Origin of the sequence: Thermomonas beijingensis, assembly GCF_020034655.1 — a bacterium.
GTDB lineage: Bacteria > Pseudomonadota > Gammaproteobacteria > Xanthomonadales > Xanthomonadaceae > Thermomonas > Thermomonas beijingensis.
In genome coordinates, this window is record NZ_JAIQDJ010000005.1 from 1 (window position 1) to 57,035 (window position 57,035).

Sequence of the window (57,035 nt, forward strand, 5' to 3'; positions counted from 1 at the left end):
GCGGTGCTCCTGCACCATGCGAACAGCGCGCTCGCGAACTTCAGGGGAATACTTGTTTGATTTGTTCATGGCTCCATCTTCTCAGAGGTTGGAGCCTCCTCAAAACCCGGGGCGATTCAAAGCGCTCATCGAACAAGCGTGGGCCAAACGGCAACCGTTGGCTATACCCGGACGTGGTCGGGATGGAGGATTTGGGCGCGGATTGGCACCAGGAGGTGCGGGACTGCGTGAACCAGTATTCAGACAAGCGGACAAAGCTGTGGTCATTCGAGGCCAAGTTGCTGATCAACCGGTCGAACGTGCGCGAGTGCTTTTTCCAGGCAGTTTCCAACTCGTCGTGGGCGAACTTCGGCTATCTGGTCGCAGCGGAGATCGAGGGCCAGGACACGCTCAAGGAACTGCGAATGCTATTCGCTGCGCACGGCATCGGCCTGATCAAACTGGATGCGGACAACCCGGCAGAAAGTCAGGTCTTGATTCCGGCCCGTGAAAGGGATGAGATCGATTGGGATATGGCCAATCGACTGGCCACGGAGAATAGGGATTTCCTGGAGTATGTGAAGCTAGTGAAACAGTTCTATCAAACCGGCGAAGCACGGCTTGCCGATTGGGATGTGCCCAAGACAGAAGACTGATGCCTATTCGAGATGGCCGATGATGTCGAGGCGTTCATCGCCACGCTGAAATGAGCCCAGCCAAGCACCCGGTGAATCGTGGTGGGCGCAAGTCATCAATAGAGTGAAGCCATCGCATCCGAGTGCTTTGGCGTTGGCGAAGTCGGTGGTGTCGAACTTTGCCTCGCGCACCAGTGTCGTCGATATCGACTTCATTGCAGACTCGAACAGGTCGAGCAAGTAGTCTTGCAAATTTGCGCTGATGTTGCGGGAGGTCACTGCTCATCGTGAAAGAGCTGATGGGCCACAGCTCGATCAAGCAGACCGAGCGTTACGCCCATCTCGCGCCGTTGCAGGCGCACCAGGAAATCCTGCGGCTCTAGAGCCGCTCGTCGCCTTTCAGGAGGAGGCACTTGACCAGCCACACAGAATCAGCACAATGACCGTCCGGCCTGCGCTGTGGTGTCGACAATGATGTCGGCACGTAAGTCTTTGATTTAGCTCGCTTGGCTGTGCCACCAAGGATGGTGGCTCGGGACGGAATCGAACCGCCGACACGGGGATTTTCAATCCCCTGCTCTACCAACTGAGCTACCGAGCCATCGGTGTGAGCCGCGCATGATACGGGGTGAATGCCGTTTCGGCAAGCGGCCTGCGCAGTGAATTGCGCCGAATTTGGGCTGCCTGGCTAAGCCGGCGTTGGGCTTGGGGGGCGGATGATGTGGGCGTTGCCAAACAAGGAGGTGTGTCATGAAATCGCTGATTGTCTCGGGTTTGGTTTCGGTCCTGGTTGCGTTGGGGCTGGCCGGTTGTGCCGGCAATCGACTGAGTGATACCGATCGGCTGGCGTTATATCAGGCGCATGCCGGTGCGCCGGTGAAGCAGATCCGCTACATGGAACCGATCGGTTGGGATCGCATCGACGACCAGCATCTGGTGTTGCAGATGCGCCCGCAGGAAAGTTGGTTGTTGCGGCTGATGGCCCCTTGTTTGAACACGGGAAGTGGATCGCCATTTCTGGGCGTATCGTCCTTCAACGGAATGACGCTGACCCGGTTCGACAAAGTCGTGGTGCCGGGTGGCCACATCAGCTGCATGATCGATGAGATTCGCCCGCTGGATGTGAAGGCGCTACGTGCAGCCGAAACCATGCTGCGTGAGAAGCCTCACGCTTCCGGCACATAACCCGGCGGTTTGCCCGCATCGCCCTCAAACAAGTATTTCACCATCTGCGCCTCAAGAAAGGCACGGTGTTCTGGGTTCATCGGTGAGATGCGGTTTTCGTTGATCAGCATGGTCTGGTGCGCCAGCCAGCGTTGCCAGGCGGGTTTGCCCACCTGCTCGAACACGCGCTTGCCGGCCGCGCCTGGCCACGGCGGAAAGTCCAGGCCGTCGGTGTCGATGTTGTCCACCACGCAGTGCACTTTGCGGGTCATTGTGTTTGCTCCAGTAGTTTGCGCACGGGGGCGGGTAGCCCCAGCGTGTGAAGGTCAGCGCGATGGATCCAGCGCAGATCTGCATTATCGCCCACCGCGCAGCGCAGGCCGTTGACGGTGATCAGCTGCGGTTGGATACGCAGGCGGTAGTGGGAAAACCCGTGGATCAGGACGGGTAGTGCGCGGGCAGCACCGAAATCGCCGTCGATATGGCGTTGAAACCACACTTGCGCAGTTTCGTTATTTGCATGTTCCGGCAGCGACCACAGCGCGGCCCAAATGCCTGCCGGTGGACGCCGTTGCAGCAGCACGCGGCCTTGTCCATCATCCAGAATCAGCATGTGCGCGTCACGCTGTGGCAGGGTTTTGCCGGGTTTGGGCGTGGGCAATGCGTTGCTGCGGCCATCGCGCCATGCAACGCACAGCATTTGCAGTGGGCACTGCGGGCAGGCGGGATTGTGGCGGGTGCACAAGGTGGCACCGAAATCCATTTGCGCTTGCGTCCAATCGGCCTGTCGCGCATCCGGCAGCAGTGATTCGGCCAGCGTCCACAACTGTTTTTCGATGGCCGGTGTGCCCGGCCAGCCTTCGATCCCGAACACCCGGCACAGCACGCGTTTGACATTGCCATCCAGAATTGGCGCCGGCGTATTCCATGCCTGCGACAAGATCGCACCGGCGGTGCTGCGGCCAATGCCGGGTAGTGCGATGAGTGCGGCAAGCTCGTGCGGCAGATCACCGTTGTGATGTTCCACGCACAGTTTTGCCGCCGCGTGCAGGTTGCGTGCACGTGCGTAGTAGCCCAGCCCCGACCACAATGCCAACACCTTGTCCTGCCGAGCATTGGCCAGTGCGGGCAGGTTGGGCAGGGCATCGACGAAGCGCTGGAAATAAGCGGTAACCACGCTCACCTGCGTCTGTTGCAACATGATTTCGCTGAGCCAGACGCGGTACGGCGTGCGTGGATGTTGCCACGGCAAATCATGGCGACCGTACTGGTCAAACCACGCCAGCAGGCGGGTGGAAATGTCCTGGTTTGGAATCATGGTGAATGACTGATGTCCACTTCCACACCTTCCAGCACTGCGCCGCCGATATCGATACGCGGGGTGCTGAGCGTGCCGGTCAGTGGCGGCAGCGGTGAGCCGGTGTTGCCGGCATTCACCCAAGTCACAACGGCGGGTAGACGCAACTGCGCATCGAAGGTAGTGGCATCGCGACGTAGCGAAAGTGAGAGTGCATCGGTCAACCCCAGTGCACCGCGATAATCCAGCACGAACGGCAAGGCCGAGTGCGATGCCGATAGTGGCGCGGGCAGGGCGGGCCATTGCTGCGGCCATTGCGCCAGTTGCCCCTGCAGATGCAGGCGCAGGGTTTGCCCCAAGGTAAGGCTGCCGCGTGCTTGCGTGTTGGGGATTGGGCCGGCGCCGTGCAATACAAGTGTTGCCGGCACAAACCGCCAGCTGGCGCTATTGAAGGCCATTGGCCCGAACAGGCCTAGCCGGAATGGACGCTGGGTGCTGCCATTTTCGTAGCGCCCAGCAAGCCCGAGTTTGGCCGGTTGCAGCAAGGCCGAGTCCTTGCCGATGCGCAGTGGGCCGGCGAGAAAAATCTGCAGCGGCACGCGCCATTGCGCATCGGCCAGTGTCATGTGCCCGGCCCCGGCGATCCCGGCGCGCTGACCCTCCAGCAGGCGCTGCGGGGTTTGCAGACTGATCGCCAAATCCACGGGCAGACGCAGTGATGCCGCCCGGTAGCGGCCCTGTACATGCATGCGCAGCAGTTGCGTGGGGTGCAGGCTGGGGATGTGGATGGCGAGTTGGTCGATTTGCCAATCGTCATTGACGATGCGGGCATCGCGCAGTTGCACGCCGTGGGTGATGACTGGGATGCGGGTTTCCGACGGTGGTCGCGTGGCCAGCCAGCGTTGCAATGCCGGCAGGTTCAGTACGGGGGCATCCAGGGCGATGCGTTCGATGCGAAGGTCAGCGCCCATGCTGCGTAGTGTGCGCCACGGCAATGCGATGAAGACACGCTGGGCTCGCAGCAGTGCAGTGGGGTCATTGGGGCGCTGTGCCACGACACCGCGCAATTCCAAGCGTGGTGTATCACGCACACTGTAGTGAATGGATTGCGCGTGGAGTTCCAGATGCAGGGCTTGGCCCGCCTGCCGCAGCAGCAAGCGGCCTGCTCGCTCGGGTTGCAGCAACCACAGCGCCAGCAAGCAGGCGATGGCCAGAAACAGCGCCAGCCGTCGCAGCCGCCGCATGCGCGGAGGGGGTGCGACGGCCGGATTCATCCGCCGCCCAGTGCTTCGGGCAGCAGTGCATCCACGAAGGCTTCGGCATCAAATATGCGTAAATCTTCCGGGCGTTCACCAATGCCGGCATAGCGAATCGGGATGCCGAATTCCCGCGCCAATGCGAACACCACGCCGCCCTTGGCGGTGCCGTCGAGTTTGGTGACCACAAGGCCGGTCACCGGGATTTTTTCGTTGAACTTGCGCACTTGGTTGAGTGCGTTCTGGCCGGTGGTGCCGTCGATCACCATCAATACTTCATGCGGCGCTTCTGCATCGAGTTTGCGCAGCACACGCGCCACTTTGGCCAGTTCTTCCATCAGCCCGCCCTGGGTGTGCAGGCGACCAGCGGTATCGGCGATCAAGACTTCGGTGCCGCGCGACCTGGCTGCTTGCAGTGCATCGAATGCCACCGATGCGGCATCGGCATTCTGGCCTTGCGCAACCACCGCCACGCCATTGCGTTCGCCCCAGGCTTGCAATTGCGCAACGGCAGCCGCACGGAAGGTGTCGCCAGCGGCCAGCATCAGGCTGCGGCCTTCATCCTTGTAGCGGCGTGCCAATTTGCCAATCGTGGTGGTTTTGCCAACCCCGTTGACGCCGATGGTGAGCAGGACGAAAGGTTTTTTCGACGCATCAATCTGCAAGGGAATGGCCACCGGCCGCAGCAGCGCGATCAAATCCATGCGCAATGCGTGTAGGAGCGCATTGGCATCGGTAAATTCGCGCCCTTTCATGCGTTTGCGCAGGGATTCCACCAATTGCGTACTGGCGGTCACGCCTACATCGGCGGTGAGCAGCGCGGTTTCGATTTCATCCAGCAACGCGTCGTCCAGTTTCGGGTTGCGCGAAAACAGACCGCTGAAGCTGCGTGCAAAGGCGCTACCGCGCAGGCGTTCGCGCCAGCTTGGCTTGCCTGCGGGCGCGGCGAGAGTGGCAGCGGGCAGGTGCACGGATGCAGGTTCGGGCGCGGGGTCAGGCAGCGCCGCAGGCGCAGCATCGACAGGGGGGTCAAGGGCGACCACGGCAGCGGGGGGCTGGGCCGCGTCCGGCGTGGGCGTTTGCGCGTCGGGTTGCTTGCGGCGGAACCAGCTGACCATGAAGCCGTCGAATATCGGAAAATGGCGGCCATGGTAGCACCGAGCCCCCCGAGTCCTTGATGAACAAGCGTAGTGACAAACCCGCGGCAGCCCGGCCCGGCACGGTGCGGATTATCGGTGGGCAATGGCGCGGGACGCGCCTGTTGGTGCCCGACCGACCGGGCCTGCGGCCCACGTCTGACCGCGTGCGTGAGACGCTGTTCAATTGGCTGATGCCGGCGCTGCCGGGTGCGCGGGTGCTGGACTTGTTTGCCGGCAGCGGCGCACTGGGGCTGGAAGCGGCGTCGCGCGGAGCGGCAGCGGTGCAATTGGTGGAATCCGACCCGCCGTTGGCCAGCGCGCTCAGCGACGCCGTGCAGCGCTTGCAGGCCGGTGATCGGGTGGCGGTGCAGCGCGCGGATGCGCTGGCGTTTTTGCGCAGCCATAGTGAAGCGCGCTTTGATATCGCTTTCGTCGATCCGCCGTTCGCGGCGGGCTTGTGGCCGGCTGTGCTGGAGCTGTTGCCGGCGTGCATGGCGGCAACAGCGTGGTTGTATCTGGAATCGCCAACGGACATCACCCCGCATTTGCCGCCGGAATGGGCACTGCATCGCGAAAACCATACCCGCGACGTGCGCTATGCCCTGTATCGGCGCGCTACAATCGAGCAATCACTGGATCGCGGAAACGCATCAACGATATGAGCGTGGCAACGCGCATTGCGGTTTATCCCGGCACCTTCGATCCGATCACCAATGGTCATCTGGATCTGGTGAACCGTGCCGCCCCTTTATTCGAAACCCTGATCGTGGGGGTGGCGGCCAGTCCCTCCAAAGGGCCGGCGCTGCCGTTGCCGCTGCGCGTGCAATTGGCGCAACAAGCGTTGGCGCACCATGCCAATGTGGAGGTACGCGGTTTCGATTCACTGCTGGCGCATTTTGTGCGCGATATCGGTGCTGGCGTGCTGCTGCGCGGCCTGCGTGCGGTATCGGATTTCGAATACGAATTCCAGATGGCCAGCATGAACCGCCACCTGATCCCGGAGGTTGAAACCCTGTTTCTGACCCCGGCCGAACAATACGGTTTTATTTCATCGTCGCTGGTCCGCGAAATTTCGCGGCTGGGTGGCGATGTGTCCGGCTTCGTGCCCACTGCGGTAGTGGTGGCGCTTGAAGCACATCGTCGAGGCAGCCTGTCATGACAGGTGCATGGCCTCGCGTTTTTTGTTGCTGTCTCTGCAGGGGAACCCCATGAACATGTTGATCCGTTTGCTTGTTGTCGCTTGTCTTGTGTTGCCATTTGCCGCATGCAAGAAGGCGGAAGCGCCGAAGGTTGAAGCGCAAGCCGCCATTCCGTTGCCTACCAGCAGCGAACAAAAAGATTGGAAACCCTATCTGGAATACAAGCTCACCCCGCATATGGGTGGCATTACCAGCTCGCCGTTTGTGTACTTTCTGCCCAAGAGTGATGTCGAAGATTTTGCCGGCAAGTATCAGCGCCAGTTGGAAAAGCTGGAGGGTGATCTGGGGCGCGGCATTATCGAAGGCAATATGTTGGTGTTTGCTTCGCCTGACTCCGAGAAAGAGGTGGAAATGATCGAAGCTGCGTTCAAATCGGTTCCGGCTGGCAGCATGAAAGGCGTGAAGGTGATTTTCATCGGTACCGGCGTCCTGGGTGAGCGGGTCAAGGCTGCGGTAGAGCCGGCCGGCGTCAACTACATCTTCGAAGAAGCCAAGTGAGTCTTGCTTGCGTGGCCGCCACAATGCGGCCACGCAGTTGCGTATTGGTCATTCCTGCGCAGTGGGCTTGTGCGGGAACTGGCGGATTGCCGCGATGTCGCTGAAAATCAACGAACTGTGCATAAATTGTGATGTGTGCGAGCCGGTTTGCCCGAACAAGGCAATCTCCATGGGGCCAGACATCTACGTGATCGAAGCGGATCTTTGCACTGAGTGCGTGGGCCATTTCGACGAACCACAATGTGTCTCGGTATGTCCAGTTGAATGTATCGACCCTGATCCCGATCATCCGGAATCGCAGGAACAGCTGTTAGCCAAACTGGCGCAGCTGCAGGCTGAGGGAGCTGCACCATGAAGAAAATTGCGTCTATTTGCCTGCTGTCATTGGTGCCGATGCTTGCGCTGGCGCAGTCCAATCCAGTGCCCGCACATCCGCCCGGTGCAGCTATCGCATCAGCACATGCACTGGCCACGCAAGCGGGCATCGATGTCATCAAGCAAGGTGGCAATGCATTTGATGCGGCAGTGGCGGTATCGGCCACGTTGTCGGTGGTCGAGCCGATTAGCTCGGGGCTGGGCGGCGGTGGTTTGTGGTTATTGCACGATGCCAAATCCGGGCGCGATGTGTTTGTGGATGGTCGTGAAACTTCACCAGCAGCAGCCACGCCGGACAAGTTCCTCGACAAGAATGGCAACCTGGATCCCAATCGTGCGCAAACCGGGCCGTGGTCGGCGGGGATTCCAGGCTTGCCGGCCATGCTGGTGCATGTGGCTGAAAAATACGGCAAATTGCCGCTGGAAAAATCACTGGCCCCGGCAATCGGCATCGCCCGCAACGGGTTTCCGGTGTATGCACGGATGGCCGGTGGCTATCAGGTCAAGCGTGCAGAAATGGATCGCTATCCCGGCACGCGAGCGGTTTTTTCGCCAGCAGGCAAACCCATTAAACTAGGCGATATTTTCCGCCAGCCGGATCTTGCCAAAACGTTGGAGCGCTTAGGCAAACAAGGCTTTGACGGGTTTTACCGTGGCCCGGTGGCCAGCAAGCTGGTCGCTGGCGTCAATGCACAAGGCGGTCAGTGGAGTTTGAACGAGTTGGCCAGCTATCGGGTGAAAGAACGCGACCCGATCCGCTTCCGCTACCACGAGTGGGATGTCACCACTGCACCGCCGGTGTCATCCGGTGGCATCGCCTTGGCCGAGATGCTGCAAATTTTGGCACCCTATGACTTGAAGGCACTGCCCGAAGCAGAGCGCGTGCATTTGGTGGTGGAGTCGATGCGGCGTGCGTATCGCGACCGCACTTTCTATCTGGGTGATCCGGATTTCGTGAAAGTGCCACAAAAATTGCTCACCAGTACCGACTACGCCGCCGGTCTGCGCGCCACCATCCATCCGGACAAAGCCACCCCCAGCAATTTGCTATCGGGTGCGCCGACACCGCTGGAAGACGAAGAAACCACGCATTTTTCGATTATCGATGCCGATGGCAACCGGGTAGCGGCCACCCAAACCGTCAACCTGCTGTATGGCTCGGGTCTGATCCCGCCCGGTACTGGCGTGCTGCTGAACGATGAAATGGATGATTTTGCGCTCAAGCCCGGCACTCCCAATGCATTCGGGGTGATGGGTTATGAAGCCAACGCTCCCAAGCCCGGCAAGCGCATGCTTAGCTCGATGACGCCCACCTTCATGGAGTCGAAAGACACAGTAGCCGTGCTGGGGACACCCGGCGGCAGCCGCATCATTACCATGGTGCTGTTGGGTATTCTGGGCTACGACCAAGGCCTGAATGCGCAGCAAGTTGCTGCATTGCCGCGCTATCACCACCAATGGTTGCCGGATGCGATTGATGCCGAGCCCAACGCCATTTCCGCAGCGGCGGCCAAGCAGCTGCAAGCCATGGGGCATACGGTTGAGCTGCCGCCCGATGCGGCCGAAGGCGGGCGCGGCTCCAGCCATGTCTGGGGCAATCTGCAAACCGTGGAATGGGATCGTCGCAGCAATACATTGCAAGGCGGCAGTGATCCGCGGGCCCCGGAAGGCAAGGCCATGGTATTGCCGCAGCCGTAAGGCCTGCGGCGTACACTTGCGCCATGAAACTTTGGTCTGTTCTCGGTAATTCGCAAAAGCTCGATGGTGGCGCGATGTTCGGCAACGCGCCGCGTGCACTGTGGGAACGCTGGGTGGCAGTGGATGCGCAAAACCGCATTGATCTAGCCTGCCGCGCATTGCTGGCCTCACCACTGAATGGCAAAACGGTGTTGTTTGAAACCGGCATCGGCGCGTTTTTCCCGCCGCAATTGCGTGAACGCTATGGGGTACTGGAAACCCGGCACGTATTGCTCGAATCATTGGTGCAGGCTGGTTTCCAGCATGAGGATATCGACGTGGTGGTGCTTTCGCACCTGCATTTCGATCACGCCGGTGGCCTGCTGGCGCCGTGGGTGGACGGGCGCGCACCCGAATTGCTGTTTCCCAACGCCACCTTCGTGATTGGTAAAGCACATTGGCAGCGCGCACTGCATCCGCACCCACGCGATCGTGCCAGCTTCATTCCGGAATTGCCGGCGTTGTTGCAAGCCAGTGGCCGGTTGGAGTTGGTGGACGGTGATTATTCGCAGGCGCTGGGTCAAGCAGTGCGCTTCCATCACAGTGATGGGCATACCCCCGGGCTGATGTTGGCCGAGATTGCGGGTGCCCAACGTGATGACGGCGTGGCGCAGGGCGGCGTGGTGTTCTGCGCCGATTTGATCCCCGGCCGGCCGTGGGTGCACGTGCCGATCACGATGGGCTACGACCGCTGTGCGGAAACCTTGATCGACGAGAAACGCGCATTCTTGCAGGACATGCAGGCGCGCAATGTGCAGTTGTTTTTCACCCACGATGCCGCTTGTGCGATGGCGCAAGTGGTGTGCGATGACAAAGGGCGGTTTGCCGCCGCACACGAGCAGGCGGAGTTGCTGGGGTGGGAGCTGGGGTGAAAACAAACAGGTGAAACCGAACGATTCGCCTGCTCACGAATCAGCTCAGCCTGGGTCTAGAACATCCTCACTGCGCGCCGCCACCACCGCCGTCGCGGTCATGTCGCCTGTCACGTTGCCGACCGTGGCCAGCACGTCGGGGATGGCGTCCACCGCCATCAGTACCGGCAACGCAGCGATCGGTAGGCCCATCGCGGAGGTGATGGGCAGGTTGGTGGCCAGGAAGATGGCTTGGCCGGGCAGGCCCACCGAGCCCATGCTGACCAGCACGCTGAGCGCCACGCCGGTGGCCAATTGCGCGGGGCTGAGGTGAACACCGAGTGCCCATGCAATGAAGCAGGCGGTGGCGATGTATTGGATGGGAGAGGTGATGCGAAACAGCGATACCGCCATCGGCAGGACCAACCCGGAAATACGCGCCGGGATGCCAAGCCGGTTTTGCGCGCTGTCCAGCATCGCCGGCAGGGTGGCCAGTGACGATTGCGTACTGGCGGCCACTGCTTGCACCGGCACCAAGCCACCCATGAAGTGACTGAAGTTGCGTTTTCCAACGGTGACGGCCACGGCGATCAGCAGCACCACGGCCAGTACATACAGCGCGCACTCCAGCACGATGTAGATACCCAGCGCCTGCAACATGCCAAGGCCTGCGCGTGCGGTTAGCGCCAGTACCAGCGCGAAGATCCCCACCGGTGCGGCCCACAGCACCCAGTGCACGATCACGATCATGGCGTCACTGATCGCTTTGAGCAGGCCCACCACCTGTGCGCGTGGGGCAGCCTCCAGCTTGGTCAGGGCGAAGCCGAAAAACAGCGCAAACGTCACCAGTGGCAGCATTGCAGACGCGGCCGCCGCCGCAATTGCATTGCTGGGCACGATGGCGGTGAGTGCGTTGGCCCAGCCGCCTGCCGGCGCGGTGATGGCGTCGGCGTGGCCGCGCAATGCGGCGGCAACGGCGGGATCTGGTTGCAGCATCGACAGTGCCAACGGAGCCAACAGCGCGGCCATCGCGGCGGCGGCGGTGAGCAGGATTACAAAGCTGGCAATGGCGTGCTTGGCCACACGACCGGAATGCGCGGCATCGCTGGCTTGATTGATGCCTACCACTACCAGCGCAAAGACCAGAGGCACCACGGTCATCTGCAGCGCGTTGAGCCACAACTTGCCGAATGGCTCAACAATCGCGGCAATCTGCAAGCCCGTGTCCGGTGCTTGCCACGCCAGCACGATGCCAAGGGCAATGCCGGCAATCAGGCCGGTCAGGACGCGTGCGGTTTGGCTCACAGGGCTACCTCGGGCAGGTTCCAGTCGTGTTTCAGCGCGGTGTACTGTGTATTTGGCAGCAGCACGAACACGGGTTTGCGGCGCGCATCCAGCCACGCCAGCAGCGCGTCCATGCTGGCCGGTGCCATTGCGGTGCAGCCGGCGGTGGTTTCACCGGGGGCTTTCCATAAGTGGGCGAAAATGCAGCTGCCGCCTTGCTTTGCTACGCCACCTTCGTTGTGTTCGATCACGAAGCCTTCGCGATAGCGCTGGTCGCCATCGGCATGCAGATCGCGCCGCATCGGCTCGCTGGATTCATCCAGATGCGGAGCTTTCACCAGACTGCGGTCGATGATCCGGTTGTAGTAGTTCGATGCCGGCACGTCGATGCACCAGTCATTGGTGGTCATCGCTTGATAGGGCAGGCCAGTGGTTGCGGTGGCGGCATAGCCAAACGCGGTACCGATGGCGAACACGCCGGCCGGCGCTTTGCCATCGCCTTCCTGCTTGATCGGGCCATCGCGGCGTTGCGCATTCAAACCGATACCCCACGCGCTGCCGGTGCGGCCCAGCATGACCGGCACCGCATCGCCCACTTGCACCCAATGGCCGTGGTTGCGATCGAAGCGGCGCAGCTGGCCACCGGTTGCATTCCAGTCGGTAGCGGTTACCAATACGAGTTGCTGGGCATTGGCCCAGCGGTTTGCATTGGAAACGGCGGGGAAGTGCGTGCAGGCGGCGAGTGACAGTGCAAGCAGCGCCGAGGCAGTGCGGTGGATTGGCATCATTGGGCTACCAGGCAGCAGAAGGGGACGGAGGCTATCAAGCACACTTGATTGCCTCCGTCCCCTTTTGGCGTTCTAGGGTTTCTTGCAGACGCGCGCGGCGCGCGGCATCGGTTTCGTACAGACGGATGAACAGCCGATCCAGTAGATGCTGCAGCGCCGAGTGATACAGCAGGCGTTCGATTTGCGGGCGCTCGTCGTGCGCGGCCACTAGCAGCGTCTGGTCAGCCAGTGCGCGCAAGGCGTTGGCGCTGTGGCGGGTCACCGTAATCACTTTGCCGCGTTGCGCGCGCATGTGTTGTGCCAGTTGGCACAGTGCCGGTTGCAGGCCGTGTTCGGAAAACGCCAGCAGCACATCGTTTGGTTTTGCCGCGGACAGGCTGGCGGTCATGTGTGCGGCATCGAAATTGTGCACAGTCAGAATGCCCAGCTGCGCAAGCCGGAGCGCCAGCGCGCGCGCGTGCAGGTCATCTTCGCCCATGCCGACGATAAATACGGTGCCGGCGTGGCCCAGTGTCTCCGCCACGGCGGTGAGCGTGCCGGGTGGGTTGATCAAGCGGGTAGCTTCTTCAGCCTCGGATTTGCGCAGCCACAAGTCATAGCCTTGCGCAGCCACTGCCGGTGTGCCCTCCGGCAGCAGTGGTGTGCCGCCGTTGCTGTCGGCGCGGATCACTGCTTCGCTGATGGCCAGTTTGAGATCGGGGTAGCCCTTGAAGCCCAGTTTCTGGCAGAACTTGACCACGCTGGATTGGCTGATGCCCAGCGCATTGGCCAACTGCTGCGAGCTGTAGTCGCGCAGCAGGTGGGCGTTTTCCAAAATGAAATCGGCGATGCGGCGCTCGATCGCCGACATGCGATCGCGCTCGGAACGCAGAATGACCAGCGCCGTGCTCATGCGCGAAGTTTCATGCGAGCAGCCTCATGTGCGCACCCTCATGCGGCTAGGTTGTTGGCGGGCATCAAGCCGTCGATATGGCGAATCCCCAGCCCCGGAGCATTGGTCACACTGATCTCCGATTCGTTGAATAGCACACCGCTGGTCACCGGATCGTATTGGCTCAACGAGGGGCCATCCAGATCCACCTTGCTGATCACGTCGGACTTGGCTACCGCCAAATGCACGGCGGCGGCAACACCAATACTGGATTCCAGCATGCAGCCAATCATGCAGTCCATGCCGTACAAGCTGCAAATATCGGCAATTTTGATGGCATTGGAAATGCCACCGGTTTTCATCAGCTTGATGTTGACGATATCAGCGGCACGCATGCGAATCAGTTCCACCACTTCGCGGGGGCCGAACACGCTTTCATCGGCCATCACGGGTGTATGCACGCGTTCGGTGACATAGCGCAAGCCGGCCAAGTCGTGCGCCTTGACCGGTTGTTCGACCAGTTCGAGCTTCACGCCTGCATCTTCCAGGGTTTGCAGCGCATACACCGCCTGCTTCGCCGTCCAGCCTTGATTGGCATCCAGTCGCAGCAGGGCACGGCCTTCCACGGCGGCGTGGATGGCTTTGGTGCGTTCGATATCCAAGCCGATGTCTTTGCCCACCTTGATTTTCAGCGACTCAAAACCACGCTCCACCGCTGCCAGTGAATCCGCCACCATCTTGTCGATGTAGTCCACGCTGATGGTGATGTCGGTGGTAATGGCCGGCTCGCCACCGCCCAGCAATTGGTACAGCGGCGCGCCGTACAGCTGCCCCCACAAGTCATACAGCGCAATCTCCACCGCCGCTTTGGCGCTGGTGTTTTTCTCCATCGAAGACTGCACCAGTGCGGTCAGATGGTTGAGGTTGGCGATGTCTTGGCCAATCAATCGCGGGGCAATGTAATGACGCACTGCTTCGACGATGGAGCCGTGGGTGTCGCCAGTGATGACGGCAGTCGCAGGGGCACTGCCATAGCCAACATGGCCATCGTTGGTGTGCACCATCACCACCACGTCTTCGACTTGATCGACCACGCGCAACGCGGTTTTGAAAGGGGTTTTCAGCGGCACGCGCAGCATGCCAAAACGGATGTCGGTGATCTTCATGGCATGGCCTTCATTGGAGTTTGCCCACCCGCACGATATTGGTGATGCGATCCACGTAGTCGGTGTCCTTGTCGAAACGCAGTGGCAGGAGCGGGGTGACGGATACGCCATTCAGATGCATGCTGTGCAGTGTGCCATCCCTGTCAAGATAGCTGCCGCCGTTGGTGTCATGAATGACATACGGGGCACCATTGATGCGACCCAAAAACAGCATCACGTGACCGGGGATGTAAATCAGATCGCCGACGTCTAGCGTGGCGACTGCGGCCATGCGCTGCTGGCGGGGGGTGCGGGCATCAAAATGGATGCGCGAAAATACCGGACTGACCGCTTGCGCACTGGTATTGCGCGGCATCAGCACGCCCATGCTGCGATACACATCGGACACAAAGCCGCTGCAATCGCGACCGTTGTAGCTATGCCCCCAGCCGTAGCGTTCACCGAGGAATTTGAAGGCTTGGCGAATCACATTGGCACGGGTGAGGGGCAGCGCAGCGGGGCTGCTATCGGTGTTTTTCTGCAGTAGCGCGGGCGCGAAGGCAAGCCGGCCGTCGTCGTTGCGCATGGGCAAGTCGAGGATCCACGACGTGTATGGATGCTGGCCGTTGACTGGCTTGTTGACGGCAACGTCCGCCAACGGAATACGCGTGCCCATGTCCAATTGCAGCTCGGACAGGTGCGGTTGCTCACGCGTGAACAGCGTGCGCGGCTTGGCCCCGGTGATGATGCGAAATGGCGCGCGGGTGGCATAACCCAGCACGGCATCACGCCCACCTTCGGCAATTGCGCTGGCCTCCACCCACGCCGCGTAGCGCTGACTGAGCACAAATAGCCACTGGCCATCGGCGCTGGATTGGGTGATGACCACGGCGTCGCCGGGGAACAGCGCGCTTTCCTGGAAACGGTCGATATCGGTATCCCCTTGGCTGGAAAATACCCGCAAGGTGGTCGGGAATGTGCGCAGTGCAGTGCGGCGCACGGCCATGCCATAGCGGGTGGCTTGATTGGCCGGGATTGCAGGCAGAGCGCGATTGGCGACGATGGCATCCAGTGTTGCCTGAGGGATCGATTTTCCGGTGTCATCCCAGAGTGGCTTGGTTGGAGCCGATGCTGATTCCTCGATCCAGGTGCGCACTTGCGCACCCGTCAAGCTGGCCGGAAGCGCAGCCAGATCGTGCATGGAAGGATCGTCATGCAATAGTCGCGCATTACGCGCTTCGATCTGTTGCGGCGTCAGTAGCAACTGTGCGGGCTGCTGGGTGCGTGCCAGCCAGAACGCGGGGGTCAGCTGTGCGTCTTGTATCCCGATCACTCCGCTGGCAGGCAGTTGCAGCGGGCTTGTCGATGGCGTGCGAGCAGCTGCCGGAACGGTGGCAAGCAACAACGTTGCCACCAGCAGGTGCCGGTGCCAGGACGGGTGGAGCGAGGTGCGGAGGGGAGCCATGCCAATCCTTTGCGGGTAAGCCGTACAAGTGTGTGCTGCTGTCTGTGCATTGGGCAACGCGTTGCCTAGTGTGCAGGAAGTGATGCTTTTGGAATACATGATTCAAGTATTTTATACTTAAAGAATAAATTATTGACAAGTGGATCGGCGTGGTGTTACACCTGTCATGCATCGCAGTGTCGATGGGGACTTTGGTCTGGATGCTGCTGTCGTTCACACATATATCGGACACGATCGGGGAAACGTCATGAGCAATGACCGTATTTTGCGTAAATCCATTTTGAGCATCGCTATGGGGCTGTGCATTGCCTCGCTGGCATCGGTACCTGCGCTGGCACAAACCGCAACTGGCGGTGTAGCGGGGCGTGCGAATGCTGGTGACACCATCACTGTCACCAGCGCCACCACTGGACAAAGCCGTACAACAACGGTCAACAAGGACGGCACGTACCGCATCGGCCAGTTACCGCCGGGCAGTTACACGCTGGCAACAGGCAAGGGTAATCCCATCGCGTTTGCGGTTGACTTGGGCAACACCACCACGGTCAATCTGAAATCCGAAGGCAGTCCGACCAACCTGGAGGCCGTGCAGGTGATCGGTAGTGGCGTGGTCAATCGCGTGGACGTGCACAGCACGGAAACCGCCACCGTTATCGACCGTCAAGAATTGGCGCGGTTGCCTGTGGATCAAAGCATGGGTGCGGTAGCGTTGCTTGCACCGGGTGTCATCAAGGGTAATTCGTCGTTCGGTGGTATTTCATTTGGCGGCTCATCGGTGGCCGAAAATCAAATCTATGTCAACGGCTTGAATGTCACGGATTTTTACCGCCGGCAGGGCAATTCCAGTGCGCCGTTTGCGTTCTTTGATCAATTTCAGGTCAAGACCGGTGGCTATTCGGTGGAATTCGGGCGCAGTACCGGTGGTGTGGTCAATGCTTCAGTACGCGCCGGTGGCAATGAATTTCATGGTGGCGCGGAACTGACCTTCGAGCCGGCAGCCTTCAGTGCTGCCACCGATGATCATGTGTTCACCCATCCCACCGCACCCACGACCTATGTGCGGGGCAGTCGTGACAAGTCCAGCTTGACCAAGACCAATATTTGGGCATCTGGGCCCATTGTGAAAGATCGCCTGTTCTTCTTTGCGATGTACGAAAACCAGGACTATCGTGCTGGCAATACCGACAACACCGGCTCCGATTGGACGCGCACCAAATCGAATAATGGCTTTTGGGGTACGCGGTTGGATTGGAATATCACCGACAATCATGTGCTGTCGCTGATGGCCTTCTCCGACAAGGCGGATTCTGCTGCTTCGGCTTATGCTTACGACTGGTCAAGCGAAAGGATTGGTGCCTACGGCGGTGACACCATGAATGAGACCGGCGGCAAGAACTGGACGTTGACCTATACCGGTCATTTCGGTGAAAACTTCGTTGCCAAAGCGATGTATGGCGAAAACGACCGCAATGCGTTTACCCATTCAGTGCTGGATATCGACTGCAATCCGATTTCAGTCGATGGCAGTTATGCAGGGGCCGGTGCATTGGTAGGCAAGACCGTAGGTTGTCACCCGACCGGTGATTCCGTGACCAAGATGGACAACACCCGCAAAATCGGCCGTTTGGATTTTGAGTGGGCATTGGGCAACCATCTGCTGCGGTTTGGCCTGGACCAAGAGAAGCTGACCACGCAGCAAAGCTCGTATTACCCTGGTCCTGGCGGTGATGCGTTGTTGGCAATGACGCTTGCTGCCGGCACTGAAATCGTGGATGGTTCCGGCGTGTTTTTGTCTCAAAATACCGACATCATTCGCAAACGGCATCGCGTACTTGGCGGGGCATTTGAAACCGTCAATAATGCCTACTACATCGAAGACAACTGGAATATCACCGATAGCTTCTTGCTCAATCTTGGTGTGCGGATCGACAATTTCAAGAACAAGACTGCGGCGGGCGATGCCTTCATCAACATCAAGAACTTGGTGGCCCCGCGTGGCGGTTTCAGCTGGGACATGAAGGGCGACGGCACCACCAAGTTGTACGGCAATTTGGGGCGTTATTACCTGCCGGTAACCAATATCATCAGTACGTCATTTGCCGGCGGGTTGGTGGATGAGTACAGCTTCTTCCAGCTCAATGGTTGGCAACAGGCCACCAATCCTGAAACCGGTGCCACCTACATGGCACCCATTATCGGCGCGCAAATTGGCCCTACCGACAAAAGCATGAACACCGGTGGGGATGACCTGCGAGGTATCTTCCCGAAGGACTTGAAGGCGGTTTATCAAGACGAGGCGATTTTCGGCTACGAGCGCGCCATCAATGAGGCGTGGTCGTGGGGTGTGAATGCCACCTATCGTCGAATGAACCGCACCATCGAAGATACCCGCATTACGCATTCCAACTGCCCGAGTGGTTTCAATTGGCCGATCATCAACCCTGGCGAGAAAAACACACTGTGGTGCGATGACATCGGCAATGGCCAAGGCGGTTGGGTGGAGCTGGATACCAGTGTCGATGGGTACAAAAAGACCAACGGTGAAATCATCGGTTACAAAAAGCCCAAGCGCGAATACAAGGCGTTGGAGTTCCAGCTGGATCGTGCCTGGGATGGCAAGTGGTCGTTCAATGCCAGCTATCTGTGGTCAAAATCGACCGGAAACTTTGAAGGTCCGGTGAATTCAGATACCGGCTACAACGACACTGGCATGGTGCAGTACTACGATCATCCGGCGGTGAACGAACGCTATGGGGTGCTGTTCAATGATCACCGTCATCAGGTGAAGTTGCGCGGCAGCTACAAGTTGAACGACATGTGGTCATTTGGCTCCACGTTGACCGTACTGTCGGGCGGGCCGATTACCGCTTATGGCACCTACTGGCCGGGGGACAACCGTGCGGCGGGCTCATCGGGTGAATTCAGCGGCGGTGGTTCCGGTTGGATCTGCGTAGCCAACTGCAAGCAAGCGTACAACCTGCGGCAGTACGAGTACACCGGGCTGGGTGCATTCGGCCGGATGCCGTGGACCTTTGACTGGGGTGCAAGCGTGACCTGGACCATGCCGGTGCCGGACGTGGACTTGAAGGTGCGCCTGTCGGTGTACAACCTGCTGAACAAGCAAACCACGGTGCGTGTGCGGACCCGTTACGAGGTCACTCCCGGCGTCTATCGTGAAACCTTTGGTGAAGGCTCCAATTGGGCGGCGCCACGTTCCGCACAGTTGGTGCTGACCTACAACTTCTGATTGCGGTAACCCGTAGTCACGGCAGTGTGTGGTTCCCCTGGGGGCGGCCCTTCGCCGGGCCGCCATTTTTTTTGAGGTTTGAAAAATGCAGGATGTGACTTCGTGCTGGAGCACCGGGGTGTTTGCCGGTGTGGATTTGGAACAGCTGGCCCTGCGTGAAGGCACGCCCTTGTATGTGTACTCCGCGCCGGCGATTCGCAGCCGTATGCGCGCCTTGCACGATGCCTTGCAGGGGTTGAACGCGGGCATTCGCTATGCCGTCAAAGCCAATGGCACGCTGGCCGTGTTGCAGTTGTTGGCGGAGCAGGGCGCGGGTGCCGATATCGTGTCTGCAGGCGAATTACAGCGTGCCCTGCGGGCAGGCATTGCCGCGTGCGACATCGTGTTTTCCGGTGTCGGCAAGACCGATGCAGAAATCGGCATGGCGCTGGCTGCGGGTGTGGGCCGCTTCAATCTGGAATCGCGTGCAGAGCTTGATGCGGTTCAGCGGATTGCCGCTGCACGCGGTTGCATGGCCACTGCTTCGGTGCGCATCAATCCCGACGTGGACGCGCAAACCCACGCCAAGATTTCCACCGGTAAAGCCGAGAACAAATTCGGGGTTGCGATCAGTGAAGCGCGTGCGTGGTTCGATGCGCACACAACATGGCCCAACGTGCAGCTGGATGGCTTGCATATGCATATTGGGTCGCAACTGCTCAGCCTTGCGCCGGTGGCAGAGGCCGTTCAGCGGATGGCCACGTTCTGGCAGCAATTGGTGGTTGCAGGGCACAGCATTGCAAGTCTGGATGTGGGTGGTGGCTTGGGTGTGCGCTATCGCGAGGGCGAACATGCGCCCGCAGCGCGGGACTACGCCGACATTTTGCGCACCGCATTTGCCGGCTTTGATGGTCGAATCCTGGTGGAGCCAGGTCGCTGGCTAGTGGCCGAGGCGGGCGTGCTGTTGTCGCGCGTGGTGTTGGTAAAACAGGGCGAGGCGCGCCGGTTCTTGGTGCTGGATGCGGCGATGAACGATCTGTTGCGCCCCAGCTTGTACGAGGCATGGCATGACATCGTGCGTATTGGTGACGATGCTGGCCGTGAATCCTTGGCCTATGACGTGGTGGGGCCGGTGTGTGAAACCGGCGACACCTTCGCGATGGATCGGACATTGCCGCGCTGCGCTGCCGGCGAGTTGGTCGCGATATTGGGCACCGGTGCGTATGCGTCGTCGATGGGGTCGACCTACAATTCGCGCCCATTGCCTGCGGAAGTACTGGTGGACGGAGGCCGCTATGCGCTGGTTCGTCGACGCCAGACATTCGATGCGATGATTGCCGACGAGCAACCCGCTAGCGTTTGGAACAGCCCATGAAGCCGTCTACAGCCACGATGTGCCTAGCCCTGTTGCTGCTGATTGGCGCGGCGCAAGCGCCGGCTCAAGTGCCGTCACAAGCCAGCGTAGTCGGCATCGCGAGCAGTCCTGCGCCAACGGCAGAGATGATCGACGCCATGGTACGCGCCACTATCCGGCGTTATCAGTTGCCGGGAATTGCAGTGGGCGTGATCGAGGATGGCCGGCTGGTATTCGCACGTGGCTATGGCGAAACCGTGCACGGCAGTGGCGACCCCATCACGCGGCACACCTTGTTCAAGATTGCCAGCAACAGCAAGGCGATGACCGCCGCGCTGTTGGCACGCTTGGTGCAACAGGGCAAATTGCAATGGAATGACCCGGTGGTGAAGTATTTGCCAGAGTTCGCCATGCACGATGCGTGGGTCACCGCGCATATGACCGTGAATGATCTGCTGGTGCATAACAGTGGCCTGCCCGAAGGTGGCGGCGATTTGATGCTGTGGCCCGAGCCCAACGCATTTACCCGTGACGACATCGTGCATGGCTTGCGTTATATCAAGCCTGCTTACGGGTTTCGTGCCGGCTATGCCTACGATAATTTGTTGTACGTGGTGGCTGGCAAAGTCGCGGAAGCTGCTGGCGGCGCAACCTATGAAGCGTTAATCCAGCGCGAGTTATTTGAACCGCTCGGACTGCACGATTGCAAGGTGGGTGCATTTGTCTTGCGCGAGGCCGGCAGCGTGGCGCAGCCGCACGGCCGTGATGGCGACAAGATCGTACCCACGCGTCCAGACCCGGCGCAGGTGCCGGCCATTGCGTCGGCACCTGCGGGCGGCGTTCGTTGCAGCTTGGACGATATGTTGGTGTGGGCGAATAATTTTCTTGCCCCCACGCCTGCGCAACTGCAATGGCTGTCACCTGTGCAGCGCGCTGAATTGTGGGAGGCACGCACACCCATGCCCATTTCCCGGCAACGTCGGCAGTGGGACAACACCCATTACTACGCCTATGCCTATGGCTTCCGGCTGGCCGATGTGGACGGGCAATGGACGGTGTCGCATACCGGTACCTTGGGCGGCATGTATTCGATGATGATGCTATTGCCCGATCGTAAATCCGGCTTCGTGTTCATGATCAATGGCGATGGCGGCAACGCACGCACCGTGCTGGGCACGGCATTGCTGAAATTATTTACCGCTCCGGCAACTTCACTCGGCGTGGATGGTTATGCCAATGCCTTGGCCAAGCCCGCAATCAGCACGCCCGCCACAGCGCACGCGCCGCTGCCTGATCTCCGCAAGCGCACTGCCGTGCGGCCTGCTGCAATGCGCAATTGGCTTGGGGTTTGGCGTGATCCGTGGTTTGGCGACGTGCGGATCTGTGGCGTAGGCCAGCACGTGGAATGGCGCTCTGCGAAGTCAGAGAAAATGCACGGTCAAATCACCCAGCTGGATAGCCGCATGTTGCTGGTGTGGCAGGATGAGGCGGTGGATGAAAACGCGTGGCTTGACTTCACTGGCAATGGCCAGTCACGCCGGTTACGCATGGCCAAATTTGACCCGCATGGGGATTTTTCATCCGACTATGAAGACCTCGATTTCCAACGCGTGGGCGATTGTGACTAACCGATGGCGCTGTGCGCGTGGGCTGTTGCCGCTGTGCCTGGTGTGGGTCGTGATGATCCCTGTGGCAGCATCGGCGGCAGAGCGTCCTTCCTCCCGGCAGCCTGTCATGCCCAATGCCGCAATTGATCAACTCTTGCATGACTATCAAGGTGATGTGCCAGGCGCTTCGCTGTTGGTGTTGCAAGATGGCGTACCGCTGGTGGCGCGTGGCATGGGCAAATCCGATCTGGAAACTGGCACGGCGGCCGGCCCGCAGACCAACTACCGCCTTGCATCGGTGAGCAAACAGTTCACCGCCGCTGCCATTTTGCTGCTGCTGCAAGATGGCAAGCTGACCTTGGACGATCCCGCGCGCAGATGGTTACCCTTGCTGCCGCCGGAAACCGGGGCCATCACCCTGCGCCATCTGCTGACCCACACCTCGGGTCTGATTGATTATGAAGACCTGATGGTAGAGCCGTACACCGGTCAGATCCACGATGCCGGGGTGCTGGCCCTGCTGGCGCAGGAACATCGTTTGTATTTTGCGCCGGGTACCGCATATCGCTACAGCAATAGCGCCTACGCACTGCTGTCGCTGATTGTGGAACGTGCCAGTGGCATGGACTATCCCGGCTTTCTGCAAGCGCGGATTTTTCAGCCATTGGGGATGACGCATACGCTGGCTTTTGTGGACGGCGCTGCAGCAGTGCCGCAGCGGGCCTTTGGCTATAGCTGGGCAGATGGCCATTGGCAACGCACCGATCAAAGCTCAACCAGTGCAGTGCTGGGGGATGGCGGGATCTACTCCAACATCGACGACCTGGCCAAATGGGATGCCGCCCTGTACGACGACCGCCTGTTGACCAGCGCTTCGCGTGCACTGGCGTTTGGTCCGCACGCGGAAGTCACTGGTGAAGGCTACCAGGCCCGCTATGGGTTTGGTTGGCGCATGACCGGGGACACCCAGTGGCATTCCGGCGAAACCATTGGCTTTCGCAATGTCATCGTGCGCTGGCCAGCGCGGCATCTGAGTGTGGTCTTGCTGACCAATCGCAACGATTCGGAACCCTACAAAACCGCACTGGCGATCGGCGCACTGTTCCAGCAACCGTAAATTTCGACCTCGCAGTCGCGGAAATTGCGACACGCGCCGTCTAAGATGCAGCCTTCTTCTAATGCTGACGCCACGATGGCCAAACCTCCCGGCAAACCCCGTACGGCCTACGTGTGCACCGAGTGCGGTGCCGATTACGCCAAATGGCAGGGCCAGTGCGAGGCCTGCGGGGCATGGAATACCTTGTCTGAAATCGCGCTGGAAACCGCAGCGCAAGCCAAGTCACCGGCCGCGCGCCGCAGCGGTTGGGCGGGCAAAGTGGATGCGCCGAAGATCACGCCCTTGGCCGAGGTGCGCACCGACGAGCAAGCGCGGGCATCGACCGGCATCAGTGAGTTTGACCGCGTACTGGGCGGTGGCTTGGCCGAGGGCGCAGTGGTGCTGGTGGGTGGGGATCCGGGCATCGGCAAATCCACTTTGTTGCTGCAAACACTGGCCAAAATGGCCGGCAGCTTGCCGGGGTTGTATGTGACAGGCGAAGAGTCGCTGGCGCAAGTGGCGGGCCGTGCGCAGCGGCTGGGCTTGCCATTGGCAGGCTTGCATGGCTTGGCCGAAACCTGCGTGGAGCGCATTCTGGAACACGCCATCGTCGCCAAGCCGCGCCTGCTGATTGCCGATTCCATCCAAACCTTGTGGACGGACACCTTGAGCGCAGCACCAGGGTCGGTGAGCCAGGTACGCGAAGCCGCGGCGCGCTTGGTGCGTTATGCCAAAGAAACCGGCACGGCCGTATTTCTGGTCGGGCACGTGACAAAAGAGGGCGGTATCGCCGGGCCGCGTGTGCTGGAGCACATGGTGGATGCGGTGCTGTATTTCGAAGGTGATTCCGGCAGTCGTTTTCGTGTGCTGCGTGCATTCAAAAATCGCTTTGGCGCCGTCAATGAGCTGGGTGTGTTTGCGATGTCCGATGCCGGCCTGCGTGAAGTGGCCAATCCTTCCGCGATATTTTTATCCGGCAGCGGCCGCCCGCAACCGGGCAGTTGCGTGATGGTGACCCGCGAAGGTACGCGCCCGTTGCTGGTGGAAGTGCAAGCCTTGGTGGACGCATCGCCGTTGTCCAACCCGCGCCGCGTGGTAGTGGGCCTGGAAGGCAACCGGCTGGCCATGCTGCTGGCGGTGTTGCATCGCCACGGCGGGGTGATGGTGGGCGATCAAGACGTGTTCGTGAATGTGGTGGGCGGTATCCGCGTGCAAGAAACCGCCGCCGACTTGCCGGTGCTGTTGGCGGTGCTCTCGTCACTGCGCAATGCTCCATTGCCCGACAAAACCATCGCGTTTGGCGAAGTGGGCCTGAGTGGTGAAATCCGTCCGGTGCCAAACGGCGAAGAACGCCTGAAAGAAGCTGCTACTCACGGCTTCAAACGCGCCATCGTGCCCAAGGCCAACGCACCGAAAGCCGGCAGCTACAAAGGAATGGAAGTGATCGCGGTGGAGCGATTGGCCGACGCGCTGGAGCAAGCGTGAGCGCGAGTGCGCAGGCCAGGCGGCTGCAGGGTATGGGCGCGTACTTGCATGCGTTGGATGCGCGATTGATGGACAACGTGCCGCCGCGTTGGGCGATAGGGTTGCCATCGGCCGTACGTGAGCTTGCATGGTTTGGCATCAAGGAAGCGCGTGCGTGCCTGTTTGCCGGTTTGTTCTTCGCCGCCGTGTTTGCGATGCCGCGTGCAGGGTTGTTTGGCATCCCGCGCTACGACCTGCTGTTGGTGTATGCACTCGTCGTGCAGCTATGGATGCTGCGTGCGCAACTGGAAACCCGGGATGAGTTTCGCGCTATCTGCTTGTTCCACGCGGTAGGCTTTTGTCTGGAGGTGTTCAAGACCGCGATGGGCTCGTGGAGCTATCCGGATGCTGCCTACACCAAATTGTTTGGTGTGCCGTTGTTTTCCGGCTTCATGTATGCCTCGGTGGGCAGCTACATCATCCAGGCATGGCGGCTGTTTGACCTGCGCATCCGCCATCACCCGCCGTATTGGATGGCGGTTGCCGCCGCGCTTGCCATTTATCTCAATTTCTTCACCCATCACTGGCTGGGTGATTACCGCTGGTACATCGCGGCGCTGGTATTGGGCCTGTATGCGCGCACCAGCGTGCTGTTCCGGCCGCTGGATCATGTGCGCAAAATGCCGTTGCTGCTGGCGTTCGTGCTGATCGGTTTTTTCCTGTGGCTGGCCGAAAACATCAGCACGTTCTACGGTATCTGGAGCTACCCCAACCAGATGGGCGCGTGGTCGCGCGTGCATTGGGGCAAGTGGAGTTCATGGTCGCTGCTGGTGATCATGACCTTCACGATTGTGGCTGGCCTGAAACACGTCAAAGCCAGCATCCACGTGCCGCCGGAATGAGGTTAATGCCCGCCCGCAGCAGCCCCGCCGATCTTGGCGGCAAACGGCGGCTTGGCCAACCATACGAAGGCGATCACGACGAGGAAGATGATGCCGAGCAGGTGGAAGATTTCGTTGAAGCCGATTTGTGCGGCCTGGTTGGAGATCATTCTTTCCAGCACCGCCGCGCTGCGTTGCATATCGCCGCCGCCGTATTGCACCAAGTGTTGCATCGCGGCCGGATCCAGCCTGGACACACTCTCGGTTATGTGCGCATGGTGGAATGCACCGCGCTCGCTCCAGGCATAGGTGGTGAGCGAAGCCGCAAAACTGCCGCCGAGTGTGCGCAAGAACGTCATCAAGCCGGAGCCTGCCGAAATTTCATGCGGGGCCAAATCCGATAGCAGAATTTGCAGCACCGGCATGAAGAACAGCGCCACGCCCAGCCCTTGGAACAATTGCACGGCGGCGATGGTGTGGAAGTCCACCTCCAGATTGAAGCCGGAACGCAGGAAACTGGTCATCGACATTGCCACGAAGGCAACACTGGCCAGGATGCGCAGATCGAATCGATTGGCATATTTGCCCACCAGTGGGGTTAGCAGAACCGGCAAAATACCGATCGGTGCGGTGGCAAACCCGGCCCAGATCGCGGTGTAGCCAAGATTGCGTTGCAACCACAATGGCACCAGAATGCCGACGCTGAAAAATGCGCCATAGGCCACCACCATCGCGGCGGTGCCTGCCGCAAAATTGCGATGGCGGAACAGGCGCAAATTGACGATGGGGTCTTTGTCGGTCAGCTCCCAGATCACGAACACCGCAAGCGAAATCGCTGCCACGATAGTCAGTATCACTATCGTGTGCGAGGCAAACCAGTCCTCGTCATTGCCCAAATCCAGCAGGATCTGCAGCGCGCCCACGCCCAGTACCAACGTGGCCAGGCCGATGTAGTCCATCTTCGGCTTTTCGAGTTTTTCCGGGCGGCCTTTCAGCTGTCTGCCCACCACGGTACTGGCAAAAATCCCGATCGGAATGTTGATGAAGAAAATCCATTCCCAACTGTAGTTGTCGGTGATCCAGCCACCCAAAATGGGCCCGGCAATGGGGGCAACCACGGTCACCATTGCCAGAATTGCAATGGCTTGGCCGCGCTTGGCGGGTGGGTAGATGGAGAGCAACAAGGCTTGGGTGACGGGATACATCGGCCCAGCCAACAAACCTTGCAAGGCGCGCGCCGTCACCAACAACCCCATCGAATGCGCCAGTCCGCACAGGCATGAGGCAAACACAAAGCCCAGCGTGGACCACATGAATAACTTGCGTTCACCAAACCGACGCGCCAGCCAGCCGGTCAATGGCAGCGCAATCGCGGTGCTGACCGCGAACGAGGTGATCACCCAGGTGGCTTGGTTGGCACTGCCGCCCAAATTGCCGGAAATGGTGGGCAACGACACATTGGCGATGGTGGTGTCCAGCACCTGCATGAAGCTGGCCAGCGCCAGCCCCAGTGTGGTCAGCGGCACATTGGGCGGGCGGAAATCCGCAAGACTCGGGGTCCGGGTTTCCGGGCCGGGGGGCAGCCCGGCCGCTTCTTCTTGTTCGGCAAGGGTGGTCATGCGCGTGCCGGATCAGTTCTTGTGGCCCGGCAGGTTTTTTTCGACGATCGCGGTGATCATCGCGTCGGCGTCGTGCAATTGCTTGGCATAGGCCTCGGTGGCCAGCACCGGCTGGGTGGCGGCTGCGGCTGGCAGTACCGGCAACGACTGGTCGTGCACATTGACCTTGACCGCCATGCTCATCCCCAGCCGCAGTGGATGCTCACGCAGTTGCCGGGGATCCAGGGTGATGCGCACCGGGACGCGCTGCACGATCTTGATCCAGTTGCCGCTGGCGTTTTGCGCCGGAAGCAGTGCAAACGCGCTGCCGGTGCCCAATCCAAGGCTTGCCACCTTGCCATTGAACGCCACCGTGTCGCCGTACATGTCGGCAGTCAGCTTGACCGGTTGGCCAAGTCGCAAATTGTGCAGCTGGGTTTCCTTGAAATTGGCATCCACCCACACCTGTTGCAGCGGGATGATGGCCATCAACGTGGCGCCCGGTTGCACGCGCTGGCCCAGCTGCACGCTGCGCTTGGCCACATAGCCATCCACCGGCGCCACAATCGCAGCGCGTTGCTCATTCAGATAGGCCTGCCGCAGTTGTGCTGCTGCCGCTTGCACTTGTGGCTGATCGCTGACGGTGGTGGCATCGACCAACGCATGGGTGCGCGCCAATTGTCCACGCGAGCCGGCCAGTGCCGCCTCCATCGCTTTGAGCTGGGTTTGTGCGTGTGCCAGTTCTTCGGCCGAAACTGCACCGCTGGCCACCAACCCGCTGCGGCGTGCCACGTCCGCACGTGCTTGGCTCAGAGCCACTTCACGTGCGGCGATATCGGCCTGCGCGGAATCCACACTGCTATACAGCCCACGCACTTGCCGCACGGTGGCTGCAAGGTTGGCTTGCGCCTGTTCCAGCGCCACCTTGGCATCGTTGGGGTCCAGTTGCACCAGCACTTGGCCGGCGCTCACCCGCATGCCGTCATCGGCATTGATGGCTACCACCGTGCCCATCGTCTGCGGGGTGATGCTGACCACGTTGCCCTGCACGTAAGCATCGTCGGTGTCCTGCTGCCAACGCGCCACCAGCAGATAGTAGGCGGTCCAGGAGATACCGGCGAGCAAGGTAATCACCAGCAGGATCAGCAAGGCGCGGCGGCGTTTGCCGTTGCCGGCGGGCGGCAGCGCACTATGCGATGCCGGTAGTGGTGCGGGCTGGCCGGCGGAGGTATTGGGCGTGGTTTCAGTGGTCATGAGGGGGTCACTTGGAAGCCGTGGTGTTCTGGGCATTGGCGCTGGAGTTGACGGCAACGCCGCCGCCCAGTGCTTGATCGAGGTCGATGCTGGCTGCACGCCGTGCGGCGGTGAGTGCGGCCAATTGCTGGTCCAGCTGCAGCAAGGATTTTTGTGCGTTCAACACATCCAGTTGCGATGCCAGGCCGGCGTGCTGACGTTGTTGCACTTGCCGGTAAGCGCTATTGGCGGCGGTCTGTGCCTGGCGGGTACTGGCCAGCTGAGTGTCCAGTGCGTGCGCGGTTTGCACCGCATCGGCCACTTCCCGCATGGCGGCCAACAAGGTCTGGTTGTAGCTGGCCACCGCGATGTCGTGATCGGCTTGGCTGGCGCGTAATTGGCTGCGCAATTGGCCGCCTTCGAAAATCGGCAGACTCAGGGCCGGGCCGCCGTTGAGCAGCAGGGATTTGTTGCCAAACAGATCACCCAAGTTGCCCGCGGCCAATCCTGCTAGCGCACTGAGATTGAGGCTGGGATAAAACGCGGCTTTGCTGGCATCGATGCCGTGCTGCGCGGCTTCCACCCGCCAACGTGCCGCCACGATATCGGCACGCCGTGCCAACAGATCGCTGGATAGGGTGTCAGGCACCATGAGCTTGGGCTGCGCCAGCTGCGGCGGGGTGATGGCAAGGCCGCGATCCGGACCGGCGCCTAGCAGCAGCGCCAGCGCGTTGCGCAATTGTTCGATCTGGTGCTGCGCGGCTTGCTGTTGTTGACTGGCGAGCGCGGCTTGGCTTTGGTGTTGCGCCAGCCCGATGCCATTGTCCAGCCCCGCCTTGACCCGTTGCCGGTCGAGTACCAGCAACCCATCGGCGCGGGTGATTTCGGCTTGTGCAAGTGCTGCCTGGTCGAATGCTTGCGCCAGCGCAACGTAGGTGCGGGCGATGTTGGCCGCCAAGCTCAGCCGCGCTGCATGTGCATCCACTTCTAGCGCGTGCGCATTGCCGACTGCCGCCTGCCACTTGGCTTTGTCCTGCCCCCACACATCGGGGTTGTACTTCAGGCTCAGCATCAACAGATTGGCGACCTTGAACGAGCCACCGATGTCGTTGCCGGCCAAGGTTTCCGGCAACTGCATGCCGAGCACCTGCGCGCTGGCCCCCACCGACGGCTTGCGTGCGGCCTCGGCAATGCCGGCCTGCGCCTGCGCCTTGCGCGCACGCGCATCGGCCACGTCCAGGCTGGGCGCGTTGGCCAGTGCTTCATCCATCAGCGCATCCAGTTGCGGGTCGGCAAACGCTTGCCACCAACGCTCGCTGGGCCAAGCGGCTGCCGATAGCGGCGCGCCTGCAAGCGAACGAGCAACCGGGACGCTGGCAGCATCGCGCAGCGTGGTCTGGGTGACCAGCCCGTTGCTGCTGGCGCAACCGGCCAACAACAGCGTGCCGCCCAGGGCGATGATGAGAGGGGTCATTCGAAACATGGAGTCAATCCTGGGACAGCAAGTTGTCGCGGGCCTGCTCCAGCAGGCGGGTCAGTTGGGCACGGGTAGCATCGTCCATGCCTTGCAGCGCGCGTTCACGCACGCGCCGGCCGCATTGGTCCACATCGCGCCAAAGTTGGCGGCCGGCATCGGTGAGATGGATGTGCAAGGCGCGGCGATCGTTGGTGTCAGCCACTCGCTCCACCAGCTCGCGCGCTTCCAATTTATCCAGCAGGCGGGTCATCGCGCCGGGGTTGAGATCGGCAGTACGGGCCAAGTCGGTGACCCCGGCAGTGCCTACCGCCAAGGTCTTGATCACGATGTACTGGCTGAACGTCAGCGCATGTCCGGCCAAGGCCAATTCGCGCTCCATGCGCGCCCACATGGCGTCGCGCACTTGCCGGAACAACAAACCCAGGGTGGAGCCGCTGCAGGCCTCGGGGGGGAAGATTGGCGTGTTCATGGCGCGGCATAATGCCCGCCTGCGCAATAGTTGTCAATGCAAACATTGCAATGGCAAGTGTATGTTCAGCCAGTGCGGTGCAACACCAGTTCCAGCACGAATTTGCTGCCGAAAAATGCCAATACCAGCAGCGCCATGGCGGTCAGTGTCCAGCGCACCGCGATCGCACCACGCCAGCCATAGCGCCAGCGTCCCAGCAGCAACACGCCAAACGCGAGCCATGACAGCAGACTGAGCACGGTTTTATGCACAAGGTGCTGGGCCAGCAGGTTGTCCACAAACAGCACGCCGGTCAGCAACGTGGCTGTCAGCAGCGTAAACCCCACGACAATGGTGCGAAACAGCAAGGTTTCCAGCGCGGTCAGTGGGGGCAGGGCGCGCAGCCACAGATGAAATTCGCGGCGGCGCAGGGCGCGTTCCTGGAGCCACAAGAACATGGCCAGCAAGGCTGCCAGTGCCAGCGTGGCGTAGGCCAGCAGGGCCAGCCATGCGTGCAACAGCAAGCGCCAATCCAATGGTTCCGGTTGCTTGGTGTGGCCATACATGCCATAGCCCACCAGCAGGGCAGCGGCCAGTGGAAAGACCACGACTCCAAGTGCGCGCATGCGCCCGCCAATGCCCGCAAAGGTGGTCATGGCGGCCATTCCCAGCCCCACCAGCGATAGTGCGGCAAAAAAATGCAGGTCGGTATTGCCGGAATGCCGCCAGCCCAACCAATGGAAGACGGCATGCAGCACTACGGCAGTGCTGGCCGCCAGCAGCCAGCCGCGCGAGAGGGTGCGCTCCGGGCGCTGTACGCCCATCGCCAGCCAAACGGTGGCGATCAGATACAGCAGTGTGCTGGCAACAAGAATGCTCATTTGCGAAGTGTCGCACAGCGGTGCTTGTCAGCACCGTGGCGAGCGGTGCTATGCTGGATACAGGCCAAGCTTTCGGGGGTTTCATGCAGACCATGCACGCAGCGTATTTGCCCGAGCGCAGCCCGCTCTGGAAGGTGTTTTGGCTGTATGGCGTGATACCCAGCAGCGCGTTGTGGCTGGCGGTGTACTGGCTGGTTAATCACCACCAATTGCCGGGTGCCACTCTTGGCATGCTGGTGTTCCTGCTCGCCTACACTGCCTGGATCGTGGCGGCGGTGTGGAAAGTTGCACCCAGTGCCAAGGATCCGCGGTATGGGGTGATGGCGCAGGCGTTGACTGTGGGTTGGGCAATCAACACCGTATTGATTGCCTTCTTCGTCGGCTTGCAGACGTTGCGACTGCTACTGGTCGGCTGACGCTCTCAACCAAACTGCAACACGGCACCATTGCGGTCAAACGTGGCAAATTGCGCCACTTGGCCATTATTGATGGCGTTCACCATGAAGCGCAGTGGTTGTGCCGCTTCGTCGGCGCTGGGTGCAATCCCGGCGCGGCCTGCCAGGCTGCCCACAAAGACCATGTCCCATGCTTGACCGGTGGTTGCGGATTCGGCCACCAGGGCGGCAAAACTTTCAATGTCTGCAGGGGCTTTGTCCACGCACAAACTGGGCGTGAGCGTGCCACCTTCGCGATTTTCGAAACGCTCGCGCTGCTGGGCGCTGGCGTTCTCCGGCAATTCCACTTTGGCGAACACAAACAGCAAGCGTTGCGGCTCTGGCTGCCGGTGGGCGGCGTCAAGAAGATCCTGGAAACTGGCAAGGCTCATGGTGATACATCCGGATGGGGCAGCGATGGGGGCGCAGCTTACACGCCCATGCTGCCCCGGGCAGCAGCCCAAACGGCTGGAATGGGTGAATATTGATCGCAATCAAGCGCAAGCACCCGAACTGCGGCTACTCTAGCCAACGTCAGGACGCGCCTTGTGCGCGAACTCCAAGCCCGGCCGCCTACGTTCGTTGCATGGCATTGAATACGGCAACCGGGCCGCGGCATTGATCGATGTGGTCAGCGCTGCCGGGTCGGCACCGGAAACGGTTCGGCCTCCCGTATTTGGACTGGAGCGTTGAGATGGCAACCCTTGTGGACGGCTTTGGCCGCACATTTCCTTATTTGCGGCTGTCGTTGACCGAGGCCTGCAATTACCGTTGCAGCTATTGCCTGCCGGACGGCTATCAGGCCGATGGCCGCCCCACGTTTTTGAGCTTGGACGAAATCACGCGGCTGGTGCGCGGCTTTGCGGCGGTGGGCATGCGCAAGATCCGCCTGACCGGTGGCGAGCCCAGTTTGCGCAAGGACTTGCCATCGATCATTGCCGCTGTCTCGGCCACACCCGGGGTGCAGAAAATTGCGCTGACCACCAATGGCTGTTTGTTGCCCAGGCATGTGGGCATCTGGCGCGACGCGGGTCTCACCGCGCTCAATGTCAGTTTGGATAGTTTGAACCCGGCACGCTTTGCCACCATCACCGGCCACGACCGCTTTGCGGAGGTCACCGAAGGTGTGGAGATGGCGCTGGGGCTGGGCTTTGCTGCGGTCAAGCTCAACGCGGTGTTGCTGCGCGGTTTGAATGACGATGAATTGCCGGCGTGGTATGACTACCTGCGCGAGCGCAACATCGCCATTCGTTTCATCGAACTGATGCGCACTGGCGACAACCAAGCGTATTTCGAGCGCCACCACTACCGCGCCGAAGCATTGGAGCAGCAGTTGGTCGATGCCGGTTGGACGCAGCAAGCGCGTGCGCCCGATGCAGGCCCGGCGCGGGAATATGCACATCCGGACTATCGCGGCCGGATTGGCATCATCGCGCCGTATTCGAAGGATTTCTGCGCTGGCTGCAACCGCCTGCGTGTCACCGCGCGTGGCGATTTGCGGCTGTGTCTATTCGGGGATTTTGGCATCCCGCTGCGGCCCTTGCTGCAATCGGATGCTGACTTGGATGCGCTCACTGCACGCATCGCCACCCAGCTGGGCTTGAAGGCTGCCGGTCACGGCCTGCATCAAGGCAATACCGGCATCACTCCGCATTTGGCTTCGATTGGCGGTTAATCAAGATGACAACGCAACGTGACGCGGCTTTTTACATGGCCGATATCCGCAGCAAACGGCCCACCCGCCGGCGTGCAGTGGCGGTGGGCGAGTTTTTGCCGGGGCCGGAGGCGTTTGCCACCGTGATCGAGCGCCGCCTGCCCAAAGGCGATGCACTGGTGATGGCGGAAATCGCCGGCCTGCAAGGGGCCAAAATGGCCTCGATGCTGATGCCGCTATGCCATCCGATTTCGCTGGAGCTGGTGCGGGTGCGCTGCGTGCCGGTGCCGGAGCGACACGCCATCCGCGTGTATTGCGAATGCGCGCTGGAAGCCCGTACCGGCGTGGAGATGGAGGCGTTGGCCGGCGTCAACGCGGCCCTGCTGACCCTTTACGATCTGACCAAACCCGTTGAGCCGGCACTTGCTATCAGCGGCATCCGTCTGTTGTTCAAAGAGGGCGGCAAGAAGGGGTTGTGGGTGCATCCAGACGGCATGGATGAGGACGAGCGCGGGCATTACCAGCCGCGTGACCTGGCCCGTCTCGACGGCGTGCCCTGTGCCGTCATCACCCTCAGTGACCGTGCCAGTGCCGGTGAATACGAGGATCGTTCCGGCCCGGTGCTGGTGGCGGGCTTGCGCAAGCTCGGTGCGGATGTGGATGACATCGAAGTGCTGCCCGACGGGATCGACCCGCTGGCCGAACGCTTGCGCACGCTGTCGCAACAAGGTGTGCGGCTGTGTGTCTGCACCGGCGGTACCGGCCTTGGGCCACGCGATGTGACGCCGGAAGCATTGCGCCTGGTGGCCGACCGCAGCGTGCACGGGCTGGCCGAAATGATTCGCAGCGAAAGTGCAAAACACACGCCCTTGGCATGGCTGAGCCGTGCCGAGGTGGTGCAACTTGGCGCGATGTTGGTGTTCGCCTTGCCGGGCAGCCCGCGTGCCGCGCAGCAGTGCATGGACATACTGGCGCCCTTGCTGGGGCATGCACTGGCCATGCTCGATGGACGGCCGCACGCATGATCGGGTTCGACGAGGCGCTGGCGTTGATTCAGCGCGAAGTGGCGGTGCTGCCGGCGCGCACCTGCGCCGCACCCGACGCGGTGGGGTTGGTCTTGGCCAGCGATGTGTGCAGTGGTGAAGATCTGCCGCCATTCGATAACTCCGCGATGGATGGCTTCGCGCTGCGGATTGGCAGTGAACCGCTGGCAGTGGGCGCAGAGTTGGATGTGGCCGGCGCGCAGGCAGCCGGCGATACCCACGCGATCGCCACGTCAGGTGCATGGGAAATCATGACCGGTGCGCGCCTGCCCGACGGCTTGGATGCGGTGATTCCGGTGGAGCAAGTGGAGGTGCTGGTGCGCGACGGCGCTGACCGCCCGCTGCGGATTCGCACCACGGCGGTGGTGGAGCCCGGCCAGCATGTGCGTTTGCGCGGCGAAGATGTGCGTACTGGCGCATGCATCCTGAAGGCTGGGACCCGGATTGAAGCCCCGCAATTGATGCTGTTGGCGGCCTTGGGTGTGGCGCAGGTGCGGGTGCGGCCGGCGCCACGGGTGGCGCTGCTGACCACCGGCCGCGAACTGGTGGATGACCCCACCCGGACGCTGGCTTCGGGTGAAATCCGCAATAGCAATGGCCCGTATCTGGCCCAGCGCGTGCGCGATGCCGGCGCGCAATTGGTGTTGCGGGAAACCGTCAGTGACGATGCCGATGCGTTTCTGGCAGCGCTGCAACGTGCGCTGGCGGCGGGGGCCGAGGTGGTGTTGAGCACCGGCGCGGTGTCGATGGGGCGCTATGACTTCGTGCCCGATGCTTTGCGCAGGATCGGGGCTTGCCTGCATTTCCACAAAGTGCGGATTCGCCCCGGCAAACCCTTGTTGTTTGCCAGCTTGCCCGGCGGGCAGCTGTATTTCGGCCTGCCCGGCAACCCGGTGTCCAGCGCGGTGGGGCTGCGCTTTTTTGTGGAGCCTGCGCTGCGGGTTTTGTTGGGCTTGGCACCAGAGCGTGCGCTGCGGGTGCCATTGGCGGCGGCATTCAATAAGCGCGCAGCACTGCGCTTTCATCTGAAAGGTGGACTGGAACTTGACCAGCACGGGCAGTTGCAGGCGCGCGTGCTGCCGGGGCAGGAATCGTTCCGGATCGCGCCGATGGCGCAGGCCAATTGCTGGATCGTGCTGCCAGACACGGCAGCATCACCCGCTGCCGGCGCAATGGTCGATGTGTATGGCTTGGGGCATTGGCTGCCCCCGCAACTGGATGAGGTGATGACGTGAAGGTCGAGTTGAGCCTGTTTGGTGCATTTCGGCAGTACCAGCCATCGGCGCAATTGACGCTGGAATTGGCCGATGGTGCTTGCGTGGCGGATCTGCGCGATGCCGTGGACGCCCATGGCAAGGCGCATTGGCCGGCTTTTCAATCGGCGCTGCTGGCACGTTCGGCATTTGCCAGCGACACCCGTGTGCTGCGCGATGGCGAGGTACTTCCCACCGACGGCAAGATGGCGGTGCTGCCGCCAGTGAGTGGGGGTTGAGGATGCCGCAGCATCGGACTGAAGTGATGGATCTTGCCGATGGCAAGCTGGACCCGGCTGCGGCATTGGCGTTTGTATCCGACCCCAAGTTTGGCGGCATTACGATGTTCGTCGGCCGCGTGCGCGATTTGAACCACGGCCGCCACGTCACGGGCATCAGCTACGACATGTTCGTGCCGCTGGCGCTCAATGGCTTCGCCGAGATCGCTGCCCGCGCCGAGGCTGACTTCGGCGGCAAGCTCAAGCTCTACATCGGCCATGCCAAAGGGCGCTTGGGGATCGGTGACCTGGCCATGGTGGTGGCCGCCGGCACCCCGCATCGGGATGAAGCCTTTCGCGCCTGTCGGCAGGTCGTGGAGGCGGTCAAGCACACCAGCCCGATCTGGAAGCAGGAGCACTACATCGACGGTGACAGCGTGTGGAGCGAGGGCTGTTCGTTGTGCGAGCACACTCCCGCCGATGCGGAGGCCGGGCATTCGCATACCCATACCCATGGCCAGTCCCACGCGCACGGCAGCCTGCCATGAAAGTACAGTTGCAGGAACAAACCCTGCGGCTACGGCTGGATGAGGCCGAATTGGCCGCGCTGCAAGCCGGGCAGGAGGTGGGCAACCGCACCCGTTTGGTGCCGGGGGCAGCATTGTGCGTGCAGGTGCGCTTGACCCGGGACGAGGCGGCGGCTCTGGTGGGTAAGCCCGGCCACGTCACGTTTTTTCTCCCGCAGACACAGCTGGATCTTTATGTGCTGCGCCTGCCATGCCGCGAGGGGCTGTGCTTTTCGCTGCCGGTGGGGGGTGAGGATAGGCTGGATATCGAGTTTGCGGTGGACGTGCGCGATAGCGTGCGCCAGCGCGGCGTAGTCAAGCGAGTTTCCCCGCGCAGCGGTTGACCTGTGTCAAGCAGGGAGTAAGGTAGCCGACGTGATTTGACTCCGATCAAACCGGGGGGGGCCTATGCAGGGCAGTATCTGGCGCATGGTGAAGGTAGCGCGGCCCCAGCGGGGCGCGACCGCAACCGCCGGATTCCCAACCTGCAGGTGCTTCCATGAGTGCGCAAATGGCTGAACGGCCTGTCCGCGTCGGTTCCGTGATTCAGGAGTGGCATCCCGAGGATGCTGCGTTCTGGGCGCGGACCGGCAACCGGATCGCCAATCGCAACCTCGCTATCTCCATCCCGGCACTGTTGCTGGCGTTTGCCATCTGGCAGATGTTTTCGGCGGTGACCATCAGCCTGCCGAAGGTGGGCTTCACGTTTGATACCAATGAGTTGTTCTGGCTGGCGGCGTTGCCCGCGTTGTCCGGCGCCACCTTGCGCATTTTCTATTCGTTTGTGGTGCCCATGTTCGGTGGTCGCCGCTGGACCGCAATTGCCACCGCTTCGCTATTGATTCCAGCGATCTGGCTGGGCGTTGCGGTGCAAGACGCCAGCACCCCGTACTGGCACTTCGTCGCGATTGCCATTTTGTGTGGCTTCGGTGGCGGCAATTTCGCCTCGTCGATGTCCAATATCTCGTTCTTCTATCCCAAGGCCAAGCAAGGCTTTGCACTGGGAATGAATGCGGGGCTGGGCAATCTGGGCGTGTCGGCTACCCAGTTCGTGATTCCGCTGGTCATCACGATGGCACTGTTCGGCGGGGTCGTCGGTGGCCCGCAGCTGACCGCCGAAGGCAAGCAACTGTTCCTGCAAAACGCGGGGTTTGTATGGGTGCCGTTTCTGCTGATCTGCGCGGTGGCCGCATGGTTTGGCATGCATGATCTGGCGGCGGCGCGTTCCTCGTTTGCCGAGCAGGCGGTGATCTTCAAGCGCAAGCACAACTGGCTGATGTGCTGGCTGTATATCGGCACCTTTGGGTCGTTCATCGGCTTCTCGGCGGGCTTCCCGATGCTGATCAAAACCCAGTTCCCGGATGTCAACCCGATGACCTATGCCTTCCTGGGCCCGCTGGTGGGTGCACTGATGCGCTCGGTGGGGGGGTGGTTGTCGGACAAGTTGGGCGGCGCGCTGCTGACCTTCTGGGTGTTCGCGCTGATGATTGTTGGCGTGTTCTGCGTGCTGCATTTCCTGCCGCAGCATGGTCAGGGCGGCAATTTCTACGGCTTCCTCGGCAGCTTCATGGGCTTGTTCGTGTTGTCGGGGATTGGCAATGCATCCACCTTCCGCATGATCCCGGTGATCTTTCGCACCCTGCATGCGCGCTGGTCGGTCAATGAGGATGCCGAAGGCAAGGTGGCTGCCACCCGCCAAGCGGGCATTGAATCGGCGGCAGTGATCGGATTCAGTTCGGCCATTGGTGCGTACGGTGGCTTCTTCATCCCGAAAAGCTACGGCTCCTCCATCGCGTGGACCGGTGGCCCGGAAATGGCGCTGTACGGCTTCGTGGTGTTTTACGCCACCTGCCTTGCGGTGACGTGGTGGTGGTACTTCCGTCGTGGTGCCGAAACACCATGCTGAGACGCTGTGCCAAGTCGTCGCATCAAGACGCTATGCTGAAGCTGGACAACCACAACGCGGCAGCCGGTGCTGCCGCCTTCAAAGAAAAAATGCGTGCGCGCAACCTGCGTTCACCTGCCAAGAGGATGTTCTCATGAGTTATTTCCTTGACCGTTTGCAGTTCTTCAAACGCAACCCGGAAGAGTTTGCCGACGGCCACGGTGTCACCAAAACCGAAAGCCGCGAATGGGAAAATTCCTATCGTGCGCGTTGGCAGTACGACAAGATCGTGCGTTCTACCCATGGGGTGAACTGCACCGGCTCCTGCAGCTGGAAGATTTATGTCAAGAACGGTTTGGTGACATGGGAAACCCAGCAAACCGACTATCCGCGCACGCGCCCGGATCTGCCCAACCACGAGCCACGTGGCTGCCCGCGGGGTGCCAGTTATTCCTGGTATCTGTACAGCGCCAACCGCGTGAAGTACCCGCTGGTGCGCGGCGCGCTGCTGAAGCTGTGGCGCGAGGCGCGCAAGGCCAAGGCGCCGGTGGATGCGTGGGCCAGCATTGTTGAAGACAGCGACAAAGCCAAAAGCTACAAGACCCGCCGCGGCATGGGCGGGTTTGCGCGTGTGCATTGGGATGAAGTCAACGAAATCATTTCGGCGGCCAACCTTTACACCGTGAAGAAATACGGCCCCGACCGCGTGATCGGTTTCTCGCCGATCCCGGCGATGTCGATGATTTCCTACGCCTCCGGTGCGCGTTATCTCTCGCTGCTGGGCGGTGTTTGCCTGAGTTTCTACGACTGGTACTGTGATTTGCCGCCGTCCAGCCCGCAGGTGTGGGGCGAGCAGACCGACGTACCGGAATCGGCCGACTGGTACAACAGCCGCTACATCATCGCGTGGGGCAGCAACGTGCCGCAGACGCGCACGCCGGACGCGCACTTCTTCACCGAGGCGCGCTACAACGGCACAAAGACGGTGGCGATCACGCCCGACTATTCGGAAGTGGCCAAGCTCACCGACCATTGGCTGCATCCCAAGCAGGGCACCGACGCCGCGCTGGCGTTCGCGTTCGGTCATGTGATCCTGAAAGAGTTCCACGTCGACAAGGCCACGGACTACTTCGTTGATTACTGCCGCAAGACCACCGACATGCCGATGCTGGTGCGTTTGGAAAAGCGCGCCGATGGCCGTCTGGTGCCGGACCGCTTCTTGCGCGCCTCCGATCTTGGCGGGTTGGGCGAAGCCAACAACCCCGAGTGGAAGACCTTGGCCATTGATGAAACCAACGGCCAGATCACCATTCCGAGCGGTTCCATCGGTTTCCGTTGGGGCGAGAAGGGCAAGTGGAACATCGAAGAAAAAGACAGCGCCGGCCGCGACACCCGCTTGCTGCTGTCGCTGAAAGACAATCATGACGGCATTGAAGCCGCCAGCTTCCCGTACTTCGGCGGGATCGAGCACGGCAAATGGACGGCTTCCAAATTCGACGACATCTTGGAGCGCAACATCCCGGTCAAGCGCTTGCAGTTGGCCGATGGCAAGGAATGGATGGTCGCCACCGTCTATGACCTGCTGCTGGCGCAGTACGGCGTGGATCGCGGCTTCGGTGGCGGCAATGTAGCCACCAGCTTCGATGACAACGTGCCCGGCACCCCGGCATGGCAGGAAAAGATCACCGGCGTGCCGCGCCATGACGTGATCGAAATCGCCCGCGAATTCGCCAATACCGCCGCCAAGACCCACGGCCGCAGCATGATCATCGTCGGCGCGGCGATGAACCATTGGTTCCACAACGACATGAACTACCGCGGCCTCATCAACATGCTGATGATGTGCGGTTGCGTGGGCCAAACCGGCGGTGGTTGGGCGCATTACGTGGGCCAGGAAAAGTTGCGCCCGCAAACCGGCTGGCAGCCGATTGCGTTCGGTCTGGATTGGAGCAAGCCGCCGCGCCAGATGAACGGAACCTCGTTCTTCTACTTCATGTCCGACCAGTGGCGCTACGAAAAGGTCGAGATGAAGGAACTGCTCTCGCCCTTGGCAGACCCGGCCAAGTTCAGCGGCAGCCAGGCCGACTTCAACATGCAGGCGATCCGCATGGGCTGGTTGCCCAGCGCGCCGCAGCTCAACCGCAATCCGCTCAGTATTGCCAAAGCGGCCGAAGCCGCAGGCAGTACGCCGGCCGACTACGTGGTCAGTCAGCTCAAGAGTGGGGCGATGGATTTTGCTTACGCTGACCCGGACGCACCGGAGAACTTCCCGCGCAACATGTTCATCTGGCGCTCGAACTTGCTGGGCAGCTCCGGCAAGGGTCACGAGTACATGCTGCGCCACTTGCTGGGTACCCGGCATGGCTTGCAAGGCAAGGATCTGGGCGAACGTGGTGCGGAAAAACCGCAGGAAATCAAATGGCGCGATGAAGCGCCGGAAGGCAAGCTCGACCTGCTGGTGACGCTGGATTTCCGCATGTGCACCACTGCCCTGTATTCGGACATCGTGCTGCCTACCGCAACGTGGTACGAAAAGAACGACCTCAACACCTCGGACATGCATCCGTTCATTCACCCGCTGTCGAAGGCGGTGGATCCGGCGTGGGAGGCACGCAGCGACTGGGATATCTTCAAGGGCATCGCCAAGGCGGTGAGCGCAATGGCGCCGGGCGTGCTGGGTGTAGAGAAAGACGTGGTGCTGGTGCCCACCCTGCACGATACCCCCGGCGAGCTGGCGATGCCGCTGGGCGTCACCAACTGGAAGAAGGGCGAGTGCGAGCCGATTCCGGGCAAGACCATGCCGACGATTGCGGTGGTCGAGCGCGACTATCCAAACCTGTACAAGAAGTTCACCTCGCTGGGCCCGCTGCTGGACAAGCAGGGCAATGGCGGCAAGGGCATCAATTGGGATACCAAGGATGAAGTGCATTTCCTGGGTGACCTCAACCATCGCGTGCGCGAAGAAGGCATCAGCCAAGGCCGCCCGAACATCCAGACCGCGATTGATGCCGCCGAATGCGTGTTGCATCTGGCACCGGAAACCAATGGCCATGTGGCCGTCAAGGCGTGGGAGGCACTGGGTGAATTCACCGGCCGTGACCACACCCATCTGGCGGTGGGCAAGGAGCATGAAGCCATCCGCTTCCGCGATATCCAGGCGCAGCCGCGCAAGATCATTTCTTCGCCCACCTGGTCCGGTTTGGAAGACGAACACGTCAGCTACAACGCCGGCTACACCAATGTGCATGAAATGATTCCATGGCGCACGGTGACGGGGCGCCAACAGTTCTACATGGATCACGAGTGGATGCTGGCGTTCGGCGAAGGCTTCATGCAGTACCGTCCACCGGTGGATACCAAGACGATTGCCCCGCTGCACAACATGCGTGGCAACGGCAACAAGGAAATCGTGCTGAACTGGATCACCCCGCACCAGAAGTGGGGCATCCACAGCACCTATTCCGATAACCTGATCATGCAAACGCTCTCGCGTGGTGGCCCGATCGTGTGGTTGTCTGAGGACGATGCGCGGGAAGCGGGGATTGAAGACAACGACTGGATTGAACTGTTCAACGTCAACGGTGCAATTGCCGCACGTGCGGTGGTCAGCCAGCGCGTGATGAACGGCATGGCGATGATGTACCACGCGCAAGAACGCATCATCAACACACCCGGCAGCGAAATCAGTGGCACGCGTGGCGGTATCCATAACTCTGTCACCCGCATTGTGCTCAAGCCCACCCACATGATCGGCAGCTATGCCCAGTTCGCCTATGGCTTCAACTACTACGGCACTGTGGGCAGCAACCGTGACGAATTCGTGATCGTGCGCAAGATGAATAAAGTGGATTGGTTGGATGGCGAAGCAGTGCCTGCCAACGCTCAGGAGGTGGTGTGATGAAAGTACGCGCACAGATCGCAATGGTGCTGAACCTGGACAAGTGCATCGGCTGCCACACCTGTTCGATCACCTGCAAAAACGTGTGGACATCACGCGAAGGTGTGGAATACGCCTGGTTCAACAATGTGGAAACCAAGCCCGGCGTGGGCTATCCCAAGGAATGGGAAAACCAGGACAAGTGGAACGGCGGCTGGGTGCGGACCCGTGCCGGCAAGCTGGTGCCCAAAGCCGGTGGCCGGTTCCGCATGCTGTCGAAGATTTTCGCCAACCCGGACCTGCCGCAGATCGACGACTACTACGAACCGTTTGATTTCGATTACCAGCACCTGCACGAAGCGCCGGACAGCAAGCACCAACCCACCGCACGCCCGCGTTCGCTGATTTCCGGCCAGCGCATGCAGAAGATTCATTGGGGCCCGAACTGGGAAGAAATCCTCGGCACCGAATTCGCCAAGCGCAGCAAGGACAAGAACTTCGAGGGCGTGCAGAAAGAGATCTACGGCGCATTTGAAAAGACCTTCATGATGTACCTGCCGCGCCTGTGCGAGCACTGCCTGAACCCGGCTTGCGTGTCTGCATGCCCGTCGGGCGCGATCTACAAGCGCGAAGAAGACGGCATCGTGTTGATCGACCAGGACAAGTGCCGCGGTTGGCGCATGTGTGTGTCGGCCTGCCCGTACAAGAAGATCTACTACAACTGGAAGTCGGGTAAATCCGAGAAGTGCATCTTCTGCTACCCGCGCATTGAAATGGGCGAGCCCACCGTGTGCTCGGAAACCTGCGTGGGCCGCATCCGCTACCTCGGCGTGCTGCTGTACGATGCCGACCGCATCCAGGAAGCGGCCTCGGTGCCGGCCGAGAAAGACCTGTATCAGGCGCATCTGGACATCTTCCTCGATCCCAACGATCCCAAGGTCATCGAGGCCGCACGCAAGGAAGGCATCCCCGATAGCTGGCTGGAAGCTGCCGTGCATTCGCCCACCTACAAGCTGGCGATTGATTGGAAGCTCGCGCTGCCGCTGCATCCGGAATATCGCACCTTGCCGATGGTCTGGTACGTGCCGCCGCTGTCGCCGATCCAGTCTGCCGCCGAACGTGGCCGGGTGGGCATGAATGGTGAGTTGCCGGATATCGGCTCGCTGCGTATCCCCGTGCGTTATCTGGCCAACCTGCTTACCGCCGGTGATGAAGCGCCGGTGATCCGTGCACTGGAACGGTTGATGGCGATGCGCGCATGGCGCCGCGCCAAGAACGTGGACGGCGTGGAAGACCTGGCCGTGCTCAAGCAAGCCGGGCTGACCGTGGCGCAGGCCGAGGACATGTATCGCTATCTGGCGATTGCCAATTACGAAGACCGCTTCGTGATTCCCACCGCGCATCGCGAATATGCCAACGACACCTTCGGCGAGCGCGGCGGTTGCGGCTTCACCTTCGGCAATGGCTGCAGTGGCGATTCGCCAGCAGACCTGTTCGGTCAGCGCAAGACCACCACGTATGCCGTGCATCCGAACCGGACGGAAAAGTTCGAGGTGGCTGAATGAGTTTGCTCAAGCTCGTCGGCGTGCTGCTGGACTACCCGCAGGATGCGCTGTGGCAACACGGCGATGAACTGCTGGCAGCAGTCGATGCCACTGGCTTGCCAGCAGTGCGGCGGATGCAGTTGGAGACGTTTGTTCGCGAGTTGCTGAAATCGGAGGCGCTGGAAGCCCAGGATCGTTGGCTGCAAACCTTCGATCGTGGGCGGGCAATGAGCCTGCTGCTGTTTGAACACATCCACGGCGAATCCCGTGACCGTGGGCAAGCGATGGTGGATCTGATCGAAGCCTATCGCAAGAATGGCTACGAGCTGGCTGCCAAGGAACTGCCGGACTACCTGCCGTTGGTGCTCGAATATCTCAGTCAACGGCCACAAGAAGAAGCCCGTGATTGGCTGCATCATGTCAGCCATATCGTCGGGTTGCTGGCTGCACGTGCAGGTGAACGCCAAAGCCCTTACACGCTGTTGCTCGAAATCTTGGTGGAGTACGCCGAAGGCAAACTCGACTTGGGCAGCTTGCGGCAACGTGCCAGCCAGGAACCCCGCGACGACACGCCGGAAGTGATGGACCAAGTTTGGGAAGAGGAAGCGGTGCGCTTTGGCACCGAAGCCCCCACCGATGATTGCAAGCCCAACAGCCGCCCCGCATACCGCACAACCAATGCCGCAACCCAACAGGTGCAGCCATGAATTATCTGAATCAATTCTGTTTCCAGATTTATCCCTATATCGCGCTTGCCGTGTTCTTCATCGGTAGTTGGGTGCGTTTTGACAAGTCGATGTATACCTGGCGCACCGGCTCCAGCCAAATGCTTTCCGACAAGGGCATGCGCATTGGCAGCAACCTGTTCCATCTCGGCATTCTTGCCATTTTGGGTGGCCATTTGGTGGGCCTGCTGACCCCGCACGCGCTGTATGAAAGCGTCATCACCGCGCCGCAAAAACAAGTGCTGGCGATGGTGGCCGGTGGCGTGTTTGGCGCGGTCTGTCTGGTGGGGATCAGCATCCTCACCGTGCGTCGCCTGTTCAACCCCCGGGTGAAGGCCACCGGCACCACCGGTGACACCGTGATCTTGCTGCTGCTGTTCGCGCAGTTGTTGCTGGGTCTGTACACCATCGTGCAATCCACCCATCACATGGATGGTGGCGTGATGATGGCGCTGGCCGATTGGGCGCAGCACATCGTCACCTTCCGCTTTGGTGCAGCCGACTACGTGGGCGATGTGCACTGGGTCTATAAGGCGCATATCTTCCTGGGCATGACCTTGTTCCTGGTGGCACCGTTCACCCGTCTGGTGCATGTGTGGAGCATCCCGGTCAGCTATTTCTGGCGTCCCTACCAAGTGGTGCGCCGCCGTCAGCCCGGCCTGCGCTACGGCCCGAGGGCGTAGTCATGAGTGAAAGCAAGCTTGGTAGGCGCGAGCTGCCCATCACCGTCATCGACAGTGGCAAGTCGGTGGCGGAAGAAGCCCACAGCCATGCCCATGACCACAACGACGAAGGCCCGCGCTCGCTGGGGCAGGCCGCGCCAAGTTTCCTGTTTGTGGGTGACACCGCCATCAGCGAGGCCGACATTGCCCGCGAAATGCAGTTTCATCGCGCCATGACTCCGGAAAAATCGCGCGCCGACGCTGCACGTGCGTTGGTGGTGCGTGAGTTGCTGCGCCGCGAAGTGGAACGTCTGGGCCTACAGGGCGATGTGCAAGATGCAGGCAGCGAGGCAATGGAAGAAGCCTGCACCCGCTTGCTGCTGGAGCGCGAAGTCGAAAACCGCGTGCCTACACTGGAAGATTGCCAACGCTATTACGCGCAAAACCCGGAGCGTTTCCATGCACCCGACCGCATTCGCGTGCGGCATATCCTGCTGGGCGCGGCGGTGGATGATGTCAGTGGCCGTTTCAATGCGCGTGAGCAAGCAGAAAAACTCATCACGGAATTGAAGCTGCAGCCGCATTTGTTCACCGACTTCGCGCTACGCCATTCCGATTGCCCTTCCAAAGACGACGGTGGCGAGCTGGGTTGGCTGGAACGTGGCCAGGCAACCCCGGAATTTGATCGCCAAGTCTTTCGTTTGCGTGAGGGGTTGGCGGCATTTCCGGTGGAGTCGCGCTGGGGCTACCACGTCGTTTGCGTGGATGCTGTCGAAAGCGGCGAAGAACTTGCGTTCGATCAAGTCCGGCAGCGGATTTCCGACTATCTTGAATTGCAGGTTCGGCAACGCGAACTCCAGCAATACCTGCAGGGCTTGCAGGAACGCTACGAGGTACGCGGGCTGGACGCCATCGAGGCTGGCGCGGCCTGATTGCAGCAGGACGCGCCGCCGGCAACAGGTTTCTTAACCACCACCGGAAGCACGTCCATGCAGGACTTTTCTCAAATCAGCACTGCCCGCCAGCAGCGGGCGCTATGGCTGAGCACCATTGCCTTTACCACCTGCTTTGCAGTGTGGATGATTTTTTCCATCATCGGCATCCAGATCAAAAAAGATCTGGGGTTGAATGACACCGAGTTCGGGTTGTTGATCGCCACGCCCGTGCTCAGCGGATCAATGCTGCGCATTTTCCTTGGGGTGTGGGCCGACCAATTGGGCGGCCGCAAAGTGCTCACTGCGGTGATGCTGGCCGGTGCTGCAGCCACCTGGATGCTGACCCACGCCCAGACTTATCCGCAATTCTTGATCGCCGCATTGGGCGTGGGGATTGCCGGCAGCTCGTTCTCGGTCGGCGTGGCCTATGTGTCGAAGTGGTTCCCGCCGGAAAAGCAGGGCACCGCACTGGGTATTTTTGGCGCCGGCAATATTGGTTCAGCGGTGACCAAACTGTTGGCCCCCATGGTGATGGTGGCCGCGGGCTGGACGATGGTGGCCAAGGTGTGGGCGGTGGGTTTGGCGGTGATGGCCATTTTGTATTTCCTGTTCACGCAGGAAGACCCGTCGCTGGAGCAGCGTCGCAAGGCCGGTGTCAAGCCGATGCCGTTTGCAGAACAAATGGCACCACTGAAGAATCTGCAAGTGTGGCGCTTCGCGCTGTATTACTTCTTCGTGTTCGGCGGCTTCGTCGCGCTGGCGCTGTGGCTGCCGCGCTACCTGATCGGGGCCTACGGCATGGACGTGAAGACCGCCGGCGTGCTGGCCGCCTGCTATTCGATCCCGGCCAGCCTGTTCCGCGTGGTCGGCGGCTGGCTGTCGGACAAGTGGGGCGCGCGCCGGGTGATGTACTGGACGTTCGGCGTGTCGGTGATCTGCTGCTTCCTGCTGGCCTATCCGGACACGCAGTACGTGGTGAAGGGCATCCACGGCGACATCGTGTTCCACCTCGCCATCGGCATCGTGCCGTTCACCGTGCTGGTGTTCGTGCTCGGCTTCTTCATGTCGCTGGGCAAGGCGGCGGTCTATAAGCACATCCCCGTGTATTATCCGCAGTACGTCGGCGCGGTCGGCGGCGTGGTCGGGATGATCGGTGGGCTGGGCGGCTTCGTCCTGCCGATTGCCTTCGGTGCGCTCAATGATTTCACCGGCGTCTGGACGAGCTGCTTCATGCTGCTGTTCGTGGTCGTGGCCAGCGCACTGGCGTGGATGCATTTCGCCATCCGCCGCATGGAGCGCCGCCGCTTCCCGCAGATCGACCGAGAAACCGACCTGCCGGAAATCATCGACGCGCAGCGGGCCGCGCGCGGATGAGCCGGAAGTGCGACAGAGCCAGCGCTACTGCGCACCGCGGGAATGAGCGGTTTCGGAGGCGTGAGTGGGTTGGTCGTCACCGTGGGGCAACACGGCGGGGATGGAGTGAAAGAATATTTCGAGCTTCAATGCAGAATGGTCGGCCGCAGGTTCAGGGATGCGGGACTTGCGCCGTTGCTTGCCTGTGTCGTCCTGGGGCTGGCCTTTGTCGGCTTCTCGATAGTCTTGTTCCGAAAGACGGAATTTGCGGAATACGTTTACGTTTGTTCCGTCTTGATGCTCGTCGGCAGGCTGTCGGAGAGCCGAAGGTCGGAATTCCTGGAAATCTGCTTCGGCGACGCGGGACTGCGAAAGGTCAGGGTTGTGGAAAACCTGGTTTGTTCGTCGCCTTTCATTGTTTTCCTGCTTTGCAGGCAGTTCTTCCTTATGGTGGTCGTGCTGCTGGTGGCGGTGGTCATCCTGGCGTTGGTCAGGTTCCGTGCAAGGCTGGATTTCGTCATCTGGACGCCGTTCTCGAAAAAGCCTTTCGAATTTTCGACGGGATTCAGGAACACCTTCTACCTAATCCTGATGGCGTATGCGCTGGCGTTCGTTGCCGTTTCTGCAGGCAATTTCAATCTGGGCGTGTTCGCGATGCTGCTGGTCTTTGCCATTGTGTCGAGCTATTACACGAAGCTGGAAAACGAGTATTACGTCTGGACATATGGCGTCAATGCCAGAGGATTCCTGCTTGGCAAGATGAAGATGGCGATGCTTTTTTCGTCTTCCCTTGCCCTGCCGGTGGCGCTGCTGCTGACTGTTTTCTTCCATCGGGATATCGGCATGATCTCCCTTTTCTTCCTGGCGGGTCTGGCGTTCCTGGTTTGCGTGATCGTCAGTAAGTATTCTGCCTATCCCAATGAAATGAACATCGCGCAGGGCATCCCCTTGGGTCTCTGCCTCTGGTTTCCGCCGCTGCTGCTTGTCCTGGTGCCTTGTCTTTTCTGGAAGTCCGAAAAACGCCTTGGCGGTCTGTTGAAATGATAGCGATCAAGGGGCTGTCGAAGAGGTATGGGGCAAATGAAGTCCTGAAGAGCATCGACGTGCAGTTCGACAAGGGTAGGGTGTACGGCATTGTCGGGGAAAACGGTGCGGGAAAGACAACCCTGTTCAGGTGCGTCGCGGGTCTGGAAAACCACGGTGGCGAGATAAGTTCGAGCCTTGAGCCGCTGAAGAACCACCTTGGGCTGCTGCTTGCCGAGCCTTACTTTTTCCCGAAGATCACGGGGGAGGAATATGTCCGACTGCTGTGCAACGCAAGGGGCAGGAAGGTGGATGGCATTGACGGCAGGAATGTGTTTGACCTGCCCTTGGGCAAGTACGCCTCTGCCTATTCAACGGGGATGAAAAAGAAGCTGGCGCTGACGGCAATTCTTCTGCAAGGCAACGAATATTTCGTGCTTGACGAGCCGTTCAACGGGGTGGACATACAGGGCAACATCGTCATTACGGAAATCATCCGTAATTTGAAAGAGCTGGGCAAGACCGTTCTGATCTCATCCCATATCTTCTCGACCTTGAGCGATACCTGCGATGAAATCCATCTGCTGAGCGGCGGACGTTTCATTAGGTCAGTTCGGCAGGCGGACTTTCCGGTGCTGGAAGCTGAAATGAAGCAGGCGGCAATCGGCAGCAGGATCGAGGCGCTGGGACTGACATGACGGGCGGCGGCTTGTACGCTGCCATGTCCTCCACGCTTTTTCTTCCGCACGCCATGCCGACCGCTTCCCTCGAACCGTTGATCGACCTGCGCGGCGCGGGCACCAGCCTGACCCCGCAGCGCGCGAAGCTGCTGCACGCGCTGGATGCGCACGGCTCGATCAGCGCCGCCGCGCGCGCAGTCGGCATGAGCTACAAGGGTGCGTGGGACGCCATCGCCGCGCTCAATGCGTTCGTCGGCGAACCGCTGGTCAGCGCGGAAACCGGCGGCAGCGGCGGCGGTGGCGCGCGGCTGACCGAGACGGGCCGGCGCGTGCTGGCCTTCCATCAGGCGCTGACCGCGCTGCAACAGCGGCTGCTGGCGGGGCAGGGCGAGCCCGCCAGCGCCGGCGACCTCGACCAACTGCTCAAGAGGCTGGGAAATCTCATGCTCCGAACCAGCGCGCGCAACCAGTACGAAGGCACCGTGCAGGCGATCCAGCGCGGCGCGGTGAACAGCGAGGTGATCCTCGATCTCGACGGCGGCGACAAGCTGGTCGCCATCATCACCAACCGCAGCGTCGATGACCTCGGCCTGCGCGAAGGCGGCAGCGCGATCGCGCTGGTCAAGTCCTCGTTCGTGGTGCTGGGCGATCCCGGCGTGCGCACCAGCGCGCGCAACGCGCTGGCCGGCACCGTGTTGTCCTGTCGGGAAGGCGCGGTGAACGCCGAAGTGGAATTGCAGTTGGCCGGCGGCCGGCGGCTGGTCGCCACCGTCACCAACGAAAGCGCGAGGGAACTCGGCATCCGCGAGGGCGTGCCGATGCTGGCGCTGGTCAAGTCCTCGCACGTGATCCTGGCGGTGGCGGTGTAAGCACTCCCGCCGGCACGTGTCCGGTGGGAGCGATGCGGCATCAGAACCGGTAGCTGACGTTGGCGAACCAGGTGCGCCCCGGCATCGGATAGCCCTCGGCCAGTTCGTACCACTTGTCGCCGAGATTGCGCCCGCCGGCTTCGATGTCGAGGCCGTCCAGCGGCGACCACACCAGCTTCGCGCCGAAGCTGGCGTAGCCGTCCAGGCGCAGGAAGCCGCCCTGGTTGCCGGGGCCTGCGTAGGTGACGATGCGGCCCTGTTCCGCTTCGGCCGTCGCCAGCGCCTTCCACTGCGGCGAGAACGTCCACTGCGCATGCGCGAACAGGCGCTGGCGCGGGCTGTTGGTCAGCAGCACGGCGGGATTGCCGAGATTGTCGCGATCCAGCCACGTATAGGCCGCGCCGACTTCGCCGCGTTCGGCGAAGCGCTGTTGCAGCGACAGTTCAACGCCGCGGTTGCGCGCCTTGCCGATGTTCTGCGCCTGGTTGCAGACGGTGCTGCCGCACTGGTTGGAGGCGACGATGGCGTCCTGGATCAGATCGTCGATGCGGCTCTGGAACAGCGATGCTTCCACCTGCGCGTCGCTCCACGGTTGCCCGCGCCAGCCCAGCTCGAAGTGACGCGCGGTTTCCGGTTTCAGGTCGGGATTGGGCAGGGCCGCGCCCATGCGCGCGGAGTAGCGATCCTTGATGGTGGGGAAGCGGGTTTTGTGCGAGACGCTGGCGAACAACTGGCCGTGTTCGCCGAAATCGCGCTGCAGTTCGATCAGCGCGTTGTTGGCGCTGGTCTTGCCGGTCGGCCAGTAATAGACCTCTTTCGCGTCGCGTTGCTCGTGGCTCGCGCCCAGCCGCAGGGTGTAGTCGCCGCCCAGCGTGATGGTGTCCTCCAGCGCCAGCGAAGTGGTGACGTCGCGGTAGTCCTTGGTCGGCGATTTCGGATTGGTGTCCTGGTGGCGGTCGTCCTTGTAGTGCAGCGCCAGATGCAGATCGTGATTGGCGATCGCCTGCGTGGACAGTTCGACGCTGACGCCGCGCGTCTTGTCCGAATAGACGCTGGGGAAGCTGGTATTGAGCAACTGGGTGGCGTAAGTGCCGTCGGCATAGGCTTCCAGCCCGTTGCCATAGTGGTCTTCATAGGCGCGCAGCTTCAGGCCGCTGCTCTCGCCAAGGCCAATGTTGCCGATGAAGTACAGGCTTTCCTTGTCCCACCACGGCCAGCGCCAATAGCGGATGCCGCCGCTGGCGCGGCCGGTATAGACCGGGTTGCCCTTCTCGCCGTCCTGCTTCACGTAGCCGATGGCGAACTCGCTGCGCTCGCCGGGCGCATAGCCGAGTTTGATCGAGGCGCGGCGGTCGCTGCGATAGGCGTTTTCGCGTTCGTCGCCGGTATCGGTGGGCTTGGCCTTGTAGTCCTTGAAACCGTCCGGCAGCGGGAAGCTGTCGGCGTCCAGCCACGACCAGCCCGCTTGCAGATACCAGTCGCCCCGGCGCATGCCGAGATTGGCCGCCGCCTTGCGCTCGCCGCGACTGCCCGCACCAAGGCGCACGTCGCCTTCCAGCGGTTGGGTGGGTTTGCGCGAGACCAGATTGATCGCACCACCCAAGGTGTTGGGGCCGTACAGCAGCGAAGCCGCGCCCTTGGCGACGTGGATTTCGCCAAGGCCGAAGGTGGTGAAGCGGTCGAAGTCGATATAGCCATCGTAGGGGACGTATTGCGGGATGCCATCCAGAAATACCGGCACTTGGCGCGGGTCAAAGCCGCGCACGTACACCATCGCCTCGTTGCGGCTGTTATGCGTCAGCGCCACGCCGGGGGCAGTGGCAATGGCGCCTCGCCCACGGTTTCACGGTTGAGCTGGTCGAGTTGCTCGCGGGTGATGGCGGATTCGCCCGCTGGTGGCTGGTCAGACTTTTTACCTTGTACCACCACCGTGCCAAGCTCGAATGTGTTGCCTTTTTGGGCGATGCCATCCTCGGCATGTGCACTGGTGCAGCAGGCAAGAGCAAGCAATACGGTAGCTGTAAGTGGACGACGGTGCAGGGGGCCTGGGCTGGAGAATGTCATTTTCATAGGGAATGAATTTTTATTAGGGAAAGGTGCTGATGCGCCGGTCAGGTGCGGAATTGGGGGTGCAATAGACTTGCCGCTGCACTTAGCGCACAGCGATGTGTGAATACCTAACCGGGAAAAGTGCGGCACGTCCGTGTGCCACATAGGTTTATTTCATCCGCAACACTTCAATCGAGATGAGGTTGCGCACATGGCGCGGGCCGGTTTTGGTGTCTTGCCCGGAGATCAACAACAGCTGGCCTTCACGCACACCCAGCGGTTTGCCATCTTTTTCCCATGCCACCAGCACGTCCTTGCCAATCGCGGTGTTGTAGAGCTCGTTCCAGGAGAAGGTGACCACGTAGCCATCGGTAGCGCGTGCCACCACCACCATGCGGCGGCCATCCTTGTGGCCATCCAGATTCAGACCTACGGCGTCCAATACGTCGGTCAGCCGCGCACCGCGAAAATTATTGACCTTGCCGACAGTGGCTCCAGACGCGCAGATCACATCCATTGGGCCGCTGTTGCGCGCAGTGAGTTTTTTGAGTGCCGCCACATCAAACGATTGCGGGGCTTTGACCGCACCACTGATACGCACATCGATACTGGGCTTGACGTTGGCCATGGGGACGGGGTTGTCGGCATAGGCAACGTGCAGGGCAGGGGTGGTCAGTAGCAGTGCAGCGAGTACGAGGGGGCGAAGCTTCATGGCAATACCTTCGATATGTGGATATGTATATAGCGATTGGCAGCATAACTAACCCATGCCCGGGCGGGTTTGATTTGAGTCAACTCTTTACGCTGGCGTGTCGCGCCACTGCCGATGCAGTGCCCGCAACTGCCCGGTAAACAGCAATGCCCATGCGCACAGGCCGATGCCGAAGATCACGTGCGGCAGCAGGCCAAGGAAATGCAGTTCCATGGCTTCCATCATGCGCAAGGTACTGACTGCGTACATGCCCAGCGGGAACACCGCGCCCCAGTACATCGGGTCGTAGGTGAATGGGAAGTGGCGTACACCGTGCCGCCAAATCGCCAGGACAATCAGCATTGGAATCCACCAGGTGCCGGTGGCCCAATAGAATACGGTGAAGCCTTTCAGGAACGGCAGCATCGAGTTCAGGAATGGCGCGTGCGGGGTGTTGAGAATCAGCAGTGAGCCGGCCAGTGTGGAAATGGCCATCGCGCCCATGTTGATCCAGTACGGTGGTGACAAATCGGCGGGAGAAAACGCAAAAAACGTGTAGCGATAGAAGATCAGCGACATCATCCAGATGTACAGCATGCCGCCCCACAGCCACATCGACAGTGCGAAGAAATTGAGCTCCATCCGCAGCGGTTGATCCACGTGTTGTGAAATCAGCGCCGCAATTACCGCCATCGATTGGGTGGCCACCACCGCCAGCAGCCAGCCACCATTGATGCCACGCGCAAGCTCAGGCTTGTCTTGCTTGACCGTGAGCACGGTAAAGATGGTGTAGGTGAACAGCACCCAAGCCAGCAGGCCAATACCCCCCAGCAGCGCGGCCAGTGGCAGATTGCCGCCAATCAGCAGGCTTTGGCTGGCAAGGATCGAACAGGCCGCGACGAAGGTGAAAAACCCCGGTGCGTTGAGATGGTTGAATAGATCATCGCGCACGCGCTTGGGGTGCCAGTACAGGTGCATCAACGCCAGCACACCGATGACCACGAACAAGCACCAATTCAGCCAGAACAGACCGATGGCAAGGTGCGGCAGGCCCATCAGATGTGCTGCAAGTGACAGGATGCCGGTGGCCATCACCATGCTGAAATAGCCGGGCGAGAGGGTTTCGGTAGAGGTGCGGACGTGGCGCAGCAGGCGTGGCATCGGCGCACTTCCTTTTTCAAACAAACCGCATCCGAGACTAATCAGCGCAGGCTTGCATGCACTTGATCGAAATCAACTGCGAGCCATTACACCAGCAGGGCCACTGCCTTGATTTGCACCCACAGCGCCATGCCGGGTTGCAATTGAAGGCGTTCCAGGGAGCGATGCGAAATCCGCGCCAGCAGCGGCGTGCCGTTGGCCAGCAAGCGCACCTGTACTTGTCCGCCGGGCAGTGCATCCAAGGTTTCCAAAGTGGCGGGCAACAGGTTCAGCAGGCTGGAATCATCGTGATGGTGCAGCGCCAGGCTCACATCGCGGGCTTGGATGCGTATCCGCAGGGGTGTGCCGGGTGGATGCGCGGGGCCGTGTGCGTATAGCGTGCCGGCGCGGGTGTGCAGGGCCAGCAGGCCGTGAGCATCACGGTCGATGACCTGTGCGTCCAGCACCACGCCGGCATCGTCACGCAGCGCCAGCGGCAAGTCATTGCGATTGAGCAGCTCCAGTGCAGGGCCGGCGCTGGTGATGTGGCCGGCTTCCATCAACACCAAATAATCGGCCAGCCGCGCCACTTCTTCCACCGCATGGGTGACATACAAGATGGGGATGCCGGCATCGCGGCGCACGGTTTCCAGAAACGGCAGGATCTCGCTGCGGCGCTGCGCATCCAGCGCGCTCAACGGCTCATCCAGCAACAAGACTTTGGGCGCCGTGACCAGCGCACGCGCCAGCGCCACGCGCTGCCGTTCACCGCCCGAGAGCGAATGTGGGCGACGTGCCAGTAGCGGTGTGAGTTGCAGGCGCTCGATCCATTGCGCAAGCAGCGCGGTGCTGGCACCCGCGCGCTTCCAGCCATAGCGCAAATTGCCTTCCACGTTGAGGTGAGGAAGCAGGGCGCTGTGCTGGAACACCATGCCCACTGCGCGGCGGTGCGCGGGCAAGCGAAATTGCGGAGCCTGCCAGAGTTCGCCAGCAATTTGCACCCCCCCACTGGCCGCCGGCTCCAACCCGGCGATGGCTCGCAGCAAGGTGCTTTTGCCGCAACCGGAGGGGCCAAACACCACTGTGGTGCCTTGCACGGGCAGGCGCAGGTCGGCGTGCAGTTGGAACGCGCTGCGTGCCAGCCGCAGGGAAATTTCCAGCGTGTTTGCAAGTTCAGCCATGCAACACCGCCGTGCGTCGGCCCAACCACTGCATCACCAGCAGCAGCGCAAACGAAAAGGCCAACAAGCAGGCTGCCAGCACATGCGCGTCGGCATACGCCATTGCTTCCACTTGGTCATACAGCAATACCGAGAGCACGCGGGTCTGGCCTTCGATATTGCCGCCTACCATCAACACCACGCCAAATTCGCCCACCGTATGCGCAAAGCCGAGCAGGCTGGCGGTGAGCAGCGAGGGCCGCGACAGTGGCAATACGACGCTGCAAAACCGATCCAGCGGGCCGGCGCGCAAACTGGCGGCAGCGTCCAGGGTATCCGTTGCAATTGCGGCAAAACCGGCTTGCAGTGGATGCACCACAAATGGCATCGAATACAGCACCGAGGCCAGCAGCAGGCCGCTGAAGGTGAATGCCAGACTGCCCAGTCCCAGTGATTGGGTCAGCTGCCCAATCGGGCCGGCAGGTGCCAGCCCGATCAACAGATAAAACCCCAGCACGGTCGGTGGCAGCACCATCGGCAATGCCACCACCGCGCCCACCGGCGCACGCCAGAATGAGCGACTACGCGCCAGCCACCACGCCAGCGGCATGCCCACGATCAGCAGAATCAGCGTGGTGAATCCCGCCAGTTTCAGGGTCACCCAGAGCGCGGCGATCCAGGCGGGGGTGTCGACTTGCATGGGTGATCAGTCGTAACCCAGCGCGTGGATTTGTTTTTGCGCGGCCGGGCTTTGCAGGTATTTCATAAAGCCGCGTGCCGCTGGATTTTTGTAGCCATGCTGGAGCAACACTGCGCTTTGCACGATGGGCGAATGCCAGCTGGCTGGCACATCCCAGCCCGAACCGGGCTTGCCCTGCTTGCCTGCCTGCAAAACCAGCGAGCGCGGCAACAGGCCCAGTGGTGCAGCACCGCTGATCACAAACTGGGTCGCCTGGCCCACGTTTTCACCCAATACCAGCTTGGGCTCCAGTTCCACCCAGCGGCGTACGTAGTTCAGGCTTTCGCGGGCGGCTTCGCCATAGGGTGCCAACGCTGGGTTGGCGATGGCCAAACGTTCGATATGACCTTTGCGCAGCAATGCCTCGCCATCGGTCACGGCGTCGCGATCACGGCTCCACAGCACCAGCCGACCGATGGCGTAGTCGTACACGGTGTTGCCATCGGCCATGCCTTCATCGGCCAAGCGTCGTGGTGTGGCGGCATCGGCCGACAGCAATACGTCGAACGGTGCGCCGTTGTGAATCTGTGCGTACAGCTTGCCGGTGGAGGCGGCGCTGACTTCGATGCGATGCCCTGTCTGCTTGGAATACGCACGGCCCAGTTGGCGCGCGGCATCGGCAAAATTGGCGGCCACCGCCAAGCGTGCGATGGGCGGCGGCGGTGGCAGTTTGGGCTTGCTGGTGAGCGGCACGGCAGCGGTCGTTGGCGCAGTCGTAGCAGGCCTTGCCACCATCGGCTTGGCGGCGGGCGCCGCTTGTGGCTTGGCTGGCGGGCTGGCCTGTGGGACGGCAGCCAGCGTTGTGCACGGCAGCGCCAAGGCTGCCGAAATCAACCATCCCAGAATCCATCCACGCTTCATGTTCAGCATCCGGTTGCGACGTTGCGTGAAGTCTATCCGGTTGCTTCGATGCCGGTACTGGTGAGGCCCGGCTATAATCCCCGATTCGTCAATTTTTGGTGCGCCCGCGTGTTTGAATCCCTGACCCAGCGCCTGTCCGGCACGATTGAACGCCTGCGTGGCCGTGGCCGCCTGAGCGAATCCAATATCAGCGAGGCCGTGCGCGAGGTGCGCATCGCCTTGCTGGAAGCCGATGTGGCACTGCCGGTGGTGCAAGCCTTGATCCAGCGCATCAAGGTGCGTGCGGTGGGGCAGGAAGTGCTGCGCTCGCTGTCGCCGGGCCAGGTGCTGGTCAAGATCGTGCGCGACGAATTGGCCATGGTGATGGGCGCGCAGGCATCCGACCTGAACCTCAATGTGCCGGCCCCTGCGGTGATTTTGATGGCCGGCTTGCAAGGTGCGGGCAAGACCACCACGGTGGCCAAGCTGGCCAAGCACCTGAAGGAAAAACGCAAGAAGAAAGTGATGGTGGTGTCCGCCGACGTCTACCGTCCGGCCGCGATCGAGCAATTGCAGACGCTGGCCGGTCAGGTGGGGGCGATTTTCTTCCCCTCCGATGCCTCGCAAAAGCCCGAGGCCATCGTCAAAGCCGCGATAGATGAGGCGCGCAAGACGTTTGCCGATGTACTGATTGTGGATACCGCCGGTCGCACCAGCATTGACGCTGCGATGATGGCCGAGATCAAA

The 57,035-nt window shown here is 61.1% G+C and carries 54 protein-coding genes, 1 tRNA gene, 1 pseudogene and 1 riboswitch (1 of these 57 running past the window's edge); of the genes and pseudogenes, 32 read left to right on the forward strand and 24 right to left on the reverse strand.

The features are described from left to right. A pseudogene (locus K7B09_RS09385) lies at positions 1-635 on the forward strand (hypothetical protein); the annotation flags it as partial. A gap of 3 nt (positions 636-638) precedes the next feature. On the opposite strand, the gene K7B09_RS09390 reads toward K7B09_RS09385, so the two are convergent. Further along, on the reverse strand, positions 639-893 hold the full coding sequence (locus K7B09_RS09390; protein ID WP_223629203.1) for a hypothetical protein: 255 nt from the start codon (positions 891-893) through the stop codon (positions 639-641). Positions 894-1,139: 246 nt separating this feature from the next. Then, positions 1,140-1,215 (reverse strand) — tRNA-Phe (locus tag K7B09_RS09395). Positions 1,216-1,364: 149 nt separating this feature from the next. On the opposite strand from K7B09_RS09395, the gene K7B09_RS09400 reads away from it, so the two are divergent. Further along, positions 1,365-1,799: a DUF6491 family protein gene (locus tag K7B09_RS09400; protein ID WP_223629204.1), complete on the forward strand. Its 435-nt coding sequence runs from the start codon at positions 1,365-1,367 to the stop codon at positions 1,797-1,799. Here K7B09_RS09400 and K7B09_RS09405 read toward each other — a convergent pair. Genes K7B09_RS09405 through ftsY form a run of 4 tightly spaced genes read right to left on the reverse strand, consistent with a single transcriptional unit; the run spans position 1,781 to position 5,449 of the window. Next, positions 1,781-2,050, reverse strand: coding sequence for an oxidative damage protection protein (locus K7B09_RS09405; protein ID WP_223629205.1), 270 nt, complete (start codon positions 2,048-2,050; stop codon positions 1,781-1,783). The two genes, K7B09_RS09400 and K7B09_RS09405, sit on opposite strands and share 19 nt — an antisense overlap. Further along, positions 2,047-3,096, reverse strand: coding sequence for an A/G-specific adenine glycosylase (gene mutY / locus K7B09_RS09410; RefSeq protein ID WP_223629206.1), 1,050 nt, complete (start codon positions 3,094-3,096; stop codon positions 2,047-2,049). The genes K7B09_RS09405 and mutY overlap by 4 nt, the downstream gene beginning before the upstream one ends. Continuing rightward, positions 3,093-4,319 (reverse strand): AsmA family protein, encoded by a 1,227-nt coding sequence (locus K7B09_RS09415; RefSeq protein ID WP_223629207.1) that lies wholly within the window; start codon positions 4,317-4,319, stop codon positions 3,093-3,095. Before K7B09_RS09415 ends, mutY begins: the two co-directional genes overlap by 4 nt. 26 nt (positions 4,320-4,345) lie before the next feature. Further along, complete coding sequence (gene ftsY / locus K7B09_RS09420) at positions 4,346-5,449, reverse strand: signal recognition particle-docking protein FtsY (protein ID WP_223629208.1); 1,104 nt, start codon at positions 5,447-5,449, stop codon at positions 4,346-4,348. Positions 5,450-5,508: 59 nt separating this feature from the next. Between ftsY and rsmD the strand changes: the two genes are divergently transcribed. From rsmD to K7B09_RS09450, 6 genes are all read left to right on the forward strand, one after another. Next, entirely contained in the window at positions 5,509-6,132 is a 624-nt protein-coding gene (gene rsmD, locus K7B09_RS09425) for a 16S rRNA (guanine(966)-N(2))-methyltransferase RsmD (RefSeq protein ID WP_223629209.1), read from the forward strand. Next, on the forward strand, positions 6,129-6,629 hold the full coding sequence (gene coaD / locus K7B09_RS09430; RefSeq protein WP_223629210.1) for a pantetheine-phosphate adenylyltransferase: 501 nt from the start codon (positions 6,129-6,131) through the stop codon (positions 6,627-6,629). Before rsmD ends, coaD begins: the two co-directional genes overlap by 4 nt. A gap of 49 nt (positions 6,630-6,678) precedes the next feature. Then, on the forward strand, positions 6,679-7,167 hold the full coding sequence (locus K7B09_RS09435) for a hypothetical protein (protein WP_223629211.1): 489 nt from the start codon (positions 6,679-6,681) through the stop codon (positions 7,165-7,167). 94 nt (positions 7,168-7,261) lie between these two features. Further along, positions 7,262-7,522 carry a YfhL family 4Fe-4S dicluster ferredoxin gene (locus K7B09_RS09440; RefSeq protein WP_223629212.1) on the forward strand — a complete coding sequence of 87 codons (261 nt, stop codon included), beginning with the start codon at positions 7,262-7,264 and terminating at the stop codon, positions 7,520-7,522. Positions 7,523-7,560: 38 nt separating this feature from the next. Then, entirely contained in the window at positions 7,561-9,240 is a 1,680-nt protein-coding gene (gene ggt, locus K7B09_RS09445) for a gamma-glutamyltransferase (protein ID WP_223629339.1), read from the forward strand. A gap of 23 nt (positions 9,241-9,263) precedes the next feature. Next, positions 9,264-10,151, forward strand: coding sequence for an MBL fold metallo-hydrolase (locus K7B09_RS09450; protein WP_223629213.1), 888 nt, complete (start codon positions 9,264-9,266; stop codon positions 10,149-10,151). 45 nt (positions 10,152-10,196) lie between these two features. Here K7B09_RS09450 and K7B09_RS09455 read toward each other — a convergent pair whose 3' ends face one another. Genes K7B09_RS09455 through K7B09_RS09475 form a run of 5 tightly spaced genes read right to left on the reverse strand, consistent with a single transcriptional unit; the run spans position 10,197 to position 15,683 of the window. Beyond that, positions 10,197-11,435 carry a dicarboxylate/amino acid:cation symporter gene (locus tag K7B09_RS09455; RefSeq protein WP_223629214.1) on the reverse strand — a complete coding sequence of 413 codons (1,239 nt, stop codon included), beginning with the start codon at positions 11,433-11,435 and terminating at the stop codon, positions 10,197-10,199. Further along, on the reverse strand, positions 11,432-12,202 hold the full coding sequence (locus K7B09_RS09460; RefSeq protein ID WP_223629215.1) for a L,D-transpeptidase family protein: 771 nt from the start codon (positions 12,200-12,202) through the stop codon (positions 11,432-11,434). Before K7B09_RS09460 ends, K7B09_RS09455 begins: the two co-directional genes overlap by 4 nt. 34 nt (positions 12,203-12,236) lie before the next feature. Then, complete coding sequence (locus K7B09_RS09465) at positions 12,237-13,094, reverse strand: MurR/RpiR family transcriptional regulator (protein WP_223629216.1); 858 nt, start codon at positions 13,092-13,094, stop codon at positions 12,237-12,239. Positions 13,095-13,132: 38 nt separating this feature from the next. Continuing rightward, entirely contained in the window at positions 13,133-14,239 is a 1,107-nt protein-coding gene (locus K7B09_RS09470) for a dipeptide epimerase (RefSeq protein ID WP_223629217.1), read from the reverse strand. A 10-nt stretch (positions 14,240-14,249) separates the two neighbouring features. Next, positions 14,250-15,683 carry an SH3 domain-containing protein gene (locus tag K7B09_RS09475; protein ID WP_223629218.1) on the reverse strand — a complete coding sequence of 478 codons (1,434 nt, stop codon included), beginning with the start codon at positions 15,681-15,683 and terminating at the stop codon, positions 14,250-14,252. Positions 15,684-15,930: 247 nt separating this feature from the next. On the opposite strand from K7B09_RS09475, the gene K7B09_RS09480 reads away from it, so the two are divergent. From K7B09_RS09480 to K7B09_RS09505, 6 genes are all read left to right on the forward strand, one after another. After that, positions 15,931-18,930, forward strand: a complete 3,000-nt coding sequence (locus tag K7B09_RS09480; protein ID WP_223629219.1) for a TonB-dependent receptor — start codon at positions 15,931-15,933, stop codon at positions 18,928-18,930. Between the two features lie 85 nt (positions 18,931-19,015). Next, on the forward strand, positions 19,016-20,284 hold the full coding sequence (gene lysA / locus K7B09_RS09485; RefSeq protein ID WP_223629220.1) for a diaminopimelate decarboxylase: 1,269 nt from the start codon (positions 19,016-19,018) through the stop codon (positions 20,282-20,284). Next, positions 20,281-21,891, forward strand: coding sequence for a serine hydrolase domain-containing protein (locus K7B09_RS09490; protein ID WP_223629221.1), 1,611 nt, complete (start codon positions 20,281-20,283; stop codon positions 21,889-21,891). The genes lysA and K7B09_RS09490 overlap by 4 nt, the downstream gene beginning before the upstream one ends. Before the next feature lie 106 nt (positions 21,892-21,997). Next, positions 21,998-22,987, forward strand: a complete 990-nt coding sequence (locus tag K7B09_RS09495; protein ID WP_374349819.1) for a serine hydrolase domain-containing protein — start codon at positions 21,998-22,000, stop codon at positions 22,985-22,987. 75 nt (positions 22,988-23,062) lie between these two features. After that, positions 23,063-24,451 carry a DNA repair protein RadA gene (gene radA, locus K7B09_RS09500; protein WP_223629222.1) on the forward strand — a complete coding sequence of 463 codons (1,389 nt, stop codon included), beginning with the start codon at positions 23,063-23,065 and terminating at the stop codon, positions 24,449-24,451. Then, positions 24,448-25,332 (forward strand): DUF817 domain-containing protein, encoded by an 885-nt coding sequence (locus tag K7B09_RS09505; protein WP_223629223.1) that lies wholly within the window; start codon positions 24,448-24,450, stop codon positions 25,330-25,332. The genes radA and K7B09_RS09505 overlap by 4 nt, the downstream gene beginning before the upstream one ends. A 2-nt stretch (positions 25,333-25,334) precedes the next feature. On the opposite strand, the gene K7B09_RS09510 is transcribed toward K7B09_RS09505, so the two are convergent. The 5 genes from K7B09_RS09510 to K7B09_RS09530 all read right to left on the reverse strand — a co-directional run bounded on the left by K7B09_RS09510 (position 25,335) and on the right by K7B09_RS09530 (position 30,948). Continuing rightward, on the reverse strand, positions 25,335-26,798 hold the full coding sequence (locus tag K7B09_RS09510; RefSeq protein ID WP_374349844.1) for a DHA2 family efflux MFS transporter permease subunit: 1,464 nt from the start codon (positions 26,796-26,798) through the stop codon (positions 25,335-25,337). Between the two features lie 144 nt (positions 26,799-26,942). Beyond that, a complete protein-coding gene (locus K7B09_RS09515) occupies positions 26,943-28,163 on the reverse strand; it encodes an HlyD/EmrA/EmrK family protein (RefSeq protein WP_223629225.1) in 1,221 nt (406 codons plus the stop codon). A 7-nt stretch (positions 28,164-28,170) separates the two neighbouring features. Further along, a complete protein-coding gene (locus tag K7B09_RS09520) occupies positions 28,171-29,616 on the reverse strand; it encodes an efflux transporter outer membrane subunit (protein ID WP_223629226.1) in 1,446 nt (481 codons plus the stop codon). Positions 29,617-29,629: 13 nt separating this feature from the next. After that, on the reverse strand, positions 29,630-30,088 hold the full coding sequence (locus K7B09_RS09525; RefSeq protein WP_223629227.1) for a MarR family winged helix-turn-helix transcriptional regulator: 459 nt from the start codon (positions 30,086-30,088) through the stop codon (positions 29,630-29,632). A gap of 65 nt (positions 30,089-30,153) precedes the next feature. Continuing rightward, entirely contained in the window at positions 30,154-30,948 is a 795-nt protein-coding gene (locus K7B09_RS09530) for a cytochrome C assembly family protein (RefSeq protein WP_223629228.1), read from the reverse strand. Positions 30,949-31,031: 83 nt separating this feature from the next. On the opposite strand from K7B09_RS09530, the gene K7B09_RS09535 reads away from it, so the two are divergent. Then, on the forward strand, positions 31,032-31,364 hold the full coding sequence (locus K7B09_RS09535; RefSeq protein WP_223629229.1) for a hypothetical protein: 333 nt from the start codon (positions 31,032-31,034) through the stop codon (positions 31,362-31,364). 5 nt (positions 31,365-31,369) lie between these two features. On the opposite strand, the gene K7B09_RS09540 is transcribed toward K7B09_RS09535, so the two are convergent. Continuing rightward, entirely contained in the window at positions 31,370-31,774 is a 405-nt protein-coding gene (locus K7B09_RS09540) for a ribonucleotide reductase subunit alpha (protein ID WP_223629230.1), read from the reverse strand. A 153-nt stretch (positions 31,775-31,927) separates the two neighbouring features. Beyond that, positions 31,928-32,085: riboswitch (molybdenum cofactor riboswitch) on the forward strand. On the opposite strand from K7B09_RS09540, the gene moaA reads away from it, so the two are divergent. From moaA to K7B09_RS09620, 16 genes are all read left to right on the forward strand, one after another. Beyond that, complete coding sequence (moaA, locus tag K7B09_RS09545; protein ID WP_223629231.1) at positions 32,077-33,057, forward strand: GTP 3',8-cyclase MoaA; 981 nt, start codon at positions 32,077-32,079, stop codon at positions 33,055-33,057. It overlaps the preceding riboswitch by 9 nt. Before the next feature lie 5 nt (positions 33,058-33,062). Further along, on the forward strand, positions 33,063-34,061 hold the full coding sequence (gene moaCB / locus K7B09_RS09550; RefSeq protein ID WP_223629232.1) for a bifunctional molybdenum cofactor biosynthesis protein MoaC/MoaB: 999 nt from the start codon (positions 33,063-33,065) through the stop codon (positions 34,059-34,061). Further along, entirely contained in the window at positions 34,058-35,314 is a 1,257-nt protein-coding gene (locus K7B09_RS09555) for a molybdopterin molybdotransferase MoeA (RefSeq protein WP_223629233.1), read from the forward strand. The genes moaCB and K7B09_RS09555 overlap by 4 nt, the downstream gene beginning before the upstream one ends. After that, on the forward strand, positions 35,311-35,571 hold the full coding sequence (locus tag K7B09_RS09560) for a MoaD/ThiS family protein (RefSeq protein ID WP_223629234.1): 261 nt from the start codon (positions 35,311-35,313) through the stop codon (positions 35,569-35,571). The genes K7B09_RS09555 and K7B09_RS09560 overlap by 4 nt, the downstream gene beginning before the upstream one ends. 2 nt (positions 35,572-35,573) lie before the next feature. Continuing rightward, entirely contained in the window at positions 35,574-36,098 is a 525-nt protein-coding gene (locus K7B09_RS09565; protein ID WP_223629235.1) for a molybdenum cofactor biosynthesis protein MoaE, read from the forward strand. Continuing rightward, positions 36,095-36,460, forward strand: a complete 366-nt coding sequence (locus K7B09_RS09570) for a DUF7009 family protein (protein ID WP_223629236.1) — start codon at positions 36,095-36,097, stop codon at positions 36,458-36,460. The genes K7B09_RS09565 and K7B09_RS09570 overlap by 4 nt, the downstream gene beginning before the upstream one ends. A gap of 155 nt (positions 36,461-36,615) precedes the next feature. Continuing rightward, a complete protein-coding gene (locus tag K7B09_RS09575; RefSeq protein WP_223629237.1) occupies positions 36,616-38,022 on the forward strand; it encodes a NarK family nitrate/nitrite MFS transporter in 1,407 nt (468 codons plus the stop codon). Between the two features lie 133 nt (positions 38,023-38,155). Continuing rightward, positions 38,156-41,899, forward strand: a complete 3,744-nt coding sequence (locus K7B09_RS09580; protein WP_223629238.1) for a nitrate reductase subunit alpha — start codon at positions 38,156-38,158, stop codon at positions 41,897-41,899. Continuing rightward, positions 41,899-43,443 (forward strand): nitrate reductase subunit beta, encoded by a 1,545-nt coding sequence (narH, locus tag K7B09_RS09585; protein ID WP_223629239.1) that lies wholly within the window; start codon positions 41,899-41,901, stop codon positions 43,441-43,443. Before K7B09_RS09580 ends, narH begins: the two co-directional genes overlap by 1 nt. Next, positions 43,440-44,129 (forward strand): nitrate reductase molybdenum cofactor assembly chaperone, encoded by a 690-nt coding sequence (narJ, locus tag K7B09_RS09590; protein WP_223629240.1) that lies wholly within the window; start codon positions 43,440-43,442, stop codon positions 44,127-44,129. Before narH ends, narJ begins: the two co-directional genes overlap by 4 nt. After that, the gene (gene narI / locus K7B09_RS09595) at positions 44,126-44,830 is read left to right on the forward strand and encodes a respiratory nitrate reductase subunit gamma (RefSeq protein WP_223629241.1); all 705 of its coding nucleotides are present in this window, start codon (positions 44,126-44,128) and stop codon (positions 44,828-44,830) included. Before narJ ends, narI begins: the two co-directional genes overlap by 4 nt. A gap of 2 nt (positions 44,831-44,832) precedes the next feature. After that, positions 44,833-45,741, forward strand: coding sequence for a peptidylprolyl isomerase (locus K7B09_RS09600; RefSeq protein ID WP_223629242.1), 909 nt, complete (start codon positions 44,833-44,835; stop codon positions 45,739-45,741). A gap of 57 nt (positions 45,742-45,798) precedes the next feature. Further along, entirely contained in the window at positions 45,799-47,118 is a 1,320-nt protein-coding gene (locus tag K7B09_RS09605; RefSeq protein ID WP_223629243.1) for an MFS transporter, read from the forward strand. 60 nt (positions 47,119-47,178) lie between these two features. Further along, positions 47,179-48,141, forward strand: coding sequence for a hypothetical protein (locus K7B09_RS09610; RefSeq protein ID WP_223629244.1), 963 nt, complete (start codon positions 47,179-47,181; stop codon positions 48,139-48,141). Beyond that, positions 48,138-48,818, forward strand: a complete 681-nt coding sequence (locus K7B09_RS09615) for an ABC transporter ATP-binding protein (RefSeq protein ID WP_223629245.1) — start codon at positions 48,138-48,140, stop codon at positions 48,816-48,818. The genes K7B09_RS09610 and K7B09_RS09615 overlap by 4 nt, the downstream gene beginning before the upstream one ends. Before the next feature lie 23 nt (positions 48,819-48,841). Next, positions 48,842-49,669: a TOBE domain-containing protein gene (locus K7B09_RS09620; protein ID WP_223629246.1), complete on the forward strand. Its 828-nt coding sequence runs from the start codon at positions 48,842-48,844 to the stop codon at positions 49,667-49,669. 40 nt (positions 49,670-49,709) lie between these two features. On the opposite strand, the gene K7B09_RS09625 is transcribed toward K7B09_RS09620, so the two are convergent. The 7 genes from K7B09_RS09625 to modA form a co-directional block, all read right to left on the reverse strand. Beyond that, complete coding sequence (locus K7B09_RS09625) at positions 49,710-51,476, reverse strand: TonB-dependent receptor plug domain-containing protein (RefSeq protein ID WP_317851753.1); 1,767 nt, start codon at positions 51,474-51,476, stop codon at positions 49,710-49,712. After that, positions 51,467-51,679, reverse strand: coding sequence for a hypothetical protein (locus K7B09_RS09630; RefSeq protein ID WP_223629247.1), 213 nt, complete (start codon positions 51,677-51,679; stop codon positions 51,467-51,469). The genes K7B09_RS09625 and K7B09_RS09630 overlap by 10 nt, the downstream gene beginning before the upstream one ends. 208 nt (positions 51,680-51,887) lie before the next feature. Next, positions 51,888-52,430, reverse strand: a complete 543-nt coding sequence (locus tag K7B09_RS09635; RefSeq protein ID WP_223629248.1) for a molybdopterin-dependent oxidoreductase — start codon at positions 52,428-52,430, stop codon at positions 51,888-51,890. An 87-nt stretch (positions 52,431-52,517) separates the two neighbouring features. Next, positions 52,518-53,570 (reverse strand): tellurite resistance/C4-dicarboxylate transporter family protein, encoded by a 1,053-nt coding sequence (locus K7B09_RS09640; protein WP_223629249.1) that lies wholly within the window; start codon positions 53,568-53,570, stop codon positions 52,518-52,520. 86 nt (positions 53,571-53,656) lie between these two features. Continuing rightward, on the reverse strand, positions 53,657-54,730 hold the full coding sequence (gene modC, locus K7B09_RS09645; RefSeq protein WP_223629250.1) for a molybdenum ABC transporter ATP-binding protein: 1,074 nt from the start codon (positions 54,728-54,730) through the stop codon (positions 53,657-53,659). After that, positions 54,723-55,409 (reverse strand): molybdate ABC transporter permease subunit, encoded by a 687-nt coding sequence (modB, locus tag K7B09_RS09650; RefSeq protein ID WP_223629251.1) that lies wholly within the window; start codon positions 55,407-55,409, stop codon positions 54,723-54,725. The genes modC and modB overlap by 8 nt, the downstream gene beginning before the upstream one ends. Positions 55,410-55,415: 6 nt before the next feature. Then, entirely contained in the window at positions 55,416-56,309 is an 894-nt protein-coding gene (gene modA, locus K7B09_RS09655) for a molybdate ABC transporter substrate-binding protein (RefSeq protein WP_263296782.1), read from the reverse strand. A gap of 108 nt (positions 56,310-56,417) precedes the next feature. Here modA and ffh point away from each other — a divergent pair, with 108 nt between their 5' ends. Then, on the forward strand, positions 56,418-57,035 hold the 5' portion of the coding sequence (gene ffh / locus K7B09_RS09665; protein ID WP_223629252.1) for a signal recognition particle protein. Its footprint extends 750 nt past the window's final position; only the first 618 of its 1,368 coding nucleotides appear in the window; it begins with the start codon at positions 56,418-56,420; the stop codon falls past the right edge of the window.

Bases quoted from the DNA above. Each gene is read 5' to 3' on its own strand.
- K7B09_RS09400 (WP_223629204.1), top strand. From the start codon at position 1,365: ATGAAATCGCTGATTGTCTCGGGTTTGGTTTCGGTCCTGGTTGCGTTG.
- K7B09_RS09405 (WP_223629205.1), bottom strand. From the start codon at position 2,050: ATGACCCGCAAAGTGCACTGCGTGGTGGACAACATCGACACCGACGGC.
- mutY (WP_223629206.1), bottom strand. From the start codon at position 3,096: ATGATTCCAAACCAGGACATTTCCACCCGCCTGCTGGCGTGGTTTGAC.
- K7B09_RS09415 (WP_223629207.1), bottom strand. From the start codon at position 4,319: ATGCGGCGGCTGCGACGGCTGGCGCTGTTTCTGGCCATCGCCTGCTTG.
- ftsY (WP_223629208.1), bottom strand. From the start codon at position 5,449: ATGGTCAGCTGGTTCCGCCGCAAGCAACCCGACGCGCAAACGCCCACG.
- rsmD (WP_223629209.1), top strand. From the start codon at position 5,509: ATGAACAAGCGTAGTGACAAACCCGCGGCAGCCCGGCCCGGCACGGTG.
- coaD (WP_223629210.1), top strand. From the start codon at position 6,129: ATGAGCGTGGCAACGCGCATTGCGGTTTATCCCGGCACCTTCGATCCG.
- K7B09_RS09435 (WP_223629211.1), top strand. From the start codon at position 6,679: ATGAACATGTTGATCCGTTTGCTTGTTGTCGCTTGTCTTGTGTTGCCA.
- K7B09_RS09440 (WP_223629212.1), top strand. From the start codon at position 7,262: ATGTCGCTGAAAATCAACGAACTGTGCATAAATTGTGATGTGTGCGAG.
- ggt (WP_223629339.1), top strand. From the start codon at position 7,561: ATGCTTGCGCTGGCGCAGTCCAATCCAGTGCCCGCACATCCGCCCGGT.
- K7B09_RS09450 (WP_223629213.1), top strand. From the start codon at position 9,264: ATGAAACTTTGGTCTGTTCTCGGTAATTCGCAAAAGCTCGATGGTGGC.
- K7B09_RS09460 (WP_223629215.1), bottom strand. From the start codon at position 12,202: ATGATGCCAATCCACCGCACTGCCTCGGCGCTGCTTGCACTGTCACTC.
- K7B09_RS09465 (WP_223629216.1), bottom strand. From the start codon at position 13,094: ATGAGCACGGCGCTGGTCATTCTGCGTTCCGAGCGCGATCGCATGTCG.
- K7B09_RS09470 (WP_223629217.1), bottom strand. From the start codon at position 14,239: ATGAAGATCACCGACATCCGTTTTGGCATGCTGCGCGTGCCGCTGAAA.
- K7B09_RS09475 (WP_223629218.1), bottom strand. From the start codon at position 15,683: ATGGCTCCCCTCCGCACCTCGCTCCACCCGTCCTGGCACCGGCACCTG.
- K7B09_RS09480 (WP_223629219.1), top strand. From the start codon at position 15,931: ATGAGCAATGACCGTATTTTGCGTAAATCCATTTTGAGCATCGCTATG.
- lysA (WP_223629220.1), top strand. From the start codon at position 19,016: ATGCAGGATGTGACTTCGTGCTGGAGCACCGGGGTGTTTGCCGGTGTG.
- K7B09_RS09490 (WP_223629221.1), top strand. From the start codon at position 20,281: ATGAAGCCGTCTACAGCCACGATGTGCCTAGCCCTGTTGCTGCTGATT.
- K7B09_RS09495 (WP_374349819.1), top strand. From the start codon at position 21,998: ATGCCCAATGCCGCAATTGATCAACTCTTGCATGACTATCAAGGTGAT.
- radA (WP_223629222.1), top strand. From the start codon at position 23,063: ATGGCCAAACCTCCCGGCAAACCCCGTACGGCCTACGTGTGCACCGAG.
- K7B09_RS09510 (WP_374349844.1), bottom strand. From the start codon at position 26,798: ATGCAGGTGCTGGACACCACCATCGCCAATGTGTCGTTGCCCACCATT.
- K7B09_RS09515 (WP_223629225.1), bottom strand. From the start codon at position 28,163: ATGACCACTGAAACCACGCCCAATACCTCCGCCGGCCAGCCCGCACCA.
- K7B09_RS09520 (WP_223629226.1), bottom strand. From the start codon at position 29,616: ATGACCCCTCTCATCATCGCCCTGGGCGGCACGCTGTTGTTGGCCGGT.
- K7B09_RS09525 (WP_223629227.1), bottom strand. From the start codon at position 30,088: ATGAACACGCCAATCTTCCCCCCCGAGGCCTGCAGCGGCTCCACCCTG.
- K7B09_RS09530 (WP_223629228.1), bottom strand. From the start codon at position 30,948: ATGAGCATTCTTGTTGCCAGCACACTGCTGTATCTGATCGCCACCGTT.
- K7B09_RS09535 (WP_223629229.1), top strand. From the start codon at position 31,032: ATGCAGACCATGCACGCAGCGTATTTGCCCGAGCGCAGCCCGCTCTGG.
- K7B09_RS09540 (WP_223629230.1), bottom strand. From the start codon at position 31,774: ATGAGCCTTGCCAGTTTCCAGGATCTTCTTGACGCCGCCCACCGGCAG.
- moaA (WP_223629231.1), top strand. From the start codon at position 32,077: ATGGCAACCCTTGTGGACGGCTTTGGCCGCACATTTCCTTATTTGCGG.
- moaCB (WP_223629232.1), top strand. From the start codon at position 33,063: ATGACAACGCAACGTGACGCGGCTTTTTACATGGCCGATATCCGCAGC.
- K7B09_RS09555 (WP_223629233.1), top strand. From the start codon at position 34,058: ATGATCGGGTTCGACGAGGCGCTGGCGTTGATTCAGCGCGAAGTGGCG.
- K7B09_RS09565 (WP_223629235.1), top strand. From the start codon at position 35,574: ATGCCGCAGCATCGGACTGAAGTGATGGATCTTGCCGATGGCAAGCTG.
- K7B09_RS09570 (WP_223629236.1), top strand. From the start codon at position 36,095: ATGAAAGTACAGTTGCAGGAACAAACCCTGCGGCTACGGCTGGATGAG.
- K7B09_RS09575 (WP_223629237.1), top strand. From the start codon at position 36,616: ATGAGTGCGCAAATGGCTGAACGGCCTGTCCGCGTCGGTTCCGTGATT.
- K7B09_RS09580 (WP_223629238.1), top strand. From the start codon at position 38,156: ATGAGTTATTTCCTTGACCGTTTGCAGTTCTTCAAACGCAACCCGGAA.
- narH (WP_223629239.1), top strand. From the start codon at position 41,899: ATGAAAGTACGCGCACAGATCGCAATGGTGCTGAACCTGGACAAGTGC.
- narJ (WP_223629240.1), top strand. From the start codon at position 43,440: ATGAGTTTGCTCAAGCTCGTCGGCGTGCTGCTGGACTACCCGCAGGAT.
- narI (WP_223629241.1), top strand. From the start codon at position 44,126: ATGAATTATCTGAATCAATTCTGTTTCCAGATTTATCCCTATATCGCG.
- K7B09_RS09600 (WP_223629242.1), top strand. From the start codon at position 44,833: ATGAGTGAAAGCAAGCTTGGTAGGCGCGAGCTGCCCATCACCGTCATC.
- K7B09_RS09605 (WP_223629243.1), top strand. From the start codon at position 45,799: ATGCAGGACTTTTCTCAAATCAGCACTGCCCGCCAGCAGCGGGCGCTA.
- K7B09_RS09615 (WP_223629245.1), top strand. From the start codon at position 48,138: ATGATAGCGATCAAGGGGCTGTCGAAGAGGTATGGGGCAAATGAAGTC.
- K7B09_RS09620 (WP_223629246.1), top strand. From the start codon at position 48,842: ATGTCCTCCACGCTTTTTCTTCCGCACGCCATGCCGACCGCTTCCCTC.
- K7B09_RS09635 (WP_223629248.1), bottom strand. From the start codon at position 52,430: ATGAAGCTTCGCCCCCTCGTACTCGCTGCACTGCTACTGACCACCCCT.
- K7B09_RS09640 (WP_223629249.1), bottom strand. From the start codon at position 53,570: ATGCCACGCCTGCTGCGCCACGTCCGCACCTCTACCGAAACCCTCTCG.
- modC (WP_223629250.1), bottom strand. From the start codon at position 54,730: ATGGCTGAACTTGCAAACACGCTGGAAATTTCCCTGCGGCTGGCACGC.
- modB (WP_223629251.1), bottom strand. From the start codon at position 55,409: ATGCAAGTCGACACCCCCGCCTGGATCGCCGCGCTCTGGGTGACCCTG.
- modA (WP_263296782.1), bottom strand. From the start codon at position 56,309: ATGAAGCGTGGATGGATTCTGGGATGGTTGATTTCGGCAGCCTTGGCG.